We start from the raw sequence: 55,074 nt of genomic DNA on the forward strand, positions 1-55,074 counted from the left end.
CTTCGAGATGGACGATCCGACAACCGGATGCCAGGTGGGCTGCTACCCACCCGGCAATCCAGTCTATACCGCAACTCAAACATCCAAGAGGTGGCGCGCGTAGCGCGACGGAGTGGGGGTCTGCTGCACCATATGCGAGTGCCCTGCTCACAACAGGCACCGCGACCCATGAAAAAGGCCCGCGACGTGATCGCGGGCCTTCTTCATTTCGATGGTTGCGTCGAACCGTGCCGTCAGGCAGCCAGATCGCGCAGAACGTATTGCAGGATGCCGCCGTTCTTGAAGTAGTCGAGCTCGTCCAGCGTATCGATGCGGCAGAGGATCGGCACGTTCTTGACCGTTCCGTCGCCGTAAGTGACCTTGGCGATCATCTTCTGGCGCGGCTTAATGTCTTCAAGACCATCGATGGTCACCGTTTCGTCGCCCTTGAGGCCGAGCGAGGCCCAGGAGGTGCCTTCCTCGAAGACGAAGGGGATGACGCCCATGCCGACCAGGTTCGAGCGGTGGATGCGCTCGAAGGACTGGGCAATCACGGCGCGCACGCCGAGCAGGTTGGTGCCCTTGGCCGCCCAGTCGCGCGAGGAGCCGTTGCCGTATTCGATGCCGGCGAAGATCACCAGCGGCACGCCTTCCTGACGGTACTCCATCGCCGCGTCGTAGATCGGCAGCTCTTCCTTGGACGGGTAGTGGATGGTGTAGCCGCCTTCGCGTCCGTTTTCGCCGAGCATGTGGTTGCGGATGCGGATGTTGGCGAAGGTGCCGCGCATCATCACCTCATGGTTGCCGCGGCGCGTGCCGTACTGGTTGAAGTCGGCAACGCCGACGCCGTGGTCAGTAAGGTACTTGCCGGCGGGCGAGGCCGCCTTGATCGAACCGGCCGGCGAGATGTGGTCGGTGGTGATCTTGTCGCCGAACAGGCCGAGCACGCGGGCGCCCTCGATCTTGCCGATGGCTTTCGGGCGAGCACCCATGCCGACGAAGTAAGGCGGGTTCTGCACATAGGTCGAGCCGTCGTCCCAGGTGTAGGTCTGGCCGCTCGGTGCCTGCACCTTCTGCCAGTTCTCGTCGCCCTTGAAGACGTCGGCATATTTGCGGGCGAACAGCTCGCGGGTGACGTTCTTCTCGATGAACTCCTGGATCTCGGCCGAGCTCGGCCAGATATCCCTCAGGAACACCGGGTTGCCGTCGCGGTCCTCGCCGATCGGCTCGGTGGTGAGGTCCTTGGTGACGGTGCCGGCCAGCGCATGGGCAACGACCAGCGGTGGCGAGGCGAGGTAGTTCGCCTGCACGTCCGGCGAGACGCGGCCTTCGAAGTTGCGGTTGCCGGACAGAACGGCAGCGCCGATCAGGCCCTTGTCGTTGATGGTCTTGGAGATCGGCGCCGGCAGCGGGCCGGAATTGCCGATGCAGGTGGTGCAGCCGAAGCCGACAAGGTTGAAGCCGATCTGGTCGAGTTCTTTCTGCAGGCCCGACTTTTCGAGATATTCGGCGACAACCTGCGAACCGGGCGCGAGCGAGGTCTTGACCCACGGCTTCTGCTTGAGGCCGAGGCGGTTGGCGTTGCGGGCCAGAAGGCCGGCGCCGATCAGCACGCTCGGGTTCGAGGTGTTGGTGCAGGACGTGATCGCCGCGATGACGACATCGCCATGGCCGAGATCATAGTCGGTGCCTTCGACGGCGTAGCGCTTGTTCTGGTCGACGGTCTTCTTGTACTCGGTCTCGAGCGACTTGGCGAAGCCGGCGGCGATGCCTTCGAGTGGGATGCGGCCCTCGGGACGCTTCGGGCCGGCCATGGACGGGACGACTTCACCCAGGTCGAGCTCGAGCAGGTCGGTGAAGACCGGATCGGCCGAGCCGTTGTCGCGCCACATGCCCTGCGCCTTGGAATATTCCTCGACCAGCGCGATACGGTTTTCGGTGCGGCCGGACGTGTTGAGGTAGCGGATCGTCTCGGCGTCGACCGGGAAGAAGCCGCAGGTCGCGCCATATTCCGGCGCCATGTTGCCGATGGTGGCGCGGTCGGCCAGCGTCATGTTGGATAGGCCGGGGCCGAAGAACTCGACGAACTTGCCAACGACGCCCTTCTTGCGCAGCATCTGGGTGACGGTGAGCACGAGGTCGGTGGCGGTGACGCCCTCCTTGAGCTTGCCGGTGAGGCGGAAGCCGATGACTTCCGGCAGGAGCATGGAAACCGGCTGGCCGAGCATGGCAGCCTCGGCCTCGATGCCGCCGACGCCCCAGCCGAGAACGCCGAGGCCGTTGATCATGGTGGTGTGCGAATCAGTGCCGACGCAGGTGTCGGGATAGGCGGTCGTTTCGCCATCCTCGGCGTTGGTCCAGACGACCTGGCCGAGATATTCGAGATTGACCTGATGGCAGATGCCGGTGCCGGGCGGAACGACGCGGAAGTTGCGGAACGCCTGCTGGCCCCACTTCAGGAACTTGTAGCGCTCCTGGTTGCGCTCATATTCGAGCTCGACATTGCGCGCGAAGGCGAGCGGGGTGCCGAATTCGTCGACGATGACGGAGTGGTCGATGACCAGATCGACCGGAACCAGCGGATTGATCTTCTGCGGGTCGCCGCCGAGATTGGCCATGGCATCGCGCATCGCTGCGAGGTCGACGACGGCGGGAACGCCGGTGAAATCCTGCATCAGCACGCGGGCCGGGCGGTAGGCGATCTCGACGCCGGCCGTGCCCTTGTCGACCAGCCAGCCGGCAACCGCCTGGATCGATTCCTTGGTGACGGAGCGGCCGTCCTCATTGCGCAGCAGGTTTTCCAGCAGCACTTTCATCGAATAGGGCAGCTGGGAAATGCCGGTCAGGCCGTTCTTCTCGGCCTCGGGCAGGCTGTAATATACATATTCGGCACCACCTGCGGTCAGGGTGCGGCGGCAATTGAAACTGTCTAGTGATTTGGACACGTGCGATCCATCCTTGTCTGTTCAGCCTGAAAGGGAACGGACTCCGATGGGCATGCAATCACGCGCAAAGGTGCGGGTACGGCCATTTCCGCTGTCCGGTCCCAAGCAACCCGAGCCGTTCAAGGCGGCGCGTGCGCTGGTTCGGCGCAAATTCATTTTACCGCACCGACCGCTGGTGTGGTTGGGTGGCATATAGAGAATTTTCTGGAATAGTTCTAGACCGGTTTTGGGCAAATTTGCTGCGACGCACATTGGCCGCTAGGAATATTCCGACCACGGGGGAGCAATGCGGCTGATTGCCGAAAATCTGAGCGGGCAACGCGGCGGCGAAACGGTCTTTTCGGGCGTGGCTTTTGCGCTCGGTGAGGGCGAAGGCCTGGTCGTGACCGGTCCGAACGGCGCCGGCAAGTCGACGCTGCTGCGCGTTGTCGCAGGCCTGTTGCCGGTGTCGGAGGGCGCGGTCAGGCTCGACGGCGGCGGCGAGGAATTCCCGTCGGTCGGCTCGGCCTGCCATTATCTCGGCCATGAGAATGCGATGAAGACGGCGCTGACGGTGACGGAGAATCTCGTCTTCTGGCAGGATTTTTTCGGGCGGGCGCATCTGTCGCCGATGGAAGCGCTGGAAATGGTCGGGCTGGAAACCATCGGCCACCTGCCCTTCGGCTATCTGTCGACCGGCCAGCGCCGGCGTGTGGCGATCGCCAAGCTGCTGGTCAGCCATCGCCCGGTGTGGTTGCTGGATGAGCCGACGGCGGGGTTGGACAAGGCCTCGGAAGTGCAGTTTTCGGAACTGATGAGAGTTCATCTGGAAGACGGCGGGATGATTGTGGCGGCGACGCATTTGCCGCTGGGGCTTGAGGGGGTGCAGGCGTTGAGGATGGGGGACGCCACCTGATGCTGGCCCTCTACCTCCGCGATGTCAGGCTGGGCGTCCGCGCCGGCGGCGGGGCGCTGACGGGGGTGCTGTTCTTTCTGGCCGTCATCGCGACGATCCCCTTCGGCGTCGGGCCGGATCTTAATTTGCTGGCCCGCATTGGCCCGGCGATCCTGTGGATCGGAGCGCTCCTTGCCTCGCTGCTCGGCCTCGACCGGCTGTTCCAGGCCGACCGCGAGGATGGTTCGCTCGACCTGCTGATCCTCGCCAACGACCGGCATCTGCTGGCCTTCACCGTCTTCGTCAAATGCCTGGCGCACTGGACCGCCAGCGTGCTGCCGCTGGTGATCGCCGCCCCGCTGCTCGGCTTGTTCATGAACATGGAGCCGCTGGGGATAGGCGCGGCGGCGTTGACGCTGCTCGTCGGCACGCCGGCCATCACCTTCATTGGTGCTGCCGGTGCCGCCGTTGCCGTGGCGCTGCCGCGCGGCGGGCTGCTCGTCTCGGTGCTGGTGCTGCCGCTGGTCATTCCCGTGCTGATCTTCGGTGTTTCGGCGAGCTATGGCGCGGTCGCCGAGCCGGACCCGTTCCTGCCGCCATTTTTGATCCTATGCGCGCTGACGCTGTTTCTGGCCGTCATCGGCCCGGTCGCGGCGGCGCTGGCGCTGCGCTGGGGCGCGGATTGAACCCCATCACGATCCGGTCATCGCGCATTCGTCGCACTTTAGGTCGATTGCGGCAAAGCGGCAGCGCGGCTATGTAACGGCGATGAGCCAGCAGCGCCCATATGTTTTCGCGATATTGCCCATGCGCCCGGCTGCCCTCCGGCATCGGAGGCGGTCATGAGCGTGCATGACATGTATGTTTCGGCGGCCTACGGCATCTCGGCGCTGGTGATCGCCGGGCTCGTGTTCTGGATCATTGCCGACCAGCGCGCGCGTCAGCGCGAGATGGCCGAGCTCGAGGCGAGCGGCGCAAGGCGGCGCTCCGACCGCGCCGGTAAAGCGAAATGACGCTGCAAGCCGAACCGCAAAAGCCGCGCCGCAAGCTGCTGGCGCTTCTGCCGCTGGTGATTTTCCTGCTGCTCGCCGGCATCTTCCTGATGCAGCTTCTGTCGGGGCGCGACGTTGCGGTGGTGCCTTCGGCCCTGATCGGCGAGACGGCGCCCGAAACGAAACTGCCCCCGTTGGAAGGCGTTTCGCTACCGGGTCTCGAATCGAGCGCCTTTGCCGGCAAGGTCACGCTGGTGAATGTCTTCGCCTCCTGGTGCGCACCGTGCCGGGAAGAGCATCCGGTGCTGATGGCGCTGTCTCAGGACAAGCGCTTTTCCATCGCCGGACTGAACTACAAGGACAAGTCTGAAAACGCCCGTCGCTTTCTCGGCGATCTCGGCAACCCCTACAGCGCCATCGGCACCGATGACGCCGGCCGCACGGCTATCGACTGGGGTGTCTATGGCGTTCCCGAAACCTTCGTCATCGGCAAGGACGGCAAGATCGCCTTCAAGCATACCGGTCCGATCACGGTGCAATCGGCGCAGACGGTGCTTTTGCCGGAAATCGAGAAGGCGCTGGCGGCGCCGGTTCGGTAGAACCGAAGATTCCCCCTCTTCGCCCCGGCGAAGCCGAGACGGAGAGGGGTCTTGGCGAGGGTGAAGTTGACGAACTCACCACAACCATAGCGTTTGACATAAGCCATTGATGTCTTAACCTCCCCTGCAACAGGGCCGGCCAACGGCTCGCAACAAGGGGGGAGTCAAAATGCAGGACAGTTCCGCGCTCGCAATCTTTCTGCCGCTGGCGCTTGGCGTCATCATGCTTGGCCTTGGGCTGTCGCTGACGGTCGCCGATTTCCGCAATGTTCTGAAGCATCCCAAGGCGGTGCTGGTGGCGTTGCTGTGCCAGATCGTGATCCTGCCGATTGCCTGTCTCGGCCTGATCTATGCGTTCGGCCTGTCGCCGGCACTGGCCGTCGGCATGATGCTCTTGGCGGCAAGCCCGGGCGGCACTTCGGCCAATCTCTACAGCCATCTGGCCGGCGGCGACGTTGCGCTCAATATCACGCTGACGGCGATCAATTCGGCGCTGGCGCTGTTCACCCTGCCGCTCATCGTCAACTTTTCGCTGATCCAGTTTTTTGGCGAGGGCAAGGTCATTCCGCTGCAATTCTCCAAGGTCATGCAGGTGTTCGTCATCGTGCTCGGGCCGGTGCTGATCGGCATGTGGCTGCGCCGCAGATTTCCGGGCCTTGCCGCCCGGCTGGAAAAGCCGGTGAAAATCCTGTCGGCGGTGTTCCTGTTCGCGGTCGTGCTGGTCGCGCTTATCCAGGAATGGGACACGCTGGTGACCTGGGCGCCGGTGGTCGGGCTGGCGACGCTCGCCTTCAACCTGATCAGCCTCGCCGTCGGCTATTTCGGGCCGCGCCTGGCGGGCATCGACAGGCGTCAGGCAACCGCGATCGGCATGGAGATCGGCATTCACAACGGCACGCTGGCGATCGCCATCGCGCTTAGTCCAGTGCTGCTCAACAATGCGACCATGGCCATTCCGGCCGCCATCTACGGCTTGATCGCCTTCATAACCGCTGCCATCTTCGGTGCCTGGCTGAAGCGCAAGCATGCAGTGCCGGTGACGACCGCCGGCTGAAAGGCGGACATGAAGGAAGCGGCGATCCGGGAGCATTTCGTCCACCAGGCCGCCGCCTGCGATGCGCTCGGCTCGCCCTTCACGGCAAGGCTCTGCCGCGCGCTGGCGGCGAGCCTCGATCGCGGCACCAAGACCGGCGCGCGCGTGCTCGACTGGCCCGGTCATACGCGAGAAGACGCGCTGGCGTTGCGGCTATGCGGCGGGCTGCATGCGCTGGTGCTGTCGGGGGCGGATGGCCGGCTCGCTGCAATCTATCCGCCCAACGATGTCGACGAGGCGGCAATTGCGGCTGCGCTGCCGGAAGCGATTTTTCGCAATGACGACCGGCTGCTGGCGGCACTGGCAAGTGCACCGCAGACCAATGAGATCGCGCGCTCCGGCCTGCTTTTGCCGGGGTTCCTGACGATCGCCCGCGAAATCGGCCTGCCGCTGGCGCTTCATGAGATAGGATCGAGTGCTGCGCTCAATCTCCTGTTCGACCGGTTCCACTATCGCTATGGCGATGTCGAGTGGGGCGATCCGGCCTCGCCGGTGCGGCTCGCGCCGGACATGCGCGGAAAGCCGGTGCCGCTTGATGGGGCGCTGAAGGTCGTGTCGCGCAATGGCAGCGACATCGCGCCCGTCGATATCGGCATCGATGCCGACCGGCTGCGCCTGCGCTCCTATATCTGGGCCGACCAGACGGCACGGCTGGAGCGGATCGATGCGGCGATTTCGGTTGCCGGAACAACGCCGTTTTCGCTGGAAAAGGCCGATGCGGCCGATTTCGTGAAAGCCAGACTGGCATCAAGGCGGTCGGGAGAAACCTTCGTACTGTTTCACTCGATCATGTGGCAATACATGCCCGACGCGACGAAGGCGGCGATCGTCGCGGAGCTTGCCGCAGCGGGCAACGCCGCCACACCTGATGCACCAATCGCGTGGCTGCGCATGGAGCCTGTGAGTACGGCCGACAAATATGCGACGCTGAGCCTGACGTTATGGCCGGGCGGCGAGACGAGGCATCTTGCGCACTGCGATTATCATGGCCGCTGGATCGCGTGGAACTGAAAAACCCCGCCGGCCATATGGCGCAACGGGGTTTTTCAGGTTGCCTTGACGGTCGGCGTGAGACGGTTCAGCCGTAGACTTCCTGATAGGCGTGATGAAGCATTTCGCTGCGGTTGGCGCTGATGTCGGCGAGGTCGCGCGGCGTCAGGCTCTGGATTTCGGCGACGAGGCTGTTGTAGCGGCGACGCTTGGCGATTCTGGACTTGGCATTGTTGATGAATGAGGTGATCATGGAGTGGTCCCCTTTCGGACTGCCGCGTTCAGCGGCGTTAGGTTGTTCCTCCCTGATGGACTATAGATTGGCACGAATATGTTGCATTGCAACATTCAGTGTTGCATCGCACCAATGCAATGGTTGCATGCCTGGTTAACAGGTGCTTGCCGGTTGAAAGCCCTGTGACGGCAGATTTTACTTTTCACCGTTGCGGCGAATGAAAGCCTGGAATTCTGCGAGGGTGGTGCGCATTGTGGCGCGCGTTTCCGGTCGTTGCAGCATGGGGTCGAACTCTTCCGGCTTCCTGCCCAGCAGGGCGACTTCCAGCTCGGCGCCGTCGAACAGATCGAAGGACATGGTCTTCATGATTTCGCGCAAGGCCGCCCGCGCAAACAGCGAGCGCGGCGAGGCGTGGGCGAGCATGGCCGGCTTGCCGACAGCGGCCTCGCCGGAAACCAGCCAGTCGAGCGCGTTCTTCAGGCCGCCGGGAACGCCATGGGCATATTCCGGGCAGGCAACGATGATGCCGTCGGCGCCGGCGACCGCCTCGATCAGGCGCCTTGCCTCGGGCGGCGTGCTGTCGCCTTCCTCGTCCGGGTTGAAAATAGGCAGTGCGCCGACGCCGTCGTAAATCGCTATTTGGCAATCCGGCGGTGCGTTGTCGCGCAACGCTCGCAGCAGTGCGCTATTGCCGGAGCCGGCGCGCAGGCTGCCTGAGATGCCGAGGATGCGCATCAGGCCGGCCGCTCACCACATGGACTTCTTGTAGCTCTCGTCGAGCCACTTGTCGGTGGCATCGGCGCTGTCGGCGAGCGCGAGCTGGTCGCGCAGGATCTGGCCCAGCGTCGGCAGGGTGGCGCGGTCGTGCCAGCTTTCGGGCTTCCACAGTTCGGAGCGCATGAAGGCCTTGGCGCAGTGCATGTAGACCGCCTTGATCGAGACGACCATGACGCTGATCGGCGGCCTGCCATCGACGGCCAGCCGCTCGCGCAGCGTGTTGTCGGCGGTGATCCTGGCCGTGCCGTTGATGCGCAGCGTCTCGTTCATGTTGGGAATGAGAAACAGCAGGCCGACGGCGGGATTGCGGACGACATTTTCCAGCGTGTCGAGCCGGTTGTTGCCGGGGCGGTCGGGGATGGCGATGGTGGTGTCGTCGAGGATTTCGACGAAGCCGGGCTTGTCGCCCTTCGGCGTCACATCGGCATTGCCCTCGCCGTCAGACGAGCCGATCAGCACGAAGGGGCTCTTGCCGAGAAAACCCTTGGAATGGCCGTCGAGCGCGCGCAATTCCTTGCGCACCGCGCCGTCGCCGGGCGCCTTGTAGAGTTTTCTCAAATCCTCGCTGGTTTCGATGAACTCCATGACGCCCTTGCCCCCTTTGAAAAGATCTATTTCCTGATTCGGTCGTCCAGCGAATGCCGCATGATCAGCGGCATCTGGCTGAAAGTGAAGATAAGCGTGATCGGCATGATGCCCCAGACCTTGAAGGCGACCCATGTGTCAGTGGAGAAATTCCGCCAGACCACCTCGTTGACCACGGCCAGGAACAGGAAGAACAGGCCCCAGCGCAAGGTCAGCTTCCGCCAGCCCTCGGCGTCGAGCCTGAAGGCCGAATCGAAGACGTAGCCGAGCAGCGATTTGCCGAAGAAAAGCCCGCCCAGAAGCGTCACGCCGAACAGCGTGTTGATGATGGTCGGCTTCATCTTGATGAAGATGTCGTCCTGGAGCCAGAGCGTCAGCCCGCCGAAGATGAAAACGACGACGCCCGACACCAGCGGCATGATCGGCAATGTGCGCATCAGCAGCCATGAGGCGATCAGCGCGATCGCCGTGGCGATCATGAACAGGCCGGTTGCGACGAAGATCGGCCCGCCGAAATCGCCCAGCACCGGAAATCTTTCGACCAGCCACTCGCCGCGCGCATTGGCGAAGAAGAAGACCATCAGCGGCCCGAGCTCCAGCGCCAGCTTGAGCAGCGGGTTGACTTCTTTTTTCCGAGGGTCGGCGGGGTCGCGTTCGAAGACAGGTTCGTTCATTGGCTCTTTCTTACGCATGATCTTGTCCAAAAAGTCTGCAACTTTTTGGGATCGTGCTTCCTACGCTACTCCAGCGATCGCCTTGGCGAAATCGCTTGCGGAAAATGGTTCGAGGTCGTCGACCTGTTCGCCGACACCGATGAAATAGACCGGCAGCTTGTGCTTGGCTGCAATCGCGACAAGGATGCCGCCGCGCGCCGTGCCGTCCAGCTTGGTCATGACCAGACCGTTGACGCCGGCGACGTTGCGGAAGATCTCGACCTGGTTGAGGGCGTTCTGGCCGGTGGTGGCATCGACCGTCTGCAGCACCGTGTGCGGCGCTTCCGGGTCGTGCTTGTTGAGCACGCGGACGATCTTTTCCAGTTCCGCCATCAGCTCGGCCTTGTTCTGCAGGCGCCCGGCGGTGTCGATGATCAGCACGTCGGAGCCCGCCTCCTTCGCCTTCACGAAGGCGTCAAAGGCAAGGCCGGCAGCGTCGGCGCCAAGCTTCGAGGCGACGACCGGCGAATTGGTGCGTTCGCCCCAGATCTTCAGCTGCTCGATCGCTGCGGCGCGGAACGTGTCGCCCGCCGCCAGCATTACCGACAGGCCGCCGTCGGTCAGTTTTGCCGCGAGCTTGCCGATGGTGGTCGTCTTGCCGGTGCCATTGACGCCGACCACCAGAATGACGTGCGGCTTGTGCGACAGGTCGAGCTCCAGCGGCATCGCCACTGGCTTCAGCACCTTTTCAACCTCGATGGCCATGATGGCGCGGACTTCGGCGTCGGAGACATCCTTGCCGTAGCGGGTGGAAGCCAGCGCATCGGTGACACGCAGTGCGGTTTCCATGCCGAGATCGGCGCGGATCAGCACGTCCTCCAGTTCCTCCAGCGTCTCCTCGTCCAGCTTGCGCTTGGTGAAGACGCCGGCGATGCTGCCGGAAAGCTCCTTCGACGAGCGCGACAGGCCCTGCCGCAGACGCTGGAACCATGACAGCCTCGGCTCGGGCGCAGCTGGTGCGACCGGCTCGGCCTTCTGCTCGACCTTCTTGGTGACGGTGACCTTGCCGGGAGCGGGCGGTGGAGGTGGTGTCGGAAGAGGTGACGGCTCGGGTGCTATTTCATCGCGTAGAGGATCGGTCTCGATCGGCTCCAGCTGACGCAGCGGCGGCAGAATTTCGGCTGCGGGTGCTGCGAGTTCTTCCTCATTGAGGGAAGGGGACGCGACCTCCTCTCCCCCCTTGAGGGGGAGATGGTCCGAAGGACCAGAGGGGGTCGGTTCGACTGGGCTCGGCGATTCGGAAACAACCGGCGTTTCCGGTTCGGGCTCGTTGAAAGTTACCGTCGCGTCCGACGATCCGGGGACCCCACCCCGTTCGGCTTCGCCGACCGACTCGCCGGGGCGAGCCACGGGTCTCGCCCGTCCTTCGGACCCCCTCAAGGGGGAGGGGGACGTCGGCGCCGATTCGGCCGGTGACGGCGCAGGCGCAGGAATCTCTATGGGCGCAGGCGCGGGAACCGGCTCTGCCGGCTGCGGCGGCACTTCCTGCGGGGCAGGTTGTGGCTCGGGCGTTGGTTCTGCCGGGGGCGTTGGAACTTCGACCGGAGCCGGAGCAGGCTCGTCCGGCTGTGCGGGAACTTCTTCCGGCTCGGCAGGTGTTGGAGCCGGTGCCGGTTCTTCGGGGGCCGGAACGGTGGGTTCAGGCTCTACCGGAACTGGAGCGGGCGCTGGCTCCTCGGGTGCAGGCTCTTCAGGCGCGACCTCCTCTCCCCCCTTGAGGGGGAGATGGTCCGAAGGACCAGAGGGGGTCGGTTCGACGGGACTCGGTGTTTCTGCGACAACAGATTTCTCTGTCGCGTCCGACGATCCAACGACCCCACCCCGCTCGATTTCATCGATCGACTCGCCGGGGCGAGCCACGGGTCTCGCCCGCCCTTCGGGCCCCCTCAAGGGGGAGGGGGACGCCGGCGTTTCATCGGCTTCCTCTCGCCGTAGGAAATCGGGAAGCGCCGGACGCTCGGTGAGGGTTTCTTCGGCGATAGGTGTTTCCGGCGCGGAGGCCGAAATTTCTTCAACAGGCGCGGGTGGGGCTTCGGCCTCAAGCGCTACAGATGCCGTTTCGGTCGGCTCGGAAGGTGCCGCCTCGGCTGGCGATACGGGAACTTCCGCCTCAGGTGCGGGAAGCGCTGCCTGCTCTTCTACCGGCTCGGGCTTGGCCTCTTCGGCCTGCTTGCGGCCAAAGGAGAAGACTTTCTTGATGAAGTCGAATGCCATGCTTTGCTTCTCAGGCCGCGCGGCGGGCGGCGGCAGCGGCGGTCAGCCGTGCGCCGTCATGGCCGGTGATGGTGGCGGCAAGGATTTCGCCGGGCTGGCCGCCGTCGATGGCCGCCAACGTGAAACCTTCAGTGCGGCCGAGGCCGTTGCGCTCTACCAGGAGCGACTGGTTCGTGCCGACGAGCTTGTCCAGATGACGCCTATATGCAGCTTCGCCGGCGGCGCGCAGGCGCGCGGCGCGCTCCTTGATGGCGCGGCCAGAAACCTGCGGCATGCGGGCGGCGGGCGTGCCCTCGCGCGGCGAATAGGGGAAGACGTGGAGATGGGTCAGGCCGCATTCCTCGACGATCTTTTCCGAATTCGCGAACATGTCTTCGGTCTCGGTCGGGAAGCCGGCGATGATGTCGGCGCCGAAGACGATGTCGGGGCGAAGTGCGCGCACATCGGCGCAGAAGCGGATCGAATCGTCGCGCAGATGGCGGCGCTTCATGCGCTTCAGGATCATGTCGTCACCCGATTGCAGCGACAGGTGCAGATGCGGCATCAGCCGCTTTTCGGTGGCGATGGCGTCGAGAAGATCGTCGTCGGCCTCGATGGAATCAATGGATGAAAGCCGCAGCCGCTGCACGTCGGGAACCTGCGTAAGGATCGTCTTGACGAGCTTGCCGAGTTTTGGCGTGCCCGGCAGGTCGGCGCCGAAACTGGTCATGTCGACGCCGGTCAGCACGATCTCGGCATAGCCGTTGCCGGTCAGGCGCTTGATCTGCTCGACCACCGCGCCCATCGGCACGGAGCGGGAATTGCCGCGGCCATAGGGGATGATGCAGAAGGTGCAGCGATGGTCGCAGCCATTCTGCACCTGCACGAAAGCGCGCGCCCGGCCCTCGATGGCGTCGACCATGTGGGATGCCGTCTCGCGCACGCTCATGATGTCGTTGACGCGGGCCTTTTCGGTATCGTTGACGCCGAAGTCGGGCAGCGCGCGGTAATTATGGCGTTGAAGCTTTTCCTCGTTGCCAAGCACGAGGTCGACCTCGCCCATCGCGGTGAAGGCGGCAGGATCGGTCTGGGCGGCGCAGCCGGTGACGATGATGCGGGCGTCGGGATTTTCGCGCCGCGCCTTGCGGATCGACTGCTTGGCCTGGCGCACGGCCTCGGCGGTGACGGCGCAGGTGTTGAAGATAACAGCGCCGTTCTTGAGTTCGCCAAGACCGGCGGCCTCGGCCTCGCGGCGCATCACCTCGGATTCGTAGGTGTTCAGCCGGCAGCCGAATGTGACGACATCGACCGCCATCAGGCCGCGCCCTCGATCTCGCGCTGCCATGCGCCGGTGGCGGGATTGAAGTTGCCGGAAAATTCCCACTCCGCCGGGCCGGTCATGACGACATGATCGTCGGCGCGCCATTCGACCGTCAGCTGTCCGCCGCTCGGCACGGTGACCTCGACCTTGCGGCCGGTGCGGTTGGTGCGGGCGGCGCAAACGACTGCCGCGCAGGTGGCCGAACCGCAGGCCAGCGTCAGGCCGGCACCGCGCTCCCAGGTGCGCAGGTTCAGCGTTTCGCGCGAGGTGACCTGCGCAATGGAGATGTTGGCGCGCTCGGGGAAGATCGGATGGTTTTCAAGCAGCGGGCCGAAACGGTCGAGCTCATAGGACCAGACATCCTCGTCGACCCAGAAGATCGCATGCGGATTGCCCATCGAGGCGACCGAAGGGGAATGCAGCACCGGCGCGTCGATCGGGCCGATCTGCAGTTCGATCATGCGGGTGTCGCGGAACTCCTCGGCCAGCGGGATATCCTGCCAGCCGAAGCGGGGAATGCCCATGTCGACCGAGATCAGGCCGTCGGCATGTTCCTCGGCGTTGAGAATGCCGGCGATGGTCTCGAAGGTGAAGACCTTCTGCCCGGTTTCGGCGGCAAGCGCCTGGACGACGCAGCGCATGCCGTTGCCGCAGGCCTGCGCCATGGTGCCGTCGGAATTGATGATCTCGATATAGTTGATCGTGCCCGGCGTGCGCGGATCATAGATGGCCATGATCTGGTCGAACTTGGTCGCCGGGTCGGCGTTCAGCGCAATGGCCGCAGCAGGCGTAATGCGGTCGGCACGGCTCCGCATGTCGGCAACGATGATCTCGTTGCCGAGCCCATTCATCTTGGCGAAAGGCGCGGTCATGCTCATTTCGGCCTATATGGCGGAAACGACGGCGAATTACCAGTGGAGAAGGGCGTGCCGCAATGGCAACGCCCCTCGTGGTGATCGGCCTGGCCGATGCTAGCTGTTGCGGGTCATCTCGAACAGGAACCAGACGCGGCGCTCGGCTTCGTCGATGAAGTTTTCGAGCAGGCTGGCTGTGGCGACGTCGTTTTCCTCGTCGCAGACGTCATGGGTGCTGCGCATGGAAGCGATCAGCGCCTCATTGTCCTGGCGCAGTTCGGCCAGCATGTCCTCGGGCGTCACGAAGTCGGCATCGTTGTCGGGAATGCGCTGGAGGCGGGCGATATGGCCGATCGAGCGCAGCGTGGTGCCGCCGAGCTTGCGGGCGCGTTCGGCGATCACGTCGGTCATGGCGAAGATCTGGTCGCCGTGCTCGTCCAGCAGCAGATGGTAGTCACGGAAATGCGGGCCACTCATATGCCAGTGGAAGTTCTTGGTCTTCAGGTAAATTGCGAAAACGTCGGCCAGAAGGGCATTCAGAGCCCCGGTGATGTCGCGTCGCGCATTGTCGCCGAGGCCGGTTGGCGTGGTGAGCGGGGCCTTGCGGTTCTTCTTGGCCTTGTCCGTATCCGGCATGATTAAGCTCCTGTGAGATTGTGCGTGCCTTGCAGAAATGCTGGCCATTAAACTCTGTTCCCTGCCAAGCGCTCAATCAAGCCCCGATGTCGGCTTTCGTAAGCACCAGCGGCACATCCCAGACTTCGCCGGCGAGCATGGCGCGGAATTTCTCGCGGGCAATGCCGTGGGTCTCCAACGCTTCATGCAGCTTGGCGCGGGGCTCGTCGATCGGCTCGTTGGTGAGCTGGAACGTGCCCCAGTGACAGCCGGCGGCGAAGGCGGCATTGGCAAGCAGCATGCCGCGCACGGCTTCGTCCGGGTTCTGGTGCTGCGGTTTCATGAACCAGCGCGGCTCATAGGCGCCGATCGGCAATATGGCGAAGCGGAAGCCGCCATGTTTTTCGGCAATCAGGCGGTAGTTTATGCCGTCGTGAAAGCCGGTGTCGCCGGCGAAATAGATCTTTCCGGCCGGCGTGCCGATGACGAAGCCCGCCCACAGCGCCATGCGACGGTCCTTGGCGCCGCGTGCCGACCAGTGATGGGCCGGCTCGATGTGGATGGAAATGCCTTCGAATTCGAAACTGTCGCCCCAGTCGCCGGTGACGACGCGCATTTCGGGCGCCCCGGCGCGGATGATGATGTCGTTGCCGAGCGGGGTGATGACCAGCGGGTCGTGGGCTGCCTGCAGGAGCTTCAGCGTCGCAACGTCGAGATGGTCGTAGTGATTGTGGCTGACAAGAACGACGTGGATCGGCGGCAGGTCTTCGAAGGCGATGCCGGGCGGGTTCACGCGCTTGGGGCCGGCGAAGGTGAATGGCGACACGCGCTCGGACCAGACAGGGTCCGTCAGTATGTTGAGCCCGGCGACCTGGATGAGCAGCGAGGCGTGGCCGACCATGGTGACGCGCAGATCGTCGCCGGCAATCTTTCGCGCCGGTTTTGCCTGGGCGAAGGGCGTCGGCCATAAGGCAGGCCATTTGGACCGGCCGCCGCCGAGCTGCCATTTCAGCAGCGCCGAAAAGCTGCCGGGCGGAGTGCCGTCAGGATTGAAGAAAATGCGGCCGTCGAAATGATCGCTTTCGGGGCCTTGGTAATATGGATTCGGTGTTTTCGGTTTCCTGGCCATCTGATGCTCAAGATAAAGGTGCAGGGGGCTGGTGCAAGCATTTGATGGCTGCAAGATCAAGCAGAGGCATCCCGGTTTGCTAATATAGAACCGGCAACCGAGGGAGAGTGCCGTGAAGAAGCGAACCAAGCAGCCCTGGATGGCGGCGGGCGACTTCGGCCGCTCGCTGCCGCGCGGCATCGGCGTCAATCTTCTCGTCCGCGAGATTGCGCCGATGGAGGATTTCTGCCGGGACGTGCTCGGTGCGCAGATCATCTATGCCGACGAGGATTTCGCTGCGGTCCAGCTTCTCGGGTCGGTGTTCATGCTGCATGCCGACCATTCCTATCTCGACAATCCGATGACGGGTGTCATTGCCGGCGTGGAGACGCGCGGTGCGGGACTGGAGATCAGGCTCTACGGTGCCGACCCCGATCGCATCGAGGTCATGGCACGCAAGCACGATCACATCGTGCTGGCCGGTTCGGTTGACAAGCCGCATGGCATTCGCGAATGCCATATCGTCGGGCCGGACGGCTATGTCTTCGTGCCGAGCCTGGCCATCGCTGGTTGATCCGGAATCTGCGATATTTTTGCAACATGGTGCGCCGCAAACCGTATTTTAACCATATGCGGTTGAAATCTGCCCATTATCGCCCTGTTTGTAGGGATGGTGAATTTTAGCGGGTGGCGGACCCGGGCTCCGACGGAGGTTTAGATGATTTTTTCGAGAACGGGCCTGTTGGCCGTATCGCTTCTGGCGCTGGCGGCAAGCGGGTGCCAGAGCGATCGCATGTCTTCGGTGGACACGCAGCCCGCGCCCCTTCCGGCTGCGCCGACGGGACGCGTGACCGGCGGCTCGCTGCCGCCTCCGGTTTCCCCCGGCACCACCGACCCGTCGCAGTTTCCGAGTGCCCCGGGTGCGAACACGCAGGTTGCCGGGCTTCCGCCCGCAGCCGCCCCGCAGCCCGACGCCAATGCGCCCGACCTTTCGGCCGGCAGCGTCGCCGGCGTCTGGAATGCCTCGGTTTCCGGCCAGAGCTGCCGCGTCGCCACCCCGCAGACCAAGTTCGGTCAGGGTTTCCGCGCCGGCCCGCTGCGTTGCCCGGCTCCGATCGACGGCGTGAAGTCGTGGAATGTCGCGGGCAAGCAGCTTACCCTCTATGATGAGAACGGCGGAACGCTGGCGCGCCTCTATTCTTCCGGCGCCTCGAAATTCGACGGCCAGACCGAGAGCGGCGTGCCGATCTCACTCAGCAGATAAGACGCAAGCCGCGTCTTTATTTCGGCGCGCGATCCTGTAAGAAAGCCCGCAGCTTTCGGGGATCGTGCCCGAAAAATCCGACCACGGATCTCCAGAGACATGATCAATGCATCTGCGTGACGGTATCCAGACGCGAGCTACCGTCCGGCAGCGTTACGACCATCTCGCCGAGACGGGCGCGCTGGAGCGCGACCCGGCGCAGGAAGTCATCGTCGGCGCACTTGACCGGCTGATCGACGAGCTTTGCTCAAAACGGCTGGCGCAGAAATCCAGCGCGCTCGGCTGGCTGTTCGGCAAGAAGCGCGAGAACCAGGCGCCCGTCAAAGGGCTCTACATCCATGGCGATGTCGGCCGTGGCAAGACCATGCTGATGGACATGTTCTTCGAGCTGGTGCCGGTGCGACGCAAGCGGCGCATCCATTTCAACGACTTCATGGCCGATGTGCAGGATCGCATCCAGAAGCACCGGCTCGCGCGCAAGAATGGCGAGACGAAGGAAGACGATCCGATCCCGCCGGTGGCGGCCGCCTTGGCCGACGAGGCCTGGGTGCTGTGTTTCGACGAGTTTTCCGTGACCGACATTGCCGACGCCATGATCCTGTCGCGGCTGTTTTCCGCACTTTTTGCGCAAGGCGTGGTGCTGGTCGCGACGTCGAACGTTGCGCCGGACGATCTCTACCGCGACGGGCTGAACCGGGCGCTTTTCCTGCCTTTCATCAGCATTCTCAAGCGTCATGCCGACGTCCTCGACCTCGATGCCGACAAGGATTACCGGCTCGAGAAGCTGAACCGCATGCCGGTCTATATGACGCCGCTGGGCGCTGAAACCGACCGGCAGATGGATGAAGCCTGGAAGGCGATGACCCATGGCGCGCCGGCGGAAGCTGCGTCGCTGACGGTGAAAGGCCGGCAGGTGGCGGTGCCGGTTGCTGCCGGCGATGCCGCGCGCTTCACCTTCGCCGAGCTGTGCGAGAAGCCGCATGGCGCGCGCGACTATCTGGCGATCACCGGGCGCTTTTCGACGATCTTCGTCGACCATGTGCCGGTGCTGGCGGAGAACCGGCGCAACGAGGCCAAGCGTTTTATTCTCTTCATAGATACGGTCTACGACCATCACGTCCGGCTGGTGGTCAGCGCCGAAGCGCCGCCGCAGGAGCTTTACGTCGGCAAGCGCGGCACGGAGGCCTTCGAGTTCGACCGCACCGCATCGCGGCTGATGGAGATGCAAAGCCGCGACTGGCTCGACGACTGGGCGGTGCGCCATGCGCCTGCGCAACCTCAGGAAGCCGGCAAATCTTTGACAGCCTGACGTCCATTTCGCGAAAACTTTGACGTTTACGTAACTCCATTTGTTTCTAACCGATTGAAATCCTTGAGGTCAAAATAATCGGTTGAATTTCAAGCCCTATGGGTCTAATTCCAACGGCGAAATTCTGGCTGCATAACCCTGATCCATCTGGCCTAAACGCTCTATCCACCGGCGCCATCGCGCCCGGTTACAGACAAAGGGAAAACATCCTCACATGGCACGCAACAAGATAGCCCTCATCGGTTCCGGCATGATTGGCGGCACGCTCGCCCATATGATCGGCCTCAAGGAACTCGGCGACGTCGTCCTCTTCGACATCGCGGAAGGCATTCCGCAGGGCAAGGGCCTCGATATCGCAGAATCCTCGCCGGTCGACGGTTTTGACGCGCGCTATACCGGCGTCAACGACTATGCCGGCATCGAGGGTGCGGATGTCTGCATCGTGACGGCCGGCGTGCCGCGCAAGCCCGGCATGAGCCGCGACGATCTGATCGGCATCAACCTCAAGGTGATGGAGCAGGTCGGCGCCGGCATCAAGAAATATGCCCCCAACGCTTTCGTCATCTGCATCACCAACCCGCTCGACGCCATGGTCTGGGCGCTGCAGAAGTTCTCCGGCCTGCCGAAGAGCCATGTCGTGGGCATGGCCGGCGTGCTCGACTCGGCCCGTTTCCGCTATTTCCTCGCCGATGAGTTCAAGGTCTCGGTCGAGGATGTCAGCGCCATGACGCTCGGCGGCCACGGCGACGACATGGTGCCGATGGTGCGCTATTCCACGGTTGCCGGCATTCCGCTGCCGGATCTCGTCAAGATGGGCTGGACCAGCCAGGAAAAGCTCGACGCCATCGTCGAGCGTACCCGCAAGGGCGGCGGCGAGATCGTCGGCCTGCTCAAGACCGGTTCGGCCTATTATGCGCCGGCTGCCTCGGCGATCGCCATGGCTGAAAGCTACCTCCGCGACAAGAAGCGCGTGCTGCCATGTGCTGCCTATCTCAGCGGCCAGTATGGCGTGAAAGACATGTATGTCGGCGTGCCGGTGGTGATCGGCGCCGGTGGCGTCGAGCGCATCATCGAGATCGACTTCAACAAGGCAGAAGAGAAGATGTTCGAGACGTCGGTCGCGGCCGTGAAGGGCCTTTGCGAGGCCTGCGTCGGCATTTCGCCCAATCTCGGCGGCAAGTGAGGATCGGCTCATGAACATTCATGAATATCAGGGCAAGGCGCTGCTGAAAGGCTTTGGCGCGCCGGTTGCCGAAGGCGTGGCGATCTTCAGCGCCGGTGAGGCCGAGGCTGCGGCCAAGAAGCTGCCCGGACCGCTCTACGTGGTGAAGAGCCAGATCCATGCCGGCGGCCGCGGCAAGGGCAAGTTCAAGGAACTGTCGGCGGACGCCAAGGGCGGCGTGCGGCTGGCGAAGTCGATCGAAGACGTCGTCGCCAATGCCAAGGAGATGCTCGGCAACACGCTGGTGACCAAGCAGACCGGCCCTGCCGGCAAGCAGGTCAACCGCCTCTATATCGAGGACGGCGCCGACATCGACCGCGAGCTCTATCTCTCGATCCTGGTCGACCGCACCGTCGGCCGCGTCGCCTTCGTGGTTTCGACCGAGGGCGGCATGGACATCGAAGCCGTGGCGCATGACACGCCGGAAAAGATCATCACTGTTGCGATCGATCCGGAAAAGGGCGTGACCGCCGAAGACCTCAAGGCGCTGAATGGCGCGCTGAAGCTTTCGGGCGAGGCGGCTGCGGACGGCGAGAAGCTGTTCCCGATCCTCTACAAGGCCTTTGTCGAGAAGGACATGAGCCTGCTCGAGGTCAACCCGCTGATCGTCATGACGAATGGCCGCCTGCGCGTGCTGGACGCCAAGGTGTCGTTCGACAACAACGCCCTGTTCCGCCATCCCGACGTGCTCGAACTGCGCGACACGACCGAAGAGGACGCGAAGGAGATCGAGGCGTCGAAATACGACCTTGCCTATGTCGCACTCGACGGCAATATCGGCTGCATGGTCAACGGCGCCGGCCTTGCCATGGCGACGATGGACATCATCAAGCTCTATGGCGCAGAGCCGGCGAACTTCCTCGATGTCGGCGGCGGCGCTTCCAAGGAGAAGGTCACCGCGGCGTTCAAGATCATCACCGCCGACCCGGCGGTCGAAGGCATCCTGATCAACATCTTCGGCGGCATCATGAAGTGCGATGTCATTGCCGAGGGCGTGATCGCGGCGGTCAAGGAAGTCGGCCTCAAGGTTCCGCTGGTGGTTCGCCTCGAAGGCACCAACGCCGAACTCGGCAAGAAGATCATCAATGAGAGCGGACTGAACGTCACCTCGGCTGACGATCTGGACGATGCGGCCAAGAAGATCGTCGCGGCGGTGAAGGGCTAGCTGATGAATACCGCGCAGTGGCCCCTCGAGCTCGTCTTCATCGCGCCTTTTGCGGTGATGTTCGTTGCTGTCTGGGGCACGAGACGCGGCAACCATCGCTTTCTTGCTGCCTTCGGAGCCGCGATTTCAATGGTGCTTGGCGGCGCGTTGCTGGTCTCGGGTGTGGATGCATCCTGTGCCATCAACGAGAGCGAGTGCATCGGCGCAACAGCGACGGCTTACCTGATTGGCTTGATTTGGCTGATAGCATTTGTGGTCAGCGTAGTTTTGATTTCACGTGCCAAGGCCGTGAATAATTTGAGATCGGAGTTCCGCAACTAATGTCCATTCTCATCGACAAGAACACCAAGATCCTGGTGCAGGGCCTGACCGGCAAGACCGGAACGTTCCACACCGAGCAGGCTTTGGCCTATCACGGCACCAAGATGGTCGGCGGCATCCATCCGAAGAAGGGTGGCGAGAGCTGGACCGGCGCCAAGGGCGAGACCCTGCCGATCTTCGCAAGCGTTGCCGAAGGCAAGGAAAAAACCGGCGCCAATGCCTCGGTCGTCTATGTGCCGCCGGCAGGTGCTGCAGAGGCGATCATCGAGGCGATCGAAGCGGAAATCCCGCTGATCGTCTGCATCACCGAAGGCATCCCGGTCGCGGATATGATCAAGGTCAAGGCGCGCCTCGACCGTTCGACGTCGCGGCTGATCGGCCCGAACTGCCCCGGCATCGTCACGCCCGACCAGTGCAAGATCGGCATCATGCCCGGCAACATCTTCCGCAAGGGCTCGGTCGGCGTTGTTTCGCGCTCCGGCACGCTTACATATGAGGCTGTGTTCCAGACGACGAATGCCGGGCTTGGCCAGTCGACTGCCGTCGGCATCGGCGGCGATCCGGTCAAGGGTACGGAATTCATCGACATGCTCGAAATGTTCCTGGCCGACGACGAGACCAAGTCGATCATCATGATCGGCGAGATCGGCGGTTCGGCCGAGGAAGACGCAGCGCAGTTCCTGATCGACGAGGCCAAGCGTGGCCGCAAGAAGCCGATGGCCGGCTTCATCGCCGGGCGCACTGCACCTGCCGGCCGCACCATGGGCCATGCAGGCGCTGTGATCTCCGGCGGCAAGGGCGGCGCGGAAGACAAGATCGCGGCGATGGAAGCGGCAGGCATTCGCGTGTCGCCGTCGCCGGCACGTCTCGGCACGACGCTGGTCGAGGCGATCAAGGGTTAAGGGAATAAGGGAGTAGCGAATAGTGAGTAGTGAAGAGTAGCGAACGGCAGAGACGTCCTTCTTCACTACTCTCTACTGACTACTCACCATTCCCTTTCGCAAAAGGAGACGGAGCCAAAACTCCGGATTGAGAAAATGGCACGACAAGATCAGGCCAACGACCAGTTTTCCCTCACCTCGTTCCTCTATGGCGGCAACGCCGATTATATCGACGCGCTTTATGCCGCCTATGAGGACGATCCTTCTTCGGTCGATCCGGAGTGGCAGGATTTCTTTGCTTCGCTGAAGGACGATGCCGGCGACATCAAGAAGAACGCCAAGGGCGCTTCCTGGTCGACGCCGAGCTGGCCGCTGCAGTCGAACGGCGAACTCGTCTCGGCGCTGGACGGCAATTGGGGCCTGGTCGAAAAGCAGATCGAGAAGAAGGTCAAGGACAAGGCCGTCGCCAATGGGGTGGCGCTTTCCGACATCGACATCCTGCAGGCGACGCGCGATTCCGTGCGCGCGATCATGATGATCCGCGCCTACCGCATGCGCGGCCATCTCCATGCCAATCTCGATCCGCTCGGCATCGCCAATCCGATCGAGGACTACAACGAGCTTTCGCCGGTCTCTTACGGCTTCACCGAGGCCGATTACGACCGCAAGATCTTCATCGACCATGTGCTCGGGCTCGAATATGCGAGCATCCGCGAGATGCTCGACATCCTGACGCGCACCTATTGCTCGACGCTCGGCGTCGAATTCATGCACATCTCCAACCCGGAGGAGAAGGCGTGGATCCAGGCCCGCATCGAGGGACCGGACAAGGGCATCGCGTTCACCGCCGAAGGCAAGAAGGCGATCATGCAGAAGCTGATCGAGGCCGAAGGCTTCGAGCAGTTCATCGACGTCAAGTACAAGGGCACCAAGCGCTTCGGCCTCGACGGCGGTGAATCGCTGATCCCGGCGCTGGAGCAGATCATGAAGCGCGGCGGCGCGCTCGGCATGAAGGACATCGTGCTCGGCATGGCCCACCGCGGCCGCCTCAACGTGCTTTCCCAGGTGATGGCCAAGCCGCACCGCGCCATCTTCCACGAATTCAAGGGGGGCTCCTACGCCCCCGACGACGTCGAAGGCTCGGGCGACGTGAAGTACCATCTCGGCGCATCGTCGGACCGCGAGTTCGACGGCAACAAGGTGCATCTGTCGCTGACGGCCAACCCGTCGCATCTGGAAATCGTCGACCCTGTGGTGATGGGCAAGGCCCGCGCCAAGCAGGACCAGCTCTACGGCCGCACGCCGCGCGACGAGATCGTGCCGCTGGAGGAACGCGCCAAGGTGTTGCCGCTGCTGCTGCACGGCGATGCGGCCTTTGCCGGCCAGGGCGTGATTGCCGAAATCCTCGGCCTGTCGGGCCTGCGCGGCCACCGCGTTGCCGGCACGCTGCATTTCATCATCAACAACCAGATCGGCTTTACGACGAACCCGCGCTTCTCGCGTTCGTCGCCCTATCCGTCTGACGTCGCCAAGATGATCGAGGCGCCGATCTTCCATGTGAACGGCGATGATCCGGAAGCGGTTGTCTATGCCGCCAAGGTGGCGATCGAATTCCGCATGAAGTTCCACAAGCCGGTGGTGGTGGACATGTTCTGCTATCGCCGCTTCGGCCACAATGAGGGCGACGAGCCGGCATTCACGCAGCCGATCATGTATCGCAACATCCGCACCCACAAGACGACGGTGCAGATCTATGGCGACAAGCTGATTGCCGAAGGCCATATCAGCCAGGAAGAGTTCGACAAGATGAAGGCCGACTGGCGCGCCCATCTCGAATCCGAGTGGGAAGTCGGCCAGCATTACAAGCCCAATAAGGCCGACTGGCTGGACGGCGCATGGTCGGGCCTGCGCACGGCCGACAATGAGGACGAGCAGCGGCGCGGCAAGACGGCAATGCCGGTCAAGACGCTGAAGGAAATCGGCAAGAAGCTGACCGAGGTGCCGCAGGGCTTCGAGGCGCACAAGACCATCCAGCGCTTCCTCGAAACGCGGCGCAAGATGATCGATTCGGGTGAAGGCATCGACTGGTCGACGGCGGAGGCGCTGGCCTTCGGCTCGATCCTGCTCGACGGCAATCCGATCCGGCTTTCCGGCCAGGATTCGGAGCGCGGCACGTTTTCACAGCGCCATTCCGTCCTCTACGACCAGAAGGACGAAAACCGCTACATCCCGCTCAACAACCTCTCGGCTGCCCAGGCGAATTTCGAAGTCATCAACTCGATGCTTTCGGAAGAGGCCGTGCTTGGTTTCGAATATGGCTACTCGCTGGCCGAGCCCAAGGCGCTGACGCTGTGGGAAGCGCAGTTCGGCGACTTCGCCAACGGCGCGCAGGTGGTGTTCGACCAGTTCATCTCGTCGGGCGAGCGCAAGTGGCTGCGCATGTCGGGTCTCGTTTGCCTTTTGCCGCATGGCTATGAAGGGCAGGGGCCGGAGCATTCGTCCGCAAGGCTGGAGCGTTTCCTGCAGCTCTGCGCTGAAGACAACATGCAGGTTGCCTACTGCACGACGCCGGCTAACTATTTCCACATCCTGCGCCGCCAGCTCAAGCGTGACTTCCGCAAGCCACTGATCCTGATGACGCCTAAGTCGCTGCTGCGCCACAAGCGGGCGGTGTCGACGATCTCGGAAATATCCGGCGAAAGCGCCTTCCATCGCCTGTTGTGGGACGATGCGCAGATGCTGCCGGACCAGGCGATCAAGCTCACCAAGGACTCGAAGATCCGCCGCGTCGTGCTGTGCTCGGGCAAGGTCTATTACGACCTCTACGAGGAGCGCGAGAAGCGCGGCATCAACGACATCTACCTGCTGCGCGTCGAACAGCTCTACCCGTTCCCGGCCAAGGCGCTGATCAACGAGCTGTCGCGCTTCCGTGGCGCGGAGATGGTGTGGTGCCAGGAAGAGCCGAAGAACATGGGTGCGTGGTCGTTCATCGACCCGTATCTGGAATGGGTGCTCGCCCATATCGACGCCAAGCATCAGCGCGTGCGCTATACGGGCCGCCCGGCGGCGGCATCGCCGGCAACGGGCCTGATGTCGAAGCATCTGGCGCAGCTCCAGGCGTTCCTCGACGACGCGCTCGGCGAATAATCCCTCAGTTCCAAAAACGGATAGGCAAAAAATGGCTACCGAAATCCGCGTCCCGACCCTCGGCGAATCCGTCAGCGAGGCGACCATCGGCAAATGGTTCAAGAAGGTCGGCGACGCGATTGCCGCCGACGAACCGCTGGTCGAGCTCGAAACCGACAAGGTGACGATCGAAGTGCCGTCGCCGTCTGCCGGCACGCTGACCGAAATCGCAGCACCCGAAGGCGAGACCGTTGGCGTCGGCGCCATTCTCGGCACGATTTCGGCAGGTGCTGGTGCGGCCGCCAAGCCCGCCGCGAAGGCCGAGGCTGCCAAGCCCGACGCGGTGGCGCAGGCAGCCGGTGCTGCAAGTGCTTCGACCACCAAGGAAGCTGCCGAAAAGACCGCCAAGATCGCTGGCGAAGGCGAGATCGAAGAGCGCAAGATGCCGCCGGCTCCGGCCGCCGCCAAGCTGCTTGCCGAGAGCAATGCATCCGTCGATCAGGTGACCGGAACCGGCAAGCGCGGCCAGGTGCTGAAGGGCGATGTGCTCGACGCCATCTCCAAGGGCTTCACCGCGCCGGCCGCTTCGGCACCGGCTGCCGCTCCGGTGGCAGCGCGCGCGCCATCGTCTGCCAGCGAGGAGGCACGCGAGGAGCGCGTGCGCATGACCAAGCTGCGCCAGACGATTGCGCGCCGCCTGAAGGAAGCGCAGTCGAACGCCGCCATGCTGACGACCTTCAACGAGGTCGACATGAAGGCGGTGATGGACCTGCGCACGAAGTACAAGGACGTGTTCGAGAAGAAGCACGGCGTGAAGCTCGGCTTCATGGGCTTCTTCACCAAGGCGGTGACGCACGCGCTGAAGGAAATCCCGGCGGTGAACGCCGAGATCGACGGCACCGACATCATCTACAAGAACTACGCCCATATCGGCGTCGCTGTCGGCACCGAAAAGGGCCTCGTCGTGCCGGTGGTGCGCGATGCCGACCAGATGTCGATTGCCGAGATCGAGAAGGAAATCGGCCGGCTCGGTCTGGCGGCGCGTGACGGCAAGCTGTCGGTCGCCGATATGCAGGGCGGCACCTTCACCATCTCCAATGGAGGCGTCTACGGCTCGCTGATGTCGACGCCGATCCTGAATGCGCCGCAGTCCGGTATTCTCGGCATGCACAAGATCCAGGACCGTCCGGTGGTCGTCGGCGGGCAGATCGTCATCCGCCCGATGATGTATCTGGCGCTGTCCTACGATCACCGCATCGTCGACGGCAAGGAAGCGGTGACCTTCCTGGTGCGCGTCAAGGAAAGCCTGGAGGATCCGGAACGGCTGGTGCTGGACCTCTGAGGTCCAGCCGTTTGAATTGGCGCATGATCCTTCCGGGAAATCTTCCGGTTCCAAGGGTCATGCGCTAGGCTTGCTGCCCCAAAGGAGCAGGACCATGGCCTTCGAACCCAACATTCCGCCGATCCAGGTGCATCTCTGCGTCAAGGGCGGCAGGGAAGCGATCGCTTTCTACGAGAAAGCCTTTGACGCGGTCGAGACCTTCGAGCAGATGGCCGAGGACGGCGTGCGGGTGCTGCATGCCAATCTGTCGATGTTCGGCTCCGAGGTCATGCTGCATGACGAATTCGCCGAGTTCGGCGGTGATGTGCTGTCGCCGCTGAGCCGTGGCGGAGCGGGGCTGACCATCAACATCAATTTGCCCACGCCGTCGGATGTGGATAGCGCAGTGGAACAGGCGGCGGCTGCAGGTGCTGCGATAACCATGGCGCCGGAAGACGCGTTCTGGGGTTCGCGCTATGCCAGGATCACCGATCCCTTCGGCCATGTCTGGGCCTTCAACGCGCCTCTGGAGAAGCAATCGTGACGGGCGGCGGGCTGCGCCCTTCGCTGAATGGATTTGCGCGTGCCGCGCTGGCGGGGGTAATTGCCACCCTGTCCTGCGGTTCTGCATACGCCGCCTGCCCGATCGAGCTTTCGGTCTATGGCGACCGCGAGAAGGTGGCGTCGGTCGAATTTACGCCACGCGGCGAGGCGGCTGCCGTCACCAACCAGTTTCGCATGCTGCTCGACAATGACGTGGTGCTGGACGGCATCGTCATGTGGAGCGAGGGTGTGGCGCGGCCCAACGGCATGCTGATGTACAAATGCCCCGAGGGCGACGTCACCGGCGAGGAGCTGGAAACCTGCACCGTCTGGCAGGGCGTCATCTATACGGCTGATGCGACGGGCACGATCGATCTCCTGCCGGCTCAAGGCGTGGCTGCGCCGGAGAAGCTCGTTTTCCCCGATCTCGCTCATTCGCTGCGTTATTCCTCCGCCTATGGCGAGAAGGGTTTTTCCAAGCTGCCCTGGGACGTTTTTTCCATACAGGGGTGCCAGGAATGAGCGGTGGGGCGAAATCCGTCCTCGTCACCGGCGGCGGCCGGGGCATCGGTGCCGCGATCTGCCGGCTGGCGGTTGAACGTGGGTACCGGGTCGCAGTTAATTACGCGTCCAATGCGGATGCGGCCGAAAAGCTGGTCGCCGAGATCGCGGCGAACGGCGGCGAAGCCTTTGCGGTGAAGGGCGATGTCGGCAGCGATAAGGACGTGCTGGCGATGTTTGCGGCGGTCGACGCCCGCTTTGGTTCGCTGGATGCGCTGGTCAACAATGCCGGGATCGTCGATGTCAAAGCCCGCATCGACGAAATGTCGCTGTCACGGCTGGAGCGCATGATGCGCATCAACGTCATAGGCTCGATGCTGTGCGCCCGCGAGGCGGTGAAGCGCATGTCGACGCGCCACGGCGGCAAGGGCGGCGCGATCGTAAACATATCGTCCGTCGCGGCCACCGTTGGTTCACCGGGTGAATATGTCGACTATGCCGCCTCGAAAGGCGCTATCGACACCTTCACGGTGGGTCTTTCCAAGGAAGTGGCCCTGGAAGGCATACGGGTCAATGCCGTGCGGCCGGGCATCGTCGATACCGAAATCCATGCGTCCGGCGGCCAGCCGGATCGCGTCGAACGGTTGAAGGGCATGATTCCCATGGGACGGGGCGGGACGGCCGAAGAAATCGCAAATACCGTGCTCTGGCTTCTATCGGATGAAGCGTCCTATGCGACGGGCGCATTGGTGAACATTAGTGGTGGGCGCTGAGTTGCCCGAGATTGAAGGATTTTATCATGGCTTATGATGTGGTGGTGATTGGAACCGGCCCCGGCGGCTATGTGTGCGCCATCAAGGCGGCGCAGCTTGGCCTGAAGACCGCCGTGGTCGAGAAGCGGCTCACCCATGGCGGCACCTGCGTCAATGTCGGCTGCATTCCCTCCAAGGCGCTGCTGCATGCCTCCGAGATGTTCGCCGAGGTTTCGCATTTCGACGCGCTCGGTGTGGAGGTCGGCAAGCCGAAACTGAACCTCAAGCAGATGCTTGCGCACAAGGACCAGACGGTCGACCAGAACGTCAAGGGCCTCGACTTCCTGATGAAGAAGAACAAGATCGATGTGCTGCGCGGAACCGGCAAGATCGTTGCCGCCGGCAAGGTTTCGGTGACCGGCGATGACGGCAAGGTCCAGGACGTCGAGACGAAGAACATCGTGATCGCCACCGGCTCGGATGTCGCCGGCATTCCCGGCGTCAAGGTCGATATCGACGAGAAGGTCATCGTGTCGTCCACCGGCGCGCTCGATTTCGTCAAGGTGCCTGCCACGATGATCGTGGTCGGCGGCGGGGTCATCGGGCTGGAGCTTGGCTCGGTCTGGTCACGGCTCGGCACCAAGGTGACGGTGGTCGAGTATCTCGACACCATCCTTGGCGGCATGGATGGCGAGGTGGCAAAGCAGTTCCAGCGCATGCTGGCCAAGCAGGGTTTCGAGTTCAAGCTGAGCTCGAAGGTCACCGGCGTGGTGAAATCCAAGAAGGGGGCGACCGTCACCTTCGAGCCGGTCAAGGGCGGCGATGCCGAGACGATCGAGGCCGATGTCGTGCTGATCGCGACAGGCCGCAAGCCCTATACGGAAGGGCTCGGCCTTGCCGAGGCCGGCGTCGAGCTCGACGAGCGCGGCCGGGTGAAGACCGACGGGCATCTCAAGACCAATGTGGCGGGCATCTATGCCATCGGCGACGTGATCGCCGGCCCGATGCTGGCGCACAAGGCCGAGGACGAGGGTGTTGCCGTTGCCGAGATCATCGCAGGCCAGGCCGGTCATGTGAATTACGATGTCATTCCCGGCGTCGTCTATACGAGCCCGGAAGTCGCTTCGGTCGGCAAGACCGAGGAAGAGCTGAAGAAGGCCGGCATCGACTACAAGGTCGGCAAGTTCCCGTTCACGGCCAATGGCCGCGCGCGGGCCATGCTGAAGACCGACGGTTTCGTGAAAATCCTCGCCGACAAGGCGACCGACCGCGTGCTGGGCGCCCACATCGTCGGCTTCGGCGCCGGCGAGATGATCCACGAGGCGGCGGTGCTGATGGAGTTCGGCGGCTCGTCGGAAGACCTCGCCCGCACCTGCCACGCGCACCCAACCATGTCGGAAGCCGTGAAGGAGGCAGCACTCGCGACCTTCTTCAAGCCGATCCATATCTGATGGCCGCCGGCATGTGGGCGTGGCTGCGCACCAATTTCCTGAAACTTGGTGTCGTCGCTTTGGTCGTCGATGTGATCTCGCGTTTTTACGCGCAGATCGGCATGCAATGGATATCAGACGCCGCGTCCGGCTTGAACCTGACATTCGCCTATCTGGTCACGCTGTTCGACATTGCCGCGAGCTTGTTGTGGGGACTGTTCTCGCTCGGATTTGCGAGCAAGGTTTTGACAGTGCTTAATCGCGATAACGAAAAGCCCTGATACGTCAAAGATGGAAAAGAAACGGCCCGCGGAAAGCGGGCCGTTTGCGTTTCAGGATGCTCTATCAGCTTACTGCGCGGGGGCGGCAGGGGCCGGAGCAGGGGTTGCCGGGGCGGGAGCCGGTTCAGCCGGAGCGGGGGCAGCAGGCGCGGTCGCATCAGGCGCCGGCGTGGCAGGCGTAGCTGGTGCGGCGGGAGCCGTTGCATCCGGGGCAGGCGTTGCAGGCACCGGCGTTGCCGGTGCTGTTTCAGTCGCTGCCGGAGGCGTTGCCTGTTCCACAGGCGAATTCGGCGTGGTCGGCACGAAAATGAAATAGGCGATCACGGCAAGCACGAGAACGATCGCGGCGATCAGGATGCCGCTGCCGCCGGACCTCGATTGCACGACCGTGTTTTCGATTGGGCGGCTGCTGTTGGCCGCATTAAGACGCGGATCGGCTTCCGCGCTGGAAGCCAGCGGCGGTATTGGGTTCATCGGGTCCGTTTCGCGCGGATCCGGAATGCGCTGAGGATTGGCCATGGTGGTGGTCTCCGTCGGTTGCACTGTCACCAAAACGCGCCATTACCGATTTGGTTTCATCCGGCAGAAATTCAGCCACGTGCCGATGAGACGGCGGCGTTACGCCACGCGGCCGGCGCGGTTGAAACATGCTAGTTTCAACGGGATTTGTAGAAACCGAGGTTCCGGACATGCCTGCGGTACAAAGCTTTTCAAACTCGGACAAATTGCTGCCGGGTACGCGCTTCGCCGATCGTTATAGCGTTGTGGTCAAGGGACAATCGCTTGATGCAATCACGGCGTCGGAGCGGGTGTTCCTCAAAAGCCCGGCCTGGGTCGGACGGCTGATGGCACTGCGCAATCTTCTGGTCAAACCGTTCGGGTTGAAAACCGGCGCTGAGGATCTTCCGCAACAGCAGAGACGGATCGGGATGTTTCCGGTCCTGAGCCAGACCGCATCGCGTGTGGTGATGGGGCTGGACGATCGGCATCTCGATTTTCGCCTGCTGGTCGATGTGAAAGACCTTGGCGACGGCAGGCAGGAGGTCAGCGCGTCGACGCTGGTCGCTCCGCACAACCGGTTTGGCCGGACCTACCTGGCGATAATCATGCCGTTCCACCGGATCATCGTGCCGGCCATGCTGGCGCGAATTGGGAGAGGTTAACGGTCCACGGCAGTGACGGTAAAACCGTCCTTGCGGAAGAGTTCGACCAGGCCATTGTCACCCGGCAAATGCAGTGCGCCGACAGCGATGAAGGCGTTGCCGCGTGCAAGAATGGGCTCGGCATGTTCGACCATCACGCGGTTGCGGGCGGTGACCATGGTTTCCTCGAAATCAGCGTAGCCGGCATCGTCGCTTTCGCCGCTCGGCAGGACGGCGCGGAACAGCGGCCAGAACATGCCGATCTCACCCTTCTGGTAGAGCACGATCATGGTTTCGGTGACATCGTCCATGCGGTCGCCGAGCTTCAGCGTCTCGACCAGACCTTTCATGTGAAAGTCGAGCGGCAGCGAGGCCATGGCGCGAAGCTGGTCCGCTATGGTCTCCAGCCCTTCGAGCGTCTTGCCGGAGGCCTCGGCGTCCTTGGCGAGCTTGATGTCGAGCACCGGCGCGCCTTGAGCCTTGCGGGCAAGTTCGCAAGCCGGCAGCGCAACGACTGCAGACAGCATCCACGGCTTCATCTTGGCGACGCTTGCCGGCGGAATGCCGCGCGCTTCCAGCGCCTTGTCGACGGTCGCGGCGTCTTCGGGCGACAGCAGCGAAGTCAGCGTCGTGCCGTCGGTGAACATGGTCAGGTCGGGTTCCTTCATGATCGCGGCCATCATCTTGGCCTGATCGATAACCTCAGTCGTTTCGATGACGACCGTGTCGGCGGCATCGAAAGCCTTTTGCGCCGCCGGCGTCAGCGAGGTGACGCGCGGGTCTGTCATGTGCATGGTGCCGAACAGGTAGGACGGCTTTTCGCCGGGTTTTTCCAGCTTCCACAAAAGGCCTTGGCCGTTGACCGTTTGGGCTGCTTCCGCCTTGATCTTTTCCAGCAGCGCCGGGTCGCTTTTCTGGAGGGCCACCAGCATGTCGGTGCCCTTGCAGGCCGGAGCCTCGGCATGGGCCTTGCCGATGGCCAGCAGCGTCACGACGACAAAGGAAATCAAAAACAGCACGTTGAGCGCAGCAAACGCGGCAAGTGCAGTGAGCGCGGTGCGGTCGGCAATGGCGGATATGCGTTTCATGCCCGAGATGTAGGCGCAAAAAACGGCGAAACGGTTAATCGCGATGCGAAAATTATCGCCTTAACGCTTAGAGCGAGATGATTTCTCGTTGAATCGCTATCTCGCTCTAGCATATTGATTTTGAAGCATGATCTTGTCCGAAAAGTCTGCAGCTTTTCGGGATCATGCTCTAGGCGCGGGGATGGGCCGCCTCGTAGATTTCAAGCAGCCGCGCGGTGTCGACACCGGTGTAGACCTGGGTCGTCGACAGGCTGGCGTGGCCAAGCAGTTCCTGGATGGTGCGCAGGTCGCCGCCACGCCCGAGCAGATGGGTGGCGAAGGAATGGCGCAGCGCATGCGGCGTCGCCGTTTCGGGCAGGTTGAGGGCGGAGCGCAGCTTCTGCATCTCGCGCTGGATGATCGCCGGGTTGAGCGGCCCGCCGCGCGTGCCGCGAAACAGCGGCGTCTCCGGCCCGAGATGATAGGGGCAGAGCTTGCGGTATTCGGCCACCGCCTGAAGCGCCACGGGCAGGACGGGAACAAGCCGCGTCTTGCCGCCCTTGCCGGTGATGCGCAGGACCGTGTCCGAAGGGCTGGAAAGGTCCAGTCCGGTAAGGCCGAGCGCTTCGGAAATGCGCAGGCCCGAGCCATAGAGCATGGTCAGCACGGCGGCGTTGCGCGCTGCGACCCACGGCTCTTCTGCAAGCTGGCCGTCTGCCGATACGACGCGCCTGGCGTCGATCGCGGTCAACGGCTTGGGCAGCGACTTCGGCTGTTTCGGCGCGCGCAAAGCTGCAGCACCGGCGGCATTGACGAGGCCCTTTCGTTCCATGAATCGCAGGAGGGAACGGATACCGGCAAGGCCGCGCCCAAGGGTGCGCGCGCCGGCGCCGCCGCTGCGGCGCGAGGCCAGGAAGGCGCGCAGGTCGGCGGGGCGAAGGTCTTTTATATCGGAGATGCCGGGCGCGCCGCCGCAATGGCCGGTGAGGAACTGGAAGAACTGGCGCGTGTCGCGCTCATAGGCATCGACCGTCAAAGCCGACAGCCGGCGTTCCCCGGCCAGCGCCTTCAGCCATTGCTCCCGCGCCGACTGGAGGTCGGGCCGGGCGGCGATGAGGAATTCCTGCTGCATGGACTGTCTTCTCGATGAGTCGCCCGATGCTGAAGCAAGCGGGTTAGCAAGGCGTGAAGGCCACCGAGATTGAAAAGGCGGCTTGGCAGAGATAGAGACGGGCAAAGGATTGAAAAACCCATGCCCAAACCCCAGAATCCCATCCAGATGGCCGTGATCGGCGCCGCCCACGGCATCAAGGGCGAGCTGCGCGTGAAAACCTTCACCGGCGATCCGCTGGCGTTGGCCGACTATGGGCCGCTCTATACCAAGGATGGCAGGGCTTTCGAGATCGTCGATATCAGGCCGGCAAACACGGTCGTGGTTGTCCGCTTCAAGGGCGTTGGTGATCGCAATGCTGCGGAAGCACTGACGGGCACGGAGCTTTTCGTCGACCGCTCGGCGCTGCCGGACGACGGCGACGATGATGAGTTCTATCACGCCGATCTGGTCGGGCTCGCGGTGAAGGACGAAACAGGGGCCGCCGTCGGCAAGGTGAGTGCCGTGCAGAATTTCGGCGGTGGAGACATTCTGGAGGTCACCTATCAGGGCCGGAAGGGCGTGCTGATCCCCTTCACCGAGGCAGCCGTGCCGGAAATCGACATCAATGCCGGCTTCGTACGCATCGACACGGTAGCTGCCGGGCTGGTCGAAGACGGCGACGATGGCTCGGAAGAGCTTGCTGCCGAGAAGGCCGACAATCTGAAGGCAAAGAGCCGGCCGCGCGGGCCGAAGGATGCCGGGGGTAACCGGTGAGCGGTTTTCGCGCCAGCGTGCTGACGCTTTACCCCGAAATGTTTCCGGGCGCTCTGGGCGTCTCGCTGGCGGGCCGGGCGCTGGAGCGCGGCGACTGGTCGCTGGAGGCGGTGCAGATCCGCGATTTCGCGACAGACAAGCACCGCACGGTGGACGACACGCCGGCGGGTGGTGGTGCGGGCATGGTGATGCGGGCGGATATTCTGGCCAAGGCCATCGATGCCACGGCACCCGCCGCCGATCCGCGGCCGAAGCTGCTGATGAGCCCGCGCGGAAAACCGCTGACGCAGGCCCGGGTGCGCGAACTGGCGGCAGGGCCGGGCGTGATGATCCTGTGCGGTCGTTTCGAGGGCGTCGACCAGCGGGTCATCGAGGCGCGGGCGCTGGAAGAGGTTTCGATCGGCGATTTCATCCTGTCCGGTGGCGAACCGGCAGCGCTTGTGCTGCTGGACGCCGTTGTGCGGCTGCTGCCCGGCGTGATGGGCAATGAAGTGTCGGGCGACGAGGAAAGTTTCGAGAACGGGCTGCTCGAGCATCCGCATTACACGCGGCCGCAGGAGTTCGAGGGTATTCCTATTCCCGAGGTGCTGACCTCCGGTAATCACGGCAAGATCGCAGCGTGGCGGCGCGCTGAAGCCGAGAGACTGACCGAGGAAAGGCGGCCCGACCTGTTTTCGGCCTATGAGCGGCCCAAAACCGGCAAAAAAGCTGCGACAAAGGCGTGACAATCGCGCGGGAAGCGTGTATGTGCCCGCTCGCAACCGGGAAAAATCTCCCGGACCCGTCAACGAAAGACGGTGAAATCGCCCCTGCCTCGGCTTCTCGCAGAGAAGATAAGGCATAGCCAAGCGGTCTTTGAACTGGGTGGCAAGTGCAGGGCGCTCTGACTGTTGAGAACCAAGAAAGAGGTCATTGCGATGGACATCATCCGTCAGATCGAGGCTGAACAGGCCGCCAAAATCGAAGCGAAGCGCAAGCTTCCCGAATTCCAGTCGGGCGACACCGTCCGCGTGCTGGTCCGCGTCACCGAAGGTACGCGCACCCGCGTCCAGGCTTACGAAGGCGTCGTCATCGGGCGCTCGGGCTCGGGCTTCCAGGAAAATTTCACCGTTCGCAAGATCTCCTATGGCGAAGGCGTCGAGCGCGTTTTCCCGGTCTACTCGCCGATGGTCGAGGGCGTCGAGATCGTTCGTCGCGGTAAGGTCCGCCGCGCCAAGCTCTATTATCTGCGTGATCGTCGCGGCAAGTCGGCCCGTATTACGGAAAACACCGGCGTGCGCGCCCGCAAGCTGAACGATGCCGAGCGCGATGCGCTGAACGCCGAGAAGGCCCGCATCGAAGCCGAGAAGATCGCCGCCGCCGAGGCTCTGGCCGCCGAAAAGGCAGCGCAGGAAGCCGCCGAGAAGAAGGCCGCTGCCGAGGCTGCAGCAGCCGCTGAGGCCGCCGCTGCTGCTGAGCCGGCTGCAGAATAATCTCTGCATCATATGGTTTCGAAAAGGCGGCTTCGGCCGCCTTTTTGTTTTTCGGATATTGAATTGCGATGTTGAACCGAATGGAGCGCTGCGTCTTGACATATTAAATCGTACACGATTTAATCGTGAAAGATTTTAAGGAGACGATCATGACTGCACTCTATACCACCAAGGCTCATGTCACCGGCGGCCGCGAAGGCCGCGCAACGACCGATGACGGCCTTCTCGATGTCGCGCTTGCCATGCCGAAGGCGCTCGGCGGGGCCGGTGGCGCCACCAATCCCGAGCAGCTTTTCGCGGCCGGCTATGCGGCCTGCTTCGAAAGCGCGTTGCGCTTCATCGCGCGCAAGCAGAAGCTGCCCCTGGAGGATGCGGCCGTGACGGCCACCGTTTCGCTGCTGCCGAATGGCGAGGGGTTCCGGCTGGGCGTGGCGCTCGAGGCCGAAACGAAGGGGCTTGAGACGGGAGCCGCAGAGGCGCTGGTCGCCGCCGCGCACAAGGTCTGCCCTTATTCCAATGCCATCGCCGGCAATGTCGACGTGGCGCTGTCGGTGAAGGCTGGATGACGCAGGAAGACATCAGGGACACCAAGGCGCGGGAAACGTCCCGCGCCGATACCGTGCTGAAGCTGGAGCGCCAGCTTTGCTTTGCGCTCTATTCGGCAAGCAGCCTGTTCACGCGGCTCTATCGTCCGCTGCTGGAGCCGCTCGGCCTGACCTATCCGCAGTATCTCGTCATGCTGGTGCTGTGGGAACGTTCGCCGCTGACGGTGAGCGAAATCGGTGCAGCACTCGGCCTCGATTCGGCAACGCTGACGCCGCTTCTCAAGCGCCTTGAAGCGGCGGGCTATGTCACGCGCCGGCGCGATACCGCGGACGAACGCCGCGTGCTGGTGGAGCCGACCGAGCGCGGGACGGCATTGAAGGAAAACGCCCGGGATGTGCAGAAGGAATTGCTGTGCAGTCTGCCGCTGCCGGCGGCCGAACTCACGGCTTTGCACGAAACGCTGGGCCGGTTGAATCGCGGCATGCGCGGTGCCGGCGAAACGGAAAGCTGAGTAGCCAACTCCCACCTCCCGGGAAATGAAATCGCTGCAAGGACGCATCTTGCGAAAATCTCGTGCCGTCGCGCCGGGGGAAGCGACGGTCCTGCGCTTGCAAGGTATCGCTGGTCGAGTACAGTCTGCGGCGAAATTACCTTCGACCGCATGGCATCGTGACAGGAGCCAGACCATGAACCGCTTCCAGCTTTCGCTCGCCGGCCTCCTGGCTGTGCTTCTTCTTCCCGTAGCCGCGTTTGCGCAGTCGCTGCCCGACCTCGGCGGCAAGACGGTGACTGTGGTGACGGAGAACGCCTACCCGCCGCTGCAATTCGTCGATCCCAAATCCGGCCAGCAGATCGGCTGGGAATATGACGCCATGAACGAGATGGCCAAGCGCCTGAACTTCAAGGTCGAGTACCAGAACACCTCCTGGGACGCGATGATACAGGCGGTGTCGGACGGGCAATACAACATCGGCATGACCGGCATCACCATCAAGGAAGACCGCAAGGAGAAGGTCGATTTCTCCGCCCCCTACATGCATTCGGAAATGCGCATGCTGGTGCGCTCCGACGAAAGCCGCTTCACCGACGCCAAGAGTTTTGCAGCACTCAAGGACGGTCTGATCGCCGCCCAGCCGGGTACTACGCCTTTCTTCGTTTCCGTCTATGACGTGCTCGACGGCAATGAGCAGAACCCGCGCATAAAGCTGTTCGAGACTTTTGGCGCGACCGTGCAGGCTTTGAAGACGGGCGATGTCGACCTGGTGCTCACCGACGGTGTTGCGGCGCAAGGCTATGTCGATGCTTCCGACGGCAAGCTGAAGATCATCGGCGGCCCGCTCGGCAGCGAGGATTTCGGCTTCATCTTCAAAAAGGGCTCGGACCTCGTCGCGCCGATCAACGCGGCGATCGCGGCACTGAAGGCCGACGGCACGCTCGATGCGCTGAACAAGAAGTGGTTTCTTGACTACAAGATGGGGCAGTGAGCGTTCGCTTGAAACGCTTATACCGCCCCTCATCCCCCTGCCGGGACCTTCTCCCCGTAAGAACGGGGAGAAGGAGGTTGGCCGCAACGTTGAAGCCCCCCTCTCCCCGTTTACGGGGAGAGGGTAAGGGTGAGGGGCAGCGCTTCGTCGGCAAGTTCAGCCCGCCGCCGCGCATCGTGACGCGTGTCTCCCTGTCCGACACCGCCGCAACATTTCCCTGATGCCGCCGTCCGCCACAAAACCCGACTTCCCCTATTGGCTCGTCGCCGCAGCGGCCATCGCCATTGCCGCTGCCGTTTCCATCGCCGCCAACGATCTCTACGCCCAAGTGTTTTCCGTTGTCGTCAAGGGCGTCGGCATCACGGTCTTCGTCACCATCGTCGCCTACACGCTTGCCTCAGCGCTGGGGCTCGGTGTCGCGCTGATGGGTCTTTCAGGCTCGGTGTGGCTGCGCCAGATTGCGCGTTTCTATGTCGAGATCATCCGCAGCGTGCCGATCCTGGTGCTGCTGTTCTGGGTCGCCTTCGTCGGTGCGCCGGCCATGGTGTGGCTGTGGAACTGGGCGACGGCGCCGTTGCAGGCGGCGGGCATTGTCGGGCCGATGCAGGTGCGTGATTTTTCGCTGTTGTGGCGGGCGATCATCGCGCTGACGGTTGCCTATTCTTCCTTCATCGCCGAAATTTTCCGGGCGGGCATTCAGGCGGTCGATCCGGGCCAGATCGAGGCTGCCAAGGCGCTCGGCCTATCCCGCTACCGGCGCTTCCGGCACATCGTCTGGCCGCAGGCGTTCAAGACCATCCTGCCGCCCTACGGCAACGATTTTATTGCCATGGTCAAGGATTCCTCGCTGGTCTCGGTGCTGGGCGTCGCCGACATCACGCAGATGGGCAAGGTCTATGCGTCGGGGTCGTTCCGTTTCTTCGAGACCTATTCGATCGTCGCCTATGTCTATCTGCTGCTGACGGTCAGCCTGTCGCTGGCCTTGAGAGCGCTGGAGCGGCGATTGCGCAAAGGACAGGAATTTCGATGAACGAAAAGCGGCACAGCGAAGGGCTGGAACAGGTCTATTCCGCCAGGACCGATACGGAGCTCACGCAGGCCTATGCCTCGTGGTCGGGCGATTACGATCGCGAGACGGCAGCCTCCGGCTATTGCCTGCCTTTCATGATTGCCGCCTGGGTGGCGCGATATGTACCGCGCGGAGCAGGTCCATTGCTCGATGCCGGCTGCGGCACAGGGCTTTCCGGGCCTTATCTCCGGGCGCTCGATTATGACGGCATCGACGGGCTGGATTTTTCCGCCGACATGCTGGCAATCGCTCGCAGGCGCAACGCCTATGGTGCGCTGACGCAGGCGGCCCTTGGCGGTCCGCTGCCTTGGGCGGATGGGCATTTCGCGGCGTTCTTCTCGACCGGTGTCTTCACCGAAGGGCATGCGCCCGCCTCCAGTCTTGACGAGTTGGTGCGGATCACGCGTGCCGGCGGACATGCCGTCTTCACCGTCCGCGACGTCGTTCTGGAGAGTGGCGGGTTTCGCGAAAAGTTTGCCGAACTGGAACAGGCAGGGCGCTGGCGTCTCCTCGAGGAAAGCCCGCCGTTCCGTGCCTTCGCCGTCGATGAGGCCGATGTGCTGGTGAAGGCGTTCGTCTTCAAAATTCTTTAGCTGGCAAGCTGCGCTGGAACCGGAATGACGGAGCCACGTTAGCGGCCAACGTCAGCGAGGTGATTGCGTGGAACAGCTCATCGAAGAATTCGGCCATCCGACATACACGTCCTTTCCCGTCGTGGCGGCACGGCTGCTGCTGGCGACGGCGTTCGGCGCCGTCATCGGCTTCGAACGCGAATGGCGCAACAGCCCGGCCGGCTTGAGAACGCACATCCTCGTCTGCGTGGCGGCGGCCATGTTCGGCATCCTGACGATCGAGATCATTCATGCGCCGATGTTTGCCATCGATGCGGTCAAGGTCGATCCTATCCGCGTGGTCGAGGCAGTGACGGCGGGTGTGGCGTTCCTCGCAGCCGGCTCGATCCTGTTCTCGCGCGGCGAGGTGCATGGCCTGACCACCGGCGCCGGCATGTGGCTCGCCGGCGCCATCGGCCTGGCCTGCGGATTGGGCTTCTGGCAGATTGCCGGCTTCGGCACGCTGCTGGTGCTGATCGTGCTCGGCCTGCTGCAGACGGTGCACGACCGCATGAACCTGAAAACGGACAATCAGGACAAGCCGCCGGCCGACCCCAAGGCCGGCAAGTCCCCGGCTCGGCGGAAGGCGTGAACCTGCTGATTGCGGCATCGACGGACTGTTGGTCGTGACGGCGAATGCGTTCCCGCCGGTGGCGCAACCGGCAACCCGAAGCCAGTGATTGCCGAAATGCCAAAACATTGGTAAGAGCGCGGCTATGGAAGAACTGTTTGGAGATCCGGCCTACAAGGGTTTCGTGCTGCAGGACCACAAGCGCCTGCCGAGCCGATTCTTTGCCCGGGTTTCAGGCGCGCGCACCAGCCGCCTATCGTGAGCGGACGCGACCGCCGGCTCGCTTTGCCGGTTCATTCCAGAATTACCGCTCTATCCAAGGACATAGACAATGAGCGCTCCGCGTACCCTCTACGACAAGATTTTTGACGACCACGTCGTCGACCGCCAGGATGACGGCACCTGCCTGCTCTATATCGACCGCCATCTCGTCCACGAAGTGACCAGCCCGCAGGCCTTCGAAGGCCTTCGCATGACCGGCCGCAAGGTGCGTCATCCCGAACGGACGCTGGCCGTCGTCGACCACAATGTGCCGACTTCGCCGGATCGCAAGCTCGGCATCAACCGCAACGAGGAAAGCCGCGTCCAGATCGCGGCGCTCGCCCAGAACGCCAAGGATTTCGGCGTCGAATATTATTCGGAGAACGACGTTCGCCAGGGCATCGTTCACATCATCGGCCCGGAGCAGGGCTTTACCCTGCCCGGCATGACCATCGTGTGCGGCGACAGCCACACCTCGACGCATGGCGCCTTCGGCGCGCTGGCGCATGGCATCGGCACGTCCGAGGTCGAGCATGTGCTGGCAACGCAGACGCTGATCCAGCGCAAGGCCAAGAACATGCTTGTGCAGGTCGACGGCAAGCTGCCTGAAGGCGTCACCGCCAAGGACATCGTGCTTGCCATCATCGGCGAGATCGGCACTGCCGGCGGCACCGGCTATGTCATCGAATATGCCGGCGAGGCGATCCGCGCGCTGTCGATGGAAGGCCGCATGACGATCTGCAACATGTCGATCGAAGGCGGCGCCCGCGCCGGCATCATCGCGCCCGACGAGATCACCTATGCCTACGTCAAGGGCAAGCCGCGCGCGCCGAAAGGCGAGGCGTTGGACATGGCGCTCGAATACTGGAAGACGCTGAAGACCGACGAAGGCGCGCATTTCGACAAGGTCGTGGTGCTCGACGCCGCCAAGCTGCCGCCGATCGTCACCTGGGGCTCGTCGCCCGAGGACGTCGTCGCCGTCACCGGCGTCGTGCCGGATGCGGACGTGATCGAGGACGAGAACAAGCGCAACTCCAAGAAGCGCGCGCTCGAATATATGGGCCTGACCGCGGGTACCAAGATCACCGACATCGGCATCGACCGCGTCTTCATCGGCTCCTGCACCAACGGCCGTATCGAGGATCTGCGCGCCGTCGCCAAGGTCGTCGAAGGCAAGACGGTCGCCTCGACCGTCAACGCCATGATCGTGCCGGGTTCGGGACTGGTGAAGGAAATGGCCGAGGCCGAAGGCCTCGACAAGATCTTCATCGCCGCCGGTTTCGACTGGCGTGAGCCGGGCTGCTCGATGTGCCTTGCCATGAACGACGACCGCCTGAAGCCGCATGAGCGCTGCGCCTCGACCTCGAACCGCAATTTCGAAGGGCGCCAGGGCTTCAAGGGCCGCACGCATCTGGTCTCGCCGGCCATGGCTGCGGCTGCCGCGATCGCCGGGCACTTCGTCGATATCCGCGACTGGCACTAGCCGGCAGCTAAACCCTCATTTCACCGGACGGGGCAACTGTCCGGTGAAATGCCGAGAGTTGTCACAACCGACTTAACCGGTTGTTTGTGGGTTCGCCCTAGTGTTTGCCGCAACGGAAGCGGATCAGAGACACGGGCACTTGGGGGCTAACCTTTTCATAGCGCTGCTTACGCCAGCCTTGTCGCTGGTCTTTGCATCGGCGTTCTTTCTGCTTTGGACGTACCGAAGGCATGGCCATGTGATGGTGCTTTGCCTCTCCTACGTCGCTTACGCGGTCGGTTTCCTGCTGCAGAGCTTCGACCTGCCGATCGGCGTCGCGCCGACGAAGTTTCTCTCCAATACGCTCCTGCTCCTTGCCGCAGTCAGCCTGTCCACGGCAGCGGTCGTTCGCCATGACATGCCCTCGCCGGCCAAACTTCTCTCCTTGCTCGGCATAGGCGGGATAGCCGTGCTGAGCTGGTTTCTCTTCGTTCAGCCAAGCCTTGTCGGGCGCATTTTCGCAATCAACTTTGCCTGTGGCAGCATCTGCCTTGTCGTCGTCACCGCGCTGAGATCCGTCTCCAAGAAGAGCATCGTGGACCGCGTCCTGATTGCCGTGTGCTCGATTGCATCGGTGGATTTCTTCCTGCGTCCGCTGACGGCTGTCTGGATCGTCGGTGAGAGCTACGACAGCTATCACGCCTCGCTCTACTGGCTGCTGACGAACTTCTCGATGGTACTCATCTCGGTGATGCTCGCGCTTTCGCTGATCACCGCGATTGCCCTCGACGTGGTGAAGGAGCTGCAGGCCGAATCGCATACCGATCCGCTTTCGGGCCTGCTCAATCGGCGTGGCTTCGAGGAGAACTCAGCCGAGTGCGTCAAACGGTCGTTGGGGCTATCGCTTCCTGTTTCGCTTGTGCTGGCCGATCTCGATCATTTCAAGTCGGTGAACGACACCTATGGGCACGCCGTTGGTGATGCCGTCATCGCCGCCTTCGCCGCACATCTGCGCACTTCTTGCGGCAAGGACGCGATTGTCGGGCGCATCGGCGGCGAGGAGTTTGCCATCGTGCTTCCGGCCAGCGACCTGATGACGGCGCGGCTTTTTGCGGAAGGGCTGCGCGCCTCGTTCATGCAGCATCGCATCAAGGGCTTGCCCGCAGATGCCGAGAGGATCACCGCAAGCTTCGGTGTTGCCAGCCGCGCGGCAAACGAGGATTTCGAATCCCTCATGCATCGTGCGGACCAGGCGCTGTACCGTGCCAAGAACAATGGCCGTGACAGCGTGAAGCTGGCCGATCAGCTTCCAGCCGATGCCGACTGCTTTGCCGCAGGGTATTACGGCGGGCATATCTGAACGTCGACCGACGTATAATTGCCGGGAATGTGATCCACCCCTGCTCCCACGTTAACGGGTTTTTCGGCTAAGTGTGGTTGTGTGCTCATACAAAAGGGGGCGCAACGGAATGACTGGAGCAGGCGTTGTCCTGGCAATAAACCTGGCTGTTGCCGGCCTGCTCGGCGGGTCGTTCGCCATGGTTGCCGTCTATGACCGCAAGCAGGTGGCGGCGCGGTGGCTGGGTTTCACCTATGGTCTGGCGTTCGTCTATCTCCTGATCGAGTTCGCGATTTCGGTTTTCGGCGTGAATCCGCTGGTCGCAACCGTCTCCTTCGCCACATTCCTGGGCGCGATGGTGCTGTTCAATGTCGGCATGGCCCGCAAATACGAGGTGCCGGTGCCCTGGTGGCTGATGGGCTCGCTTTTCGTGGCGTCGGTCGTGTCGTGCTATCTCATACAGGACATGCCGCGGCAGTCATTCACCCGCATGATGTATTATCAGACGCCTTATTTCATGATGCAGGCGATCGGTGCTTGGATCGTGTTTGCGGCGCGCAGGCGCGGCAAGCTCGAACTCATCCTGATGGGCCTTCTTGCGGCAAGTTCGCTGCAGTTCCTGACCAAGCCATTCCTGTCGCAGGCACTCGGCGGTACGGGCCTTACTGCGCAGCAATATCTGCAGACCAACTATGCAATGGTCTCGCAATCGATGGGGACGGTGTTTGCGCTGGCGATCGCACTGCTCTTCCTGGTCATACTGGCCCGCGACATCCTTGCCGGTGTCACCGTGGCGTCGGAAACCGACTCGCTGTCGGGGCTGCTCAATCGCGGCGGTTTCGAGCGCCATGCGCGTGCAGCCTTGCGGGAGGCGAATCGCGGCAATACGCCCTTGGCCCTGGTCATCAGCGATCTCGATCATTTCAAGTCGATCAACGACAGTTACGGCCATGCCTCCGGTGATCGGGTGATCAAGGCCTTTGCGGGTTTCCTGCGTGACGCATCCTCCAACCATCATATCGCCGGCCGGATCGGTGGCGAGGAATTCGCCATCATCATGCCCGGCGCCAATCTGGTGTCGGCGCGGCTTTTCGCCGAAGGCGCCCGCAGCGCTTTTTCCGGCTTGCCGGTGGCGGGATTGCCCGAAAACCTGCGATTCACGGCAAGCTTCGGCGTTGCGGAACTCGCAGCCGGAGAGGATGTGTCGGAATTGCTGCTGCGCGCCGACAAGGCGCTCTACGAAGCCAAGAAGGGCGGCCGCGACTGCGTCAGGATTTCACTGGCATCGGAAAACGGCAGGCGCAGCCCGTCAACCCACAGGCGCTAAGTCTGAGCGGACTTTGATCATGATCTAGCGGCAGGGGCCGCCCTGCAGCGGAATCTCGCCCTGGTCGAAGCCGTACATATAGCTTCGGCCCTTGACCAGAACGGGCGGGCGGAAGCAGCCGCGCTCATAGGCAAATATGCCGCCGGGCCCCTCGACATGCACGACCTTCGGCCGACCGGCCTGGGTGTAGCTTGAGAGCTCGCGGGCCATATGGCCCTGACCAACGACGATCCGCTTGTAGCCGGCCGCAGTTTCAACGACGAGATTGCCGAAACTGTCGGCATAGACGCGGTCATGGTTGCCGCCGGCCAGTGCCGGCGAGGAAGCGCCGATGGCCGCGACGGCCAGAATCATCGGCAGGAAAAGCATCTTGCGGCCGTTCGAATGCATGGCTTTCTCCATCGAGCGAGGTCGACCCTCGATGGCATAACGTTAACGCTTTATTAACCTTTGTTAAGAGCCTCGCGCGCTTGCAGCGAAATGAATTAACAAACGTGGTTAATTTTCAGTGTTTGCGCCGCCTTGGCTGCCAGCCGGGCTGATCACGGGATCCGCGGGTGCGGTCCGCAGTCCCGTGGTTGATCTTTCGGTGGCAAACCGGGTAGCTTGCGCGGCATGTCAGACAGAAAATCGAGCGGCGGCGCGTTCCTCATTGCCGCATTCGCCATGATCCCGCTGTTGCTGGTCGCCTCCTGCGTTTCAGAAGGACATGCCGGCGGTGATGCCGCCAAGGCGGCGGGCACGGAAACGACCAGTCAACCAAGCCACGCGACATACAGCTGCGGCCCGAGAGGCACGCTGACGGTCGACAATTTCCGCACCTCGGTGAAGCTGGTCGATCCCGAAGGCGAGAGCGTCGATCTGCCCGCTTCGCCGGCCACGCAGCAGTCGCGCTACGGCGAGACGCCCTATGCGCTGGTGCTGGACGGCAAGGAGGCGCTCTACATGAAAAGCGGCAAGGAACCGGTGACCTGCAATCGCTGATTCGCCGTTCTGGTTGCGCTGCAACACAGCGCGATCCGAAAGCGGCGCCCCTGCTCTTGTCGCCGACGGTTCAATTCGCCGTGTTTTGTCATGCAGGCTTCAATCGATTGAAGCGGAAACAGTGACTTGACCCTCTCGCGCTTTTGACGAAATAGCTCTTCCGAAACGCTTTTCCGGCTTTGACGCGGTGCAAAAAGCGCATTAGAACGCGGCTGTCCGAAGTCGCATTCCGAGAAGGCCACGCCGCATTCCCGCATCGGCACCTTCGGAATATTTCGGGCGACGAAAGGGGAGCCATGAGCAAATCACCAGCCACCCAAGCAAGGCCTCTGTCGCCGCATCTGACGATCTATAAACCGCTGATCACGATGACGATGTCGATCATCCATCGCATCACCGGCGGGGCGCTTTATTTTGGCACGCTGCTGGTCGCCTGGTGGCTGATCGCGGCAGCGACATCAGAGCAATATTTCGATTTCGTCAGCTGGGTTCTTGGAAGCTGGATCGGCCGTCTCGTGCTGTTCGGCTACACCTGGGCGCTGATGCAGCACCTGATGGGCGGCATCCGCCACCTGATCTGGGATACAGGCGCCGGGCTTGAAAAGCGCACCGCCTCCAAGATCGCCTGGGCGACTGTCATCGCGTCGGTCGTGCTGACCGTGCTCATCTGGGTCGCCGGCTACATGGCGCGGGGGATGTGATCATGGCTGATATGCGCACACCTCTCAAAAAAGTCCGCGGCTTGGGCTCGGCCCGCGAAGGCACCGAGCATTTCTGGCGCCAGCGGCTGACCGCCATCGCCAATATCCCGCTCACCCTGTTCTTCATCGGCCTGCTGGTCTCGCTCAACGGCGCCAGCTACGCCGAAGTGCGGGCGGTGCTTGCCAATCCCTTCGTGGCGCTGATCCTGGCGATGTTCCTGATCTCCGGCCTCTATCACATGCGGCTCGGCATGCAGGTCATCATTGAGGACTATGTGCACGGCGAGGGCGGCAAGCTGGCGCTCATCGTGCTCAACACGTTTTTCACCATCGCGGTCGGCGTTGCTTCGCTCTTCGCCCTGCTCAAAATCGCATTCGGGGGCTGACCATGGCCAAGGATCAAAAAGGCAATGGCGCGGCACCGGCCGGCAGCGGTTACACCTATGTCGACCACAAGTTCGACGTGGTGGTGGTTGGCGCCGGCGGCTCGGGCCTGCGCGCCACGCTCGGTATGGCCGAGCAGGGGCTGAAGACCGCCTGCATCACCAAGGTTTTCCCGACGCGCTCGCACACGGTTGCGGCACAGGGCGGCATTGCCGCCTCGCTGTCCAACATGGGTCCGGATTCCTGGCAGTGGCATATGTATGACACCGTCAAGGGCTCCGACTGGCTCGGCGACATGGATGCCATGGAATACATGGTCAAGCAGGCGCCGGCTGCCGTCTACGAGCTCGAGCACTACGGCGTGCCGTTCTCGCGCACCGAAGAAGGCAAGATCTACCAGCGGCCATTCGGCGGCCACATGATGAACTATGGCGACGGCCCGCCCGTGCAGCGCACCTGCGCTGCCGCCGACCGCACCGGCCACGCTATCCTGCACACGCTTTACGGCCAGTCGCTGAAGCACAATGCGCAGTTCTTCATCGAGTATTTCGCGCTCGACCTGATCATGTCGGACGATGGCGTCTGCACCGGCGTCGTCGCCTGGAACCTCGACGACGGCACCATTCACCGCTTCTCGGCCAAGATGGTCGTGCTGGCGACGGGCGGCTATGGCCGCGCCTATTTCTCGGCAACGTCGGCCCATACCTGCACCGGCGACGGTGGCGGCATGGTTGCCCGTGCCGGCCTGCCGCTGCAGGACATGGAGTTCGTGCAGTTCCACCCGACCGGCATCTATGGCTCGGGCTGCCTGATCACCGAGGGCGCGCGCGGCGAAGGCGGCTATCTCGTCAACTCCGAGGGCGAGCGCTTCATGGAGCGCTATGCGCCGTCGGCCAAGGACTTGGCCTCGCGCGACGTGGTTTCTCGCTGCATGACGCTGGAAATCCGCGAGGGCCGCGGCGTTGGCAAGAACAAGGACCACATCTTCCTGCATCTCGACCATCTCGATCCGGCTGTGCTGCATGAGCGCCTGCCGGGCATTTCGGAATCGGCAAAGATTTTTGCCGGCGTCGACGTGACCCGCGAGCCGATACCGGTTCTGCCGACCGTGCATTACAATATGGGCGGCATTCCCACGAACTACTGGGGCGAGGTGCTGAACCCGACCAAGGACAATCCCGACCGCGTGTCGCCCGGCCTGATGGCTGTCGGCGAGGCCGGCTGTGCCTCGGTGCATGGTGCAAATCGTCTCGGCTCCAATTCGCTGATCGATCTGGTGGTGTTCGGCCGCGCTGCCGCCATCCGCGCCGGCGAGGTCATCGACCGGGCGGCACCCATTCCGCCGATCAATGAGAAGTCGGTCGAGAAGATCATGGCCCGCTTCGACCGCCTGCGTAACGCCAATGGCAGCACGCCGACGGCTGTTCTTCGCGAGAAGATGCAGAAGATCATGCAGGAAGACGCCGCCGTGTTCCGCACCCAGGAATCGCTGGCGCAGGGCTGCAAGCGCATGTCGGCGCTGTGGAGCGAGCTCAAGGACGTCAAGGTGTTCGACCGCTCGATGATCTGGAATTCCGATCTGGTCGAGACGCTGGAACTGGAAAACCTGATGGCCAACGCCATTCCTACCGTCTATGGCGCGGAAGCGCGCAAGGAGAGCCGCGGCGCGCATGCGCGCGAGGATTTCGACAAGCGCGACGACGCCGGCTGGCGCAAGCACACGCTGGCCCATGTCGCCGAGGACGGCAAGGTGACGCTCTCCTACCGGCCGGTTCACACCGAGCCGCTGGTCAGGGAAGAAGACGGCGGCATCAGCCTGGCAAAGATCGCGCCCAAGGCGCGGGTCTATTGATCGAGGGATAATCGAGATGGTCGAACTTACCCTTCCCAAGAACTCCCAGATCAGACAGGGCAAGACCTGGCCGAAGCCGGAGGGCGCCACCAATCTGCGCGAATACCGCATCTATCGCTGGTCGCCGGACGATGGCGAGAACCCGAGCATCGACACCTATTTCGTCGACATGGACGATTGCGGGCCGATGGTTCTCGACGCGCTGTTGTGGATCAAGAACAACATCGACCCGACGCTGACCTTGCGCCGTTCCTGCCGCGAGGGCATCTGCGGCTCCTGCGCCATGAACATCGACGGCTCGAACACGCTCGCCTGCACCAAGGGCTGCGACGACATTTCGGGCGCGATCAAGATCTATCCGCTGCCGCATATGCAGGTGGTCAAGGATCTGGTGCCGGACCTGACCAATTTCTACGCCCAGCACCGCTCGATCGAGCCCTGGCTGAAGACCGTGTCGCCGGAGCCGGCCAAGGAATGGCTGCAGAGCCATGACGACCGCGCCAAGCTCGACGGGCTCTACGAGTGCATCCTGTGCGCCTGCTGTTCGACCTCGTGCCCGAGCTACTGGTGGAACGGCGACCGCTATCTAGGCCCGGCAACGCTGCTGCAGGCCTATCGCTGGCTGATCGACAGTCGCGATGAGGCAACCGGCGAGCGGCTCGACAATCTCGAAGACCCGTTCCGGCTCTACCGCTGCCACACCATCATGAACTGCGCGCAGACTTGCCCCAAGGGTCTCAACCCGGCCAAGGCGATTGCGGAGATCAAGAAGATGATGGTGGAGCGGCGGGTTTAGGCGCCGTTGGTGCGTCCTTCGAGGCTCGCCGTTTGGAGTTTGCTCCTAACAGCATAGGGGCGTGCGGGCTCGCACCTCAGGATGAGGGACGTTTTGCCCCGGTTGGAAGCTCTAAAGGGTTCCGGTGTTCTTGGCACGCTGGCGGTAGATCGATATTAAAGCTTGCGCGACCTTCCTCATCCTGAGGTGCGAGCCTGTTTGAAATGTCCGCCCTTGATGCGGCGTTTGATGGCGAGCCTCGAAGGACGCACGATCAGCCACATAGCGAGTTCATGAACATGTCAGATGGCGCCACAGACCTCCCCGTCCTCAATCCCTCAGAAGCCCGCGTACTCGGTTGCCTGATCGAGAAGAAGGAGCTGACGCCGGATGTCTATCCGCTGACGCTCAATTCGGCCCATGCCGCCGCCAACCAGAAGACGGCGCGCGAGCCGGTCATGGCGCTGGAGCAGGGGGAGGTGCACCGGGCGCTGAAGCTACTGGAGCAGAAGGGGCTGGTTCGCCAGGTCTTCGGGTCGCGTGTCGAGCGCTACGAGCATCTTGCCGCGCAGCGCTTTTCGATGACTTCGCCGCAGATCGCCATTGTCGGCCTGCTCCTGCTGCGCGGTCCGCAGACGGTGAACGAGCTTCTGGCACGCAGCGAGCGCATGGCGCGGTTCCCGTCGGTAGACGAACTGCGCGAAGAACTCGACATGCTGATCGGCAAGCGCCCGGCGCTGGTGCAGGAAATCGGTCGCGGTCCCGGGCAGCGCGAGGACCGCTACGCCCATCTTCTGAGCGGGCCGGTGGACGTTGCCGCATTTGCAGCGCAGCGCAGCGTGTCATCTGTGCCGGCGTCTGATCTCGAGGCGCGGATCCAAGCCCTGGAGGAAGAAGTCGCAGCTTTGCGCGCCCGCCTCGATGCGCTGGGCGCCTGAGCCGGCGACCGAAGATCGGCCCGGAAGCAGTCCGTCACCTGAATAATCACGCCAGCGTGTTTCAGCTTGATTTTGAAACCTCTTGCGGTTCGGCTACGTCTTTACCGCAGGAGGATGTTTCATGGTGCGCAGAGCTTTCGCAGTAACCTGTCTTGCACTTGCTGCCGCGCTGTCAGCGCCGGCAGGTGCCGCATTCGCCAAGACGCAGACGGCGATCTTTGCCGGCGGCTGCTTCTGGTGCGTGGAATCGGATTTCGACCATGTGCCGGGCGTGACTTCAACCACCTCCGGCTATATCGGCGGCACCAACGACAATCCCACCTATGAGGACCACACCGCCGCCGGACACCGCGAGGCCGTGAAAATAGAATTCGACGATACCAAGACCAGCTACGACAAGCTGCTCGACGCCTTCTGGCATTCGGTCGATCCGACCGACGATGGCGGCCAGTTCTGCGACCGAGGCCACAGCTATACGACCGCGATCTATGCGGTGGGTGCCGAGCAATTGGCCGAGGCGGAGAAATCGAAGGAAGCGATCGCGGCGGTGCTGAAGCAGCCGATTGCCACGGAAATCGTCGCCGCACCGACCTTCTGGCCGGCCGAGGATTACCATCAGGATTACTACAAGAAAAACCCGGTCCGCTACAAATACTACCGCTATTCCTGCGGGCGCGATGACCGCATCGATGCCGTGTGGGGCAAGGCCGCGCATCAGGGCATCGCCGCGCACTGAGCGCGCGCTGCCGCAATGAAAAAGGGCGCCACAAGGCGCCCTTTTTTATTGATGGACCCGAATATCAGGCGAGACTGGCGTTCAGCGTGACCTTGATTGCGCCGAGCGCCTTGGAGACCGGGCATTCGGCCTTGGCCTTCTCGGTCAGTTCCTTGAATTTGGCGGCGTCGATGCCGGGCACCTTGCCGGTGAGCGTGATGGCGCTTTCGGTGATGCCGGTGCCGGGAATGAGGGTGACCACCGCCTTGGCGTTCAACTCGTCGGCGGGCGTGCCGTTTTCGGCCAGGAAATGCGAGAGCTGCATGGCAAAGCAGCCGGCATGGGCAGCGGCGATCAGCTCCTCCGGATTGGTGCCGGATTTGCCGCTCTCGTCCTCGAAACGCATCTTGAAGGAGTAGGGCGCGGCCTTGAGGGCGCCGCTCTGGGTGTCGAGCGTGCCGGCACCCTCGGTGAGCGTTCCCTTCCAGACGGCGGTGGCGTGACGGTTCATGAGGTTCTCCCATTTGATTTTGCAGGCCGATGATGCGGCGACGGGTTGAATATAGCGCGCCTTTCCGCATCTGCCATGTGTGACCGCTTTCGGGGCATGCGAAAAAAGTCGTTGTCAAAAATGTCGGGAAGCCGGAGCGCCTGTCGTCCTAGGGGCGGCCACGGAATGTTTCCGTGGCGTGTGCAGGAGGTTCGAATGTATTCGCTGCTTCACGCCGATCTTGGAAAGATCGTCCCCAAACCCGGTCAGGTGACTGCCGGCGGCTTTTGTATCCCGTCATCAGGCGTGGCGCGCCTGCTGGTCATGCTGACCGTCATATTTTCTGCCGTGCATGTTCTCGATGTCGCATCGTCCTATGCTCCAGACAGGCAGCCGGACCTTCTTGCGCAGGCAGATGTCACCTATGAGAGGAGATAGATCATGAAATATGTTTGCCTCGTCCATGGAGAAGAAGCCAAGCTCCATGCCATGTCGCCCGCCGAAATGAAGGCGCTCGATCATGATTCCGGTGCCTATGACGACGCGCTCACCGCCAGCGGCCATCTGATCGTCGCGCAGGCGCTGCAACCGGTTAAGGTCACGAAAACCGTCAGGAACCGGAAGGGCAAGGCGCTGGTGACCGACGGTCCCTTCGCCGAGACCAAGGAGCAGCTTCTCGGGTTCATCATGATCGAGGCCAGGGATTTCGAAGAGGCGGTGGAAATCGCCGGCAAGATCCCGCTGGCAAAGCTGGGCGCGATCGAGGTGCGGCCGGTCTATGATTTTCGCGGAGACTAGCCCGAGGCTCGCGCAAATCGTCGAGCGTGCAACTTTTGCGTGTTGAAAGGAGGAATTAGTTTCCTTATCCTGCCGCCGTTTTCGGGGGATTTGGCATGCATATCCTGATTGCTGCGATCGGCCTTATGGGGGCTGCCGCCTTCTGGTGGTACCGGGTCAAATATATGAGCGAGGCGGCAAGTGAGGTCGCCGATGCGGTTGGCCGCGTGCGCGGCTCGGTGCGGCGCAAGAAACTACGCAAGCAGGCCGCACTTTCGCCGCTCACGGCCATCGACGATCCCGTCGTGGCGGCGGCGACACTGATCACGGCGATCGTCTCGGAAGACACGCCGCTGACGCCGGTGCATGAAACCGCCATTCGGGAGGCCGTTTCCGGCATCACTGATGCGAAGAAAACCGATGAGGCCGTCATCTACGGCAAATGGGCGGCGTCGCAGATCGATGATGCGAATGTCGTGATCGACAAGCTTGCGCCGTTCCTGCGCGAACGCCTGGATGCGGATGAGCGCGAAGAACTGGTCACGATGGTCGAGGGCGTCGCGCGGGCGTCAGGCGAGCGCTCGTCGGCCCATGATCAAAGGGTGCGACGCCTGCGCCAGAAGCTCGGCTTCGAGATCCACTAATCGATCCCTGGACGCAATTCCGGACGGAAAACCGCTGCACACTTTTCCTGGAATTGTTTTCAGATCGACTCGCCTCTTAGCAGCCGTGGCGTGTCGCCGGTCAGGCCGGACGCCTGCCTTATGAAGAAAGACTTCATGCGCGGCATGCGGTCGACGAGGCCGAGGCCGATGTCGCGGGCAGCGCGCAGCGGGCCGAAATCATTGGAGAACAGGCGGTTCAGCACGTCGGTGGTGACGCCCATCTGCACCGTGTCGAAACGGCGCCAACGCTCGTAGCGCTGCAGCACGTCGAGCGCGCCGATGTCCTGGCCGAGCCGGTCGGCCTCGACGACTGTTTCGGCAAGCGCTGCCGAATCCTTGAAGCCGAGATTGAGCCCCTGGCCGGCGATGGGATGGATGCCGTGGGCCGCGTCGCCGGCGAGCGCCAAGCGTGGCGCGACGAAGGCACGGGCAAGGGTGAGCCCCAGCGGCCAGGCGCGCGGCTTGCCCTCGACGCGCAACTCGCCAAGCTTCAGGCCGAAGCGCTGTTCCAGTTCGCTTTCGAAGACAAGTTCGTCGCTGGCGACCAGCCGCTCGGCGTCGGCGGTGCGCTCTGTCCAGACGATGGAGGAACGGTTGCCGGTCAGCGGCAGGATGGCGAAGGGGCCGGCAGGCAGGAAATGCTCTTCGGCGCGGCCATTGTGCGGCCGCTCATGGGCGATGGTGCAGACGATGCCGGACTGGCCATATTCCCATTTCACCGTCTTGATGCCGGCCATGTCGCGCAGCCGCGAATTGACGCCATCGGCCGCGACCAGCAGCTTGGCTCCCAGCGACGTGCCGTCGGCAAGATGGATAGCGATGCCGGCGACGCCGGTCTCGAATGAGCTGACGGCGACGCCTTCGATGATGTCGATACCGAGTTCGCCGGCGCGGCGGCGCAGCGCGCCGTTCAGCACCTTGTTGGCGACCATGTGGGCGAAGGGTTCGCCGGGCGCGACTTCGCCGTCGAAGGTCAGGTAGATCGGCCGGACGGGATCAGCAGTGCGCGAATCGGTGACGATCATGTCGGTGATGGGCTGGGCCTGCGGCAGGATTTCGTCCCAGCAACCGAGGCGGCCTAGCATGCGGCAGGCCGCGGCGGCGATTGCCGAGGCGCGGGTGTCGCGCTGCCACACGCCTTCGGGTGCGGCGTCGACCACGGCGATGGCGAGATTGGGACGCGCCTGCTTCATCGAGACGGCAGCGGCAAGACCGACATAGCCCGCACCCGCAATCAGCACGTCGAGCGTCGGTTCCTTGCGGTGTGTGCCTGCGTTTCCAGCCATCGCTCTATCCTCCGTCACTTTCGCTTCGCCTTGACTCGGGCGAATGTTCCTGTTGGAAACCGTGCCAATTCCTTCGCTTCGAAAAGGGTTCGAAAAATGTCGGCGGCCATGCAGGAACTTCTCGCCATTCTCGACCTCGAGAAGCTCGAACACAACCTGTATCGTGGTCGCAGCCCGAAACTCGACTGGCAGCGCGTGTTCGGCGGGCAGACCATCGCGCAGGCGCTGGTCGCGGCGCAGCGCACAGTCGCGCCCGACCGTTATGTGCATTCGCTGCACGGCTATTTCATGCGTCCCGGCGATACGCAGGTTCCGATCATTTATGAAGTCGACCGCATCCGCGACGGCAAGAGTTTCACCACGCGGCGCGTCGTTGCCATCCAGCACGGCCATGCCATTTTTTCGCTGGAAGCCTCGTTCCAGCTTGACGAGCCGGGGTTGGAGCATCAGGTGCCGATGCCGCTCGGCGTGCCGGCGCCCGAGATGCTCGGCACCCAGAACGACCTGATCAAGGAATTCGGCGATACGGTGCCGGAGGGTATTCGCCGCTATTGGGAGCGCGACAGGCCGGTGGAAATGAAGCCAGTGATGCTCAAGCACTATACCAGCCGCGAAAAGCTGGACCCGGAGCAGAATATCTGGATCCGCACCACTGGACCCGTGCCGGCAGATCGCGCCACCCAGGCCGCAGTGCTTGCCTATCTCTCGGACATGACGCTGCTCGACACCTCCACCTTCGCCCATGGGCGCGCGGTGTTTGATCGCGACATCCAAGCGGCGAGCCTTGACCACGCCATGTGGTTCCACAGGCAGCATCCGCTCGACGGGTGGCTGCTCTATACGCAGGACAGCCCCTCGACGATCGGTGCGCGGGGCTTCACCCGCGGTACACTTTACGGGCAGGACGGCACGCTGATCGCTTCGGTGGCACAGGAAGGCCTTATCCGCGTGAGGCGATAGCCTGCGCAATGTGCAAAATCTAAAAATTGCCTAATTTTTAAGCGCCTATGTGGCCGCTCAAGCGGCGGCGCATACTGCACTGCAACATAAACCTATTGATTTACAACGCTTTAGTGACGGTTCTGCGAACTGGCACGGAGCTTGATTTACCCTGAACGCTCTCCGGCTGCTCTCGGCAACCCGGCGAAGTCATGCAATCGCGGGTTCCCGCATAAGCAAGGGGTAAAAACCTTATGAAAATCGTGATGGCAATCATCAAGCCGTTCAAGCTCGACGAGGTGCGCGAAGCGCTCACCGCCGTCGGCATCCAGGGCCTGACCGTCACCGAAGTCAAAGGCTA

Annotated in this window: 61 protein-coding genes (1 of these 61 only partly in view); 45 read left to right on the forward strand and 16 right to left on the reverse strand. The window is 62.9% G+C overall.

What is annotated here, in order from left to right; all coding sequences use genetic code 11:
* Positions 1–233 precede the first annotated feature (233 nt).
* Complete coding sequence (gene acnA, locus BM413_RS00005) at positions 234–2,924, reverse strand: aconitate hydratase AcnA (RefSeq protein WP_091908643.1); 2,691 nt, start codon at positions 2,922–2,924, stop codon at positions 234–236.
* A 286-nt stretch (positions 2,925–3,210) separates the two neighbouring features.
* Between acnA and ccmA the strand changes: the two genes are divergently transcribed.
* From ccmA to BM413_RS00035, 6 genes are all read left to right on the forward strand, one after another.
* Positions 3,211–3,819, forward strand: coding sequence for a heme ABC exporter ATP-binding protein CcmA (ccmA, locus tag BM413_RS00010; protein ID WP_091908646.1), 609 nt, complete (start codon positions 3,211–3,213; stop codon positions 3,817–3,819).
* Positions 3,819–4,484, forward strand: a complete 666-nt coding sequence (ccmB, locus tag BM413_RS00015; protein ID WP_091908649.1) for a heme exporter protein CcmB — start codon at positions 3,819–3,821, stop codon at positions 4,482–4,484. Before ccmA ends, ccmB begins: the two co-directional genes overlap by 1 nt.
* A 156-nt stretch (positions 4,485–4,640) precedes the next feature.
* Complete coding sequence (gene ccmD / locus BM413_RS00020; protein WP_091908652.1) at positions 4,641–4,811, forward strand: heme exporter protein CcmD; 171 nt, start codon at positions 4,641–4,643, stop codon at positions 4,809–4,811.
* On the forward strand, positions 4,808–5,389 hold the full coding sequence (locus BM413_RS00025; RefSeq protein WP_175544213.1) for a DsbE family thiol:disulfide interchange protein: 582 nt from the start codon (positions 4,808–4,810) through the stop codon (positions 5,387–5,389). The genes ccmD and BM413_RS00025 overlap by 4 nt, the downstream gene beginning before the upstream one ends.
* Positions 5,390–5,558: 169 nt before the next feature.
* A complete protein-coding gene (locus tag BM413_RS00030; protein WP_091908655.1) occupies positions 5,559–6,443 on the forward strand; it encodes a bile acid:sodium symporter family protein in 885 nt (294 codons plus the stop codon).
* Positions 6,444–6,452: 9 nt separating this feature from the next.
* Positions 6,453–7,493 carry a DUF2332 domain-containing protein gene (locus BM413_RS00035; RefSeq protein WP_091908658.1) on the forward strand — a complete coding sequence of 347 codons (1,041 nt, stop codon included), beginning with the start codon at positions 6,453–6,455 and terminating at the stop codon, positions 7,491–7,493.
* 67 nt (positions 7,494–7,560) lie between these two features.
* Here the strand turns inward: BM413_RS00035 and BM413_RS00040 are convergent, their stop codons facing one another.
* The 9 genes from BM413_RS00040 to BM413_RS00080 all read right to left on the reverse strand — a co-directional run bounded on the left by BM413_RS00040 (position 7,561) and on the right by BM413_RS00080 (position 15,894).
* A complete protein-coding gene (locus tag BM413_RS00040; RefSeq protein ID WP_091908661.1) occupies positions 7,561–7,725 on the reverse strand; it encodes a YjiS-like domain-containing protein in 165 nt (54 codons plus the stop codon).
* A 177-nt stretch (positions 7,726–7,902) separates the two neighbouring features.
* Entirely contained in the window at positions 7,903–8,442 is a 540-nt protein-coding gene (locus BM413_RS00045) for an NADPH-dependent FMN reductase (protein ID WP_348272863.1), read from the reverse strand.
* Positions 8,443–8,454: 12 nt separating this feature from the next.
* Positions 8,455–9,069, reverse strand: a complete 615-nt coding sequence (locus BM413_RS00050) for a pyridoxamine 5'-phosphate oxidase family protein (RefSeq protein ID WP_091908667.1) — start codon at positions 9,067–9,069, stop codon at positions 8,455–8,457.
* A gap of 26 nt (positions 9,070–9,095) precedes the next feature.
* Positions 9,096–9,743 carry a septation protein A gene (locus BM413_RS00055; protein ID WP_091910161.1) on the reverse strand — a complete coding sequence of 216 codons (648 nt, stop codon included), beginning with the start codon at positions 9,741–9,743 and terminating at the stop codon, positions 9,096–9,098.
* Between the two features lie 60 nt (positions 9,744–9,803).
* Complete coding sequence (gene ftsY / locus BM413_RS34090; RefSeq protein WP_348272869.1) at positions 9,804–11,222, reverse strand: signal recognition particle-docking protein FtsY; 1,419 nt, start codon at positions 11,220–11,222, stop codon at positions 9,804–9,806.
* A gap of 784 nt (positions 11,223–12,006) precedes the next feature.
* Entirely contained in the window at positions 12,007–13,290 is a 1,284-nt protein-coding gene (gene mtaB, locus BM413_RS00065) for a tRNA (N(6)-L-threonylcarbamoyladenosine(37)-C(2))-methylthiotransferase MtaB (RefSeq protein ID WP_175544214.1), read from the reverse strand.
* The gene (gene dapF, locus BM413_RS00070) at positions 13,290–14,174 is read right to left on the reverse strand and encodes a diaminopimelate epimerase (protein WP_091908673.1); all 885 of its coding nucleotides are present in this window, start codon (positions 14,172–14,174) and stop codon (positions 13,290–13,292) included. Before dapF ends, mtaB begins: the two co-directional genes overlap by 1 nt.
* Positions 14,175–14,267: 93 nt before the next feature.
* On the reverse strand, positions 14,268–14,786 hold the full coding sequence (locus tag BM413_RS00075) for a Dps family protein (RefSeq protein ID WP_091908676.1): 519 nt from the start codon (positions 14,784–14,786) through the stop codon (positions 14,268–14,270).
* Positions 14,787–14,862: 76 nt separating this feature from the next.
* Positions 14,863–15,894 (reverse strand): MBL fold metallo-hydrolase, encoded by a 1,032-nt coding sequence (locus BM413_RS00080; protein WP_091908679.1) that lies wholly within the window; start codon positions 15,892–15,894, stop codon positions 14,863–14,865.
* 112 nt (positions 15,895–16,006) lie between these two features.
* On the opposite strand from BM413_RS00080, the gene BM413_RS00085 reads away from it, so the two are divergent.
* The 14 genes from BM413_RS00085 (at position 16,007) to BM413_RS00150 (ending at position 29,989) form a co-directional block, all read left to right on the forward strand.
* On the forward strand, positions 16,007–16,447 hold the full coding sequence (locus BM413_RS00085) for a VOC family protein (RefSeq protein WP_244537700.1): 441 nt from the start codon (positions 16,007–16,009) through the stop codon (positions 16,445–16,447).
* A gap of 144 nt (positions 16,448–16,591) precedes the next feature.
* The gene (locus BM413_RS00090) at positions 16,592–17,137 is read left to right on the forward strand and encodes a protease inhibitor Inh/omp19 family protein (protein WP_091908682.1); all 546 of its coding nucleotides are present in this window, start codon (positions 16,592–16,594) and stop codon (positions 17,135–17,137) included.
* Positions 17,138–17,243: 106 nt separating this feature from the next.
* Positions 17,244–18,446, forward strand: coding sequence for a cell division protein ZapE (gene zapE, locus BM413_RS00095; RefSeq protein ID WP_091908685.1), 1,203 nt, complete (start codon positions 17,244–17,246; stop codon positions 18,444–18,446).
* A gap of 214 nt (positions 18,447–18,660) precedes the next feature.
* Positions 18,661–19,629, forward strand: coding sequence for a malate dehydrogenase (gene mdh, locus BM413_RS00100; protein WP_091908687.1), 969 nt, complete (start codon positions 18,661–18,663; stop codon positions 19,627–19,629).
* Between the two features lie 10 nt (positions 19,630–19,639).
* Complete coding sequence (gene sucC / locus BM413_RS00105; RefSeq protein WP_091908690.1) at positions 19,640–20,833, forward strand: ADP-forming succinate--CoA ligase subunit beta; 1,194 nt, start codon at positions 19,640–19,642, stop codon at positions 20,831–20,833.
* Between the two features lie 3 nt (positions 20,834–20,836).
* A complete protein-coding gene (locus BM413_RS00110) occupies positions 20,837–21,154 on the forward strand; it encodes a hypothetical protein (RefSeq protein ID WP_091908693.1) in 318 nt (105 codons plus the stop codon).
* The gene (gene sucD / locus BM413_RS00115; RefSeq protein ID WP_091908696.1) at positions 21,154–22,056 is read left to right on the forward strand and encodes a succinate--CoA ligase subunit alpha; all 903 of its coding nucleotides are present in this window, start codon (positions 21,154–21,156) and stop codon (positions 22,054–22,056) included. Before BM413_RS00110 ends, sucD begins: the two co-directional genes overlap by 1 nt.
* Positions 22,057–22,191: 135 nt before the next feature.
* Positions 22,192–25,182 carry a 2-oxoglutarate dehydrogenase E1 component gene (locus tag BM413_RS00120; RefSeq protein WP_091908699.1) on the forward strand — a complete coding sequence of 997 codons (2,991 nt, stop codon included), beginning with the start codon at positions 22,192–22,194 and terminating at the stop codon, positions 25,180–25,182.
* 31 nt (positions 25,183–25,213) lie between these two features.
* Positions 25,214–26,503 (forward strand): 2-oxoglutarate dehydrogenase complex dihydrolipoyllysine-residue succinyltransferase, encoded by a 1,290-nt coding sequence (gene odhB / locus BM413_RS00125; protein ID WP_091908702.1) that lies wholly within the window; start codon positions 25,214–25,216, stop codon positions 26,501–26,503.
* A gap of 94 nt (positions 26,504–26,597) precedes the next feature.
* A complete protein-coding gene (locus tag BM413_RS00130) occupies positions 26,598–27,026 on the forward strand; it encodes a VOC family protein (RefSeq protein ID WP_091908705.1) in 429 nt (142 codons plus the stop codon).
* Positions 27,023–27,547: a hypothetical protein gene (locus BM413_RS00135; RefSeq protein ID WP_244537701.1), complete on the forward strand. Its 525-nt coding sequence runs from the start codon at positions 27,023–27,025 to the stop codon at positions 27,545–27,547. Before BM413_RS00130 ends, BM413_RS00135 begins: the two co-directional genes overlap by 4 nt.
* Positions 27,544–28,299, forward strand: a complete 756-nt coding sequence (locus tag BM413_RS00140; RefSeq protein ID WP_091908707.1) for an SDR family oxidoreductase — start codon at positions 27,544–27,546, stop codon at positions 28,297–28,299. The genes BM413_RS00135 and BM413_RS00140 overlap by 4 nt, the downstream gene beginning before the upstream one ends.
* Before the next feature lie 26 nt (positions 28,300–28,325).
* Complete coding sequence (lpdA, locus tag BM413_RS00145; protein WP_091910172.1) at positions 28,326–29,729, forward strand: dihydrolipoyl dehydrogenase; 1,404 nt, start codon at positions 28,326–28,328, stop codon at positions 29,727–29,729.
* Positions 29,729–29,989: a hypothetical protein gene (locus BM413_RS00150; RefSeq protein ID WP_091908710.1), complete on the forward strand. Its 261-nt coding sequence runs from the start codon at positions 29,729–29,731 to the stop codon at positions 29,987–29,989. The genes lpdA and BM413_RS00150 overlap by 1 nt, the downstream gene beginning before the upstream one ends.
* A 69-nt stretch (positions 29,990–30,058) precedes the next feature.
* On the opposite strand, the gene BM413_RS32950 is transcribed toward BM413_RS00150, so the two are convergent.
* Positions 30,059–30,508: a hypothetical protein gene (locus BM413_RS32950; RefSeq protein ID WP_175544215.1), complete on the reverse strand. Its 450-nt coding sequence runs from the start codon at positions 30,506–30,508 to the stop codon at positions 30,059–30,061.
* Positions 30,509–30,678: 170 nt separating this feature from the next.
* Here BM413_RS32950 and BM413_RS00160 point away from each other — a divergent pair, with 170 nt between their 5' ends.
* Positions 30,679–31,152 (forward strand): DUF2867 domain-containing protein, encoded by a 474-nt coding sequence (locus tag BM413_RS00160; protein WP_091908713.1) that lies wholly within the window; start codon positions 30,679–30,681, stop codon positions 31,150–31,152.
* Here BM413_RS00160 and BM413_RS00165 read toward each other — a convergent pair.
* Entirely contained in the window at positions 31,149–32,219 is a 1,071-nt protein-coding gene (locus BM413_RS00165; protein ID WP_091908716.1) for a TraB/GumN family protein, read from the reverse strand. The two genes, BM413_RS00160 and BM413_RS00165, sit on opposite strands and share 4 nt — an antisense overlap.
* A gap of 169 nt (positions 32,220–32,388) precedes the next feature.
* A complete protein-coding gene (locus BM413_RS00170) occupies positions 32,389–33,330 on the reverse strand; it encodes a tyrosine recombinase XerC (RefSeq protein ID WP_091908719.1) in 942 nt (313 codons plus the stop codon).
* Between the two features lie 120 nt (positions 33,331–33,450).
* Here BM413_RS00170 and rimM point away from each other — a divergent pair, with 120 nt between their 5' ends.
* From rimM to BM413_RS00235, 12 genes are all read left to right on the forward strand, one after another.
* Positions 33,451–34,065 carry a ribosome maturation factor RimM gene (rimM, locus tag BM413_RS00175; RefSeq protein ID WP_091908722.1) on the forward strand — a complete coding sequence of 205 codons (615 nt, stop codon included), beginning with the start codon at positions 33,451–33,453 and terminating at the stop codon, positions 34,063–34,065.
* Positions 34,062–34,790 carry a tRNA (guanosine(37)-N1)-methyltransferase TrmD gene (gene trmD / locus BM413_RS00180; RefSeq protein WP_091908725.1) on the forward strand — a complete coding sequence of 243 codons (729 nt, stop codon included), beginning with the start codon at positions 34,062–34,064 and terminating at the stop codon, positions 34,788–34,790. The genes rimM and trmD overlap by 4 nt, the downstream gene beginning before the upstream one ends.
* A 192-nt stretch (positions 34,791–34,982) precedes the next feature.
* A complete protein-coding gene (gene rplS / locus BM413_RS00185) occupies positions 34,983–35,537 on the forward strand; it encodes a 50S ribosomal protein L19 (protein ID WP_091908728.1) in 555 nt (184 codons plus the stop codon).
* 149 nt (positions 35,538–35,686) lie between these two features.
* On the forward strand, positions 35,687–36,103 hold the full coding sequence (locus BM413_RS00190) for an organic hydroperoxide resistance protein (RefSeq protein WP_091908731.1): 417 nt from the start codon (positions 35,687–35,689) through the stop codon (positions 36,101–36,103).
* Positions 36,100–36,594, forward strand: coding sequence for a MarR family winged helix-turn-helix transcriptional regulator (locus tag BM413_RS00195; RefSeq protein ID WP_091908734.1), 495 nt, complete (start codon positions 36,100–36,102; stop codon positions 36,592–36,594). Before BM413_RS00190 ends, BM413_RS00195 begins: the two co-directional genes overlap by 4 nt.
* Before the next feature lie 175 nt (positions 36,595–36,769).
* Positions 36,770–37,567 carry a basic amino acid ABC transporter substrate-binding protein gene (locus BM413_RS00200; RefSeq protein ID WP_091908737.1) on the forward strand — a complete coding sequence of 266 codons (798 nt, stop codon included), beginning with the start codon at positions 36,770–36,772 and terminating at the stop codon, positions 37,565–37,567.
* Positions 37,568–37,787: 220 nt separating this feature from the next.
* Entirely contained in the window at positions 37,788–38,597 is an 810-nt protein-coding gene (locus BM413_RS00205; RefSeq protein ID WP_091908739.1) for an amino acid ABC transporter permease, read from the forward strand.
* Complete coding sequence (locus tag BM413_RS00210) at positions 38,594–39,229, forward strand: class I SAM-dependent DNA methyltransferase (RefSeq protein ID WP_091908742.1); 636 nt, start codon at positions 38,594–38,596, stop codon at positions 39,227–39,229. The genes BM413_RS00205 and BM413_RS00210 overlap by 4 nt, the downstream gene beginning before the upstream one ends.
* Before the next feature lie 67 nt (positions 39,230–39,296).
* On the forward strand, positions 39,297–39,839 hold the full coding sequence (locus BM413_RS00215; RefSeq protein WP_091908744.1) for an MgtC/SapB family protein: 543 nt from the start codon (positions 39,297–39,299) through the stop codon (positions 39,837–39,839).
* A gap of 310 nt (positions 39,840–40,149) precedes the next feature.
* Complete coding sequence (gene leuC / locus BM413_RS00225) at positions 40,150–41,562, forward strand: 3-isopropylmalate dehydratase large subunit (protein WP_091908748.1); 1,413 nt, start codon at positions 40,150–40,152, stop codon at positions 41,560–41,562.
* A 139-nt stretch (positions 41,563–41,701) separates the two neighbouring features.
* A complete protein-coding gene (locus tag BM413_RS00230; protein ID WP_091908750.1) occupies positions 41,702–42,901 on the forward strand; it encodes a GGDEF domain-containing protein in 1,200 nt (399 codons plus the stop codon).
* A 109-nt stretch (positions 42,902–43,010) separates the two neighbouring features.
* A complete protein-coding gene (locus tag BM413_RS00235; RefSeq protein WP_091908752.1) occupies positions 43,011–44,207 on the forward strand; it encodes a GGDEF domain-containing protein in 1,197 nt (398 codons plus the stop codon).
* A gap of 24 nt (positions 44,208–44,231) precedes the next feature.
* On the opposite strand, the gene BM413_RS00240 is transcribed toward BM413_RS00235, so the two are convergent.
* Positions 44,232–44,597 (reverse strand): DUF2790 domain-containing protein, encoded by a 366-nt coding sequence (locus BM413_RS00240; RefSeq protein WP_244537702.1) that lies wholly within the window; start codon positions 44,595–44,597, stop codon positions 44,232–44,234.
* A 225-nt stretch (positions 44,598–44,822) separates the two neighbouring features.
* On the opposite strand from BM413_RS00240, the gene BM413_RS00245 reads away from it, so the two are divergent.
* The 7 genes from BM413_RS00245 to msrA all read left to right on the forward strand — a co-directional run bounded on the left by BM413_RS00245 (position 44,823) and on the right by msrA (position 50,577).
* Positions 44,823–45,191 carry a hypothetical protein gene (locus tag BM413_RS00245; protein ID WP_139238535.1) on the forward strand — a complete coding sequence of 123 codons (369 nt, stop codon included), beginning with the start codon at positions 44,823–44,825 and terminating at the stop codon, positions 45,189–45,191.
* Between the two features lie 296 nt (positions 45,192–45,487).
* Positions 45,488–45,892 carry a succinate dehydrogenase, cytochrome b556 subunit gene (sdhC, locus tag BM413_RS00250; protein WP_091908758.1) on the forward strand — a complete coding sequence of 135 codons (405 nt, stop codon included), beginning with the start codon at positions 45,488–45,490 and terminating at the stop codon, positions 45,890–45,892.
* 2 nt (positions 45,893–45,894) lie between these two features.
* Positions 45,895–46,278, forward strand: a complete 384-nt coding sequence (sdhD, locus tag BM413_RS00255) for a succinate dehydrogenase, hydrophobic membrane anchor protein (protein ID WP_091908761.1) — start codon at positions 45,895–45,897, stop codon at positions 46,276–46,278.
* A 2-nt stretch (positions 46,279–46,280) separates the two neighbouring features.
* The gene (gene sdhA / locus BM413_RS00260) at positions 46,281–48,128 is read left to right on the forward strand and encodes a succinate dehydrogenase flavoprotein subunit (RefSeq protein ID WP_091908763.1); all 1,848 of its coding nucleotides are present in this window, start codon (positions 46,281–46,283) and stop codon (positions 48,126–48,128) included.
* 16 nt (positions 48,129–48,144) lie between these two features.
* On the forward strand, positions 48,145–48,924 hold the full coding sequence (locus tag BM413_RS00265; RefSeq protein ID WP_091908766.1) for a succinate dehydrogenase iron-sulfur subunit: 780 nt from the start codon (positions 48,145–48,147) through the stop codon (positions 48,922–48,924).
* A 278-nt stretch (positions 48,925–49,202) separates the two neighbouring features.
* Entirely contained in the window at positions 49,203–49,841 is a 639-nt protein-coding gene (locus BM413_RS00270; protein WP_091910175.1) for a YceH family protein, read from the forward strand.
* A gap of 121 nt (positions 49,842–49,962) precedes the next feature.
* Positions 49,963–50,577, forward strand: coding sequence for a peptide-methionine (S)-S-oxide reductase MsrA (gene msrA, locus BM413_RS00275; protein ID WP_091908768.1), 615 nt, complete (start codon positions 49,963–49,965; stop codon positions 50,575–50,577).
* 64 nt (positions 50,578–50,641) lie between these two features.
* Here msrA and BM413_RS00280 read toward each other — a convergent pair whose 3' ends face one another.
* Positions 50,642–51,067 carry an OsmC family protein gene (locus BM413_RS00280; RefSeq protein ID WP_091908770.1) on the reverse strand — a complete coding sequence of 142 codons (426 nt, stop codon included), beginning with the start codon at positions 51,065–51,067 and terminating at the stop codon, positions 50,642–50,644.
* A gap of 195 nt (positions 51,068–51,262) precedes the next feature.
* Here BM413_RS00280 and BM413_RS00285 point away from each other — a divergent pair, with 195 nt between their 5' ends.
* From BM413_RS00285 to BM413_RS00295, 3 genes are all read left to right on the forward strand, one after another.
* Positions 51,263–51,484: a hypothetical protein gene (locus tag BM413_RS00285; protein WP_091908773.1), complete on the forward strand. Its 222-nt coding sequence runs from the start codon at positions 51,263–51,265 to the stop codon at positions 51,482–51,484.
* Between the two features lie 3 nt (positions 51,485–51,487).
* On the forward strand, positions 51,488–51,844 hold the full coding sequence (locus BM413_RS00290) for a YciI family protein (RefSeq protein ID WP_091908776.1): 357 nt from the start codon (positions 51,488–51,490) through the stop codon (positions 51,842–51,844).
* 95 nt (positions 51,845–51,939) lie between these two features.
* Positions 51,940–52,467, forward strand: a complete 528-nt coding sequence (locus BM413_RS00295) for a hypothetical protein (protein ID WP_091908779.1) — start codon at positions 51,940–51,942, stop codon at positions 52,465–52,467.
* A 59-nt stretch (positions 52,468–52,526) separates the two neighbouring features.
* On the opposite strand, the gene BM413_RS00300 is transcribed toward BM413_RS00295, so the two are convergent.
* Positions 52,527–53,774, reverse strand: a complete 1,248-nt coding sequence (locus BM413_RS00300) for a ubiquinone biosynthesis hydroxylase (RefSeq protein WP_091908782.1) — start codon at positions 53,772–53,774, stop codon at positions 52,527–52,529.
* Between the two features lie 96 nt (positions 53,775–53,870).
* Here BM413_RS00300 and BM413_RS00305 point away from each other — a divergent pair, with 96 nt between their 5' ends.
* Both BM413_RS00305 and BM413_RS00310 read left to right on the forward strand, forming a co-directional pair.
* Entirely contained in the window at positions 53,871–54,734 is an 864-nt protein-coding gene (locus BM413_RS00305) for an acyl-CoA thioesterase (protein ID WP_091908786.1), read from the forward strand.
* A 233-nt stretch (positions 54,735–54,967) separates the two neighbouring features.
* Positions 54,968–55,074, forward strand: partial view of a P-II family nitrogen regulator gene (locus BM413_RS00310; RefSeq protein ID WP_091908789.1) — the 5' portion only. 232 nt of this gene lie beyond the right edge of the window; 107 of the gene's 339 nt are visible here — the first part of the coding sequence; the start codon lies at positions 54,968–54,970; the stop codon falls past the right edge of the window.

The organism is Mesorhizobium sp. YR577, assembly GCF_900116595.1.
Taxonomy (GTDB): domain Bacteria; phylum Pseudomonadota; class Alphaproteobacteria; order Rhizobiales; family Rhizobiaceae; genus Mesorhizobium_M.

Excerpts from the sequence above, each read along its gene's own strand:
- zapE (WP_091908685.1), top strand. The coding sequence starts at position 17,244 with ATGCATCTGCGTGACGGTATCCAGACGCGAGCTACCGTCCGGCAGCGT.
- BM413_RS00305 (WP_091908786.1), top strand. The coding sequence starts at position 53,871 with ATGTCGGCGGCCATGCAGGAACTTCTCGCCATTCTCGACCTCGAGAAG.
- BM413_RS00165 (WP_091908716.1), bottom strand. The coding sequence starts at position 32,219 with ATGAAACGCATATCCGCCATTGCCGACCGCACCGCGCTCACTGCACTT.
- BM413_RS00045 (WP_348272863.1), bottom strand. The coding sequence starts at position 8,442 with ATGCGCATCCTCGGCATCTCAGGCAGCCTGCGCGCCGGCTCCGGCAAT.
- BM413_RS00140 (WP_091908707.1), top strand. The coding sequence starts at position 27,544 with ATGAGCGGTGGGGCGAAATCCGTCCTCGTCACCGGCGGCGGCCGGGGC.
- BM413_RS00285 (WP_091908773.1), top strand. The coding sequence starts at position 51,263 with ATGTATTCGCTGCTTCACGCCGATCTTGGAAAGATCGTCCCCAAACCC.
- odhB (WP_091908702.1), top strand. The coding sequence starts at position 25,214 with ATGGCTACCGAAATCCGCGTCCCGACCCTCGGCGAATCCGTCAGCGAG.
- BM413_RS00280 (WP_091908770.1), bottom strand. The coding sequence starts at position 51,067 with ATGAACCGTCACGCCACCGCCGTCTGGAAGGGAACGCTCACCGAGGGT.
- BM413_RS00240 (WP_244537702.1), bottom strand. The coding sequence starts at position 44,597 with ATGCATTCGAACGGCCGCAAGATGCTTTTCCTGCCGATGATTCTGGCC.
- BM413_RS00270 (WP_091910175.1), top strand. The coding sequence starts at position 49,203 with ATGTCAGATGGCGCCACAGACCTCCCCGTCCTCAATCCCTCAGAAGCC.
- BM413_RS00110 (WP_091908693.1), top strand. The coding sequence starts at position 20,837 with ATGAATACCGCGCAGTGGCCCCTCGAGCTCGTCTTCATCGCGCCTTTT.
- sucD (WP_091908696.1), top strand. The coding sequence starts at position 21,154 with ATGTCCATTCTCATCGACAAGAACACCAAGATCCTGGTGCAGGGCCTG.
- BM413_RS00205 (WP_091908739.1), top strand. The coding sequence starts at position 37,788 with ATGCCGCCGTCCGCCACAAAACCCGACTTCCCCTATTGGCTCGTCGCC.
- BM413_RS00300 (WP_091908782.1), bottom strand. The coding sequence starts at position 53,774 with ATGGCTGGAAACGCAGGCACACACCGCAAGGAACCGACGCTCGACGTG.
- ccmD (WP_091908652.1), top strand. The coding sequence starts at position 4,641 with ATGAGCGTGCATGACATGTATGTTTCGGCGGCCTACGGCATCTCGGCG.
- sdhC (WP_091908758.1), top strand. The coding sequence starts at position 45,488 with ATGAGCAAATCACCAGCCACCCAAGCAAGGCCTCTGTCGCCGCATCTG.
- sucC (WP_091908690.1), top strand. The coding sequence starts at position 19,640 with ATGAACATTCATGAATATCAGGGCAAGGCGCTGCTGAAAGGCTTTGGC.
- BM413_RS00265 (WP_091908766.1), top strand. The coding sequence starts at position 48,145 with ATGGTCGAACTTACCCTTCCCAAGAACTCCCAGATCAGACAGGGCAAG.
- leuC (WP_091908748.1), top strand. The coding sequence starts at position 40,150 with ATGAGCGCTCCGCGTACCCTCTACGACAAGATTTTTGACGACCACGTC.
- BM413_RS00050 (WP_091908667.1), bottom strand. The coding sequence starts at position 9,069 with ATGGAGTTCATCGAAACCAGCGAGGATTTGAGAAAACTCTACAAGGCG.
- BM413_RS00200 (WP_091908737.1), top strand. The coding sequence starts at position 36,770 with ATGAACCGCTTCCAGCTTTCGCTCGCCGGCCTCCTGGCTGTGCTTCTT.
- ccmB (WP_091908649.1), top strand. The coding sequence starts at position 3,819 with ATGCTGGCCCTCTACCTCCGCGATGTCAGGCTGGGCGTCCGCGCCGGC.
- BM413_RS00035 (WP_091908658.1), top strand. The coding sequence starts at position 6,453 with ATGAAGGAAGCGGCGATCCGGGAGCATTTCGTCCACCAGGCCGCCGCC.
- BM413_RS00235 (WP_091908752.1), top strand. The coding sequence starts at position 43,011 with ATGACTGGAGCAGGCGTTGTCCTGGCAATAAACCTGGCTGTTGCCGGC.
- ccmA (WP_091908646.1), top strand. The coding sequence starts at position 3,211 with ATGCGGCTGATTGCCGAAAATCTGAGCGGGCAACGCGGCGGCGAAACG.
- BM413_RS00025 (WP_175544213.1), top strand. The coding sequence starts at position 4,808 with ATGACGCTGCAAGCCGAACCGCAAAAGCCGCGCCGCAAGCTGCTGGCG.
- BM413_RS00245 (WP_139238535.1), top strand. The coding sequence starts at position 44,823 with ATGTCAGACAGAAAATCGAGCGGCGGCGCGTTCCTCATTGCCGCATTC.
- BM413_RS00150 (WP_091908710.1), top strand. The coding sequence starts at position 29,729 with ATGGCCGCCGGCATGTGGGCGTGGCTGCGCACCAATTTCCTGAAACTT.
- rplS (WP_091908728.1), top strand. The coding sequence starts at position 34,983 with ATGGACATCATCCGTCAGATCGAGGCTGAACAGGCCGCCAAAATCGAA.
- sdhD (WP_091908761.1), top strand. The coding sequence starts at position 45,895 with ATGGCTGATATGCGCACACCTCTCAAAAAAGTCCGCGGCTTGGGCTCG.
- BM413_RS00120 (WP_091908699.1), top strand. The coding sequence starts at position 22,192 with ATGGCACGACAAGATCAGGCCAACGACCAGTTTTCCCTCACCTCGTTC.
- sdhA (WP_091908763.1), top strand. The coding sequence starts at position 46,281 with ATGGCCAAGGATCAAAAAGGCAATGGCGCGGCACCGGCCGGCAGCGGT.
- mdh (WP_091908687.1), top strand. The coding sequence starts at position 18,661 with ATGGCACGCAACAAGATAGCCCTCATCGGTTCCGGCATGATTGGCGGC.
- dapF (WP_091908673.1), bottom strand. The coding sequence starts at position 14,174 with ATGAGCATGACCGCGCCTTTCGCCAAGATGAATGGGCTCGGCAACGAG.
- mtaB (WP_175544214.1), bottom strand. The coding sequence starts at position 13,290 with ATGGCGGTCGATGTCGTCACATTCGGCTGCCGGCTGAACACCTACGAA.
- BM413_RS00195 (WP_091908734.1), top strand. The coding sequence starts at position 36,100 with ATGACGCAGGAAGACATCAGGGACACCAAGGCGCGGGAAACGTCCCGC.
- BM413_RS00170 (WP_091908719.1), bottom strand. The coding sequence starts at position 33,330 with ATGCAGCAGGAATTCCTCATCGCCGCCCGGCCCGACCTCCAGTCGGCG.
- BM413_RS00190 (WP_091908731.1), top strand. The coding sequence starts at position 35,687 with ATGACTGCACTCTATACCACCAAGGCTCATGTCACCGGCGGCCGCGAA.
- BM413_RS00295 (WP_091908779.1), top strand. The coding sequence starts at position 51,940 with ATGCATATCCTGATTGCTGCGATCGGCCTTATGGGGGCTGCCGCCTTC.
- lpdA (WP_091910172.1), top strand. The coding sequence starts at position 28,326 with ATGGCTTATGATGTGGTGGTGATTGGAACCGGCCCCGGCGGCTATGTG.
- msrA (WP_091908768.1), top strand. The coding sequence starts at position 49,963 with ATGGTGCGCAGAGCTTTCGCAGTAACCTGTCTTGCACTTGCTGCCGCG.
- BM413_RS00210 (WP_091908742.1), top strand. The coding sequence starts at position 38,594 with ATGAACGAAAAGCGGCACAGCGAAGGGCTGGAACAGGTCTATTCCGCC.
- rimM (WP_091908722.1), top strand. The coding sequence starts at position 33,451 with ATGCCCAAACCCCAGAATCCCATCCAGATGGCCGTGATCGGCGCCGCC.
- BM413_RS00080 (WP_091908679.1), bottom strand. The coding sequence starts at position 15,894 with ATGGCCAGGAAACCGAAAACACCGAATCCATATTACCAAGGCCCCGAA.
- BM413_RS00160 (WP_091908713.1), top strand. The coding sequence starts at position 30,679 with ATGCCTGCGGTACAAAGCTTTTCAAACTCGGACAAATTGCTGCCGGGT.
- BM413_RS32950 (WP_175544215.1), bottom strand. The coding sequence starts at position 30,508 with ATGGCCAATCCTCAGCGCATTCCGGATCCGCGCGAAACGGACCCGATG.
- BM413_RS00090 (WP_091908682.1), top strand. The coding sequence starts at position 16,592 with ATGATTTTTTCGAGAACGGGCCTGTTGGCCGTATCGCTTCTGGCGCTG.
- BM413_RS00030 (WP_091908655.1), top strand. The coding sequence starts at position 5,559 with ATGCAGGACAGTTCCGCGCTCGCAATCTTTCTGCCGCTGGCGCTTGGC.
- BM413_RS00075 (WP_091908676.1), bottom strand. The coding sequence starts at position 14,786 with ATGCCGGATACGGACAAGGCCAAGAAGAACCGCAAGGCCCCGCTCACC.
- BM413_RS00055 (WP_091910161.1), bottom strand. The coding sequence starts at position 9,743 with ATGAACGAACCTGTCTTCGAACGCGACCCCGCCGACCCTCGGAAAAAA.
- BM413_RS00040 (WP_091908661.1), bottom strand. The coding sequence starts at position 7,725 with ATGATCACCTCATTCATCAACAATGCCAAGTCCAGAATCGCCAAGCGT.
- BM413_RS00290 (WP_091908776.1), top strand. The coding sequence starts at position 51,488 with ATGAAATATGTTTGCCTCGTCCATGGAGAAGAAGCCAAGCTCCATGCC.
- BM413_RS00130 (WP_091908705.1), top strand. The coding sequence starts at position 26,598 with ATGGCCTTCGAACCCAACATTCCGCCGATCCAGGTGCATCTCTGCGTC.